General features: G+C 66.5%; 54 protein-coding genes and 1 pseudogene (1 of these 55 only partly in view). 12 read left to right on the top strand and 43 right to left on the bottom strand.

Going from position 1 to position 55,521, the window contains the following annotated elements; translation table 11 throughout:
• Positions 1-26, bottom strand: partial view of a cell division ATP-binding protein FtsE gene (locus tag ABWV23_RS10775; RefSeq protein ID WP_353347531.1) — the 5' portion only. It extends 652 nt beyond the left edge of the window; only the first 26 of its 678 coding nucleotides appear in the window; it begins with the start codon at positions 24-26; its stop codon lies beyond the left edge, outside the window.
• Positions 27-205: 179 nt separating this feature from the next.
• On the opposite strand from ABWV23_RS10775, the gene ABWV23_RS10770 reads away from it, so the two are divergent.
• Positions 206-1,078, top strand: a complete 873-nt coding sequence (locus tag ABWV23_RS10770) for a zinc-ribbon domain-containing protein (RefSeq protein WP_353347529.1) — start codon at positions 206-208, stop codon at positions 1,076-1,078.
• A 24-nt stretch (positions 1,079-1,102) separates the two neighbouring features.
• Here the strand turns inward: ABWV23_RS10770 and ABWV23_RS10765 are convergent, their stop codons facing one another.
• The 5 genes from ABWV23_RS10765 to argH all read right to left on the bottom strand — a co-directional run bounded on the left by ABWV23_RS10765 (position 1,103) and on the right by argH (position 8,286).
• On the bottom strand, positions 1,103-3,706 hold the full coding sequence (locus ABWV23_RS10765) for a TIGR02302 family protein (RefSeq protein ID WP_353347527.1): 2,604 nt from the start codon (positions 3,704-3,706) through the stop codon (positions 1,103-1,105).
• A 36-nt stretch (positions 3,707-3,742) separates the two neighbouring features.
• Entirely contained in the window at positions 3,743-5,008 is a 1,266-nt protein-coding gene (gene lysA / locus ABWV23_RS10760) for a diaminopimelate decarboxylase (protein ID WP_353347525.1), read from the bottom strand.
• A 58-nt stretch (positions 5,009-5,066) separates the two neighbouring features.
• Positions 5,067-6,263, bottom strand: a complete 1,197-nt coding sequence (locus tag ABWV23_RS10755; RefSeq protein ID WP_353347523.1) for a sugar-transfer associated ATP-grasp domain-containing protein — start codon at positions 6,261-6,263, stop codon at positions 5,067-5,069.
• Between the two features lie 124 nt (positions 6,264-6,387).
• Positions 6,388-6,705, bottom strand: coding sequence for a DUF2834 domain-containing protein (locus tag ABWV23_RS10750; RefSeq protein ID WP_353347521.1), 318 nt, complete (start codon positions 6,703-6,705; stop codon positions 6,388-6,390).
• Positions 6,706-6,894: 189 nt separating this feature from the next.
• Complete coding sequence (gene argH / locus ABWV23_RS10745) at positions 6,895-8,286, bottom strand: argininosuccinate lyase (protein WP_353347519.1); 1,392 nt, start codon at positions 8,284-8,286, stop codon at positions 6,895-6,897.
• Between the two features lie 22 nt (positions 8,287-8,308).
• Between argH and ABWV23_RS10740 the strand changes: the two genes are divergently transcribed.
• From ABWV23_RS10740 to ABWV23_RS10730, 3 genes are all read left to right on the top strand, one after another.
• Positions 8,309-8,875, top strand: a complete 567-nt coding sequence (locus tag ABWV23_RS10740) for a TlpA family protein disulfide reductase (protein ID WP_353347517.1) — start codon at positions 8,309-8,311, stop codon at positions 8,873-8,875.
• Between the two features lie 118 nt (positions 8,876-8,993).
• Positions 8,994-9,380 carry a hypothetical protein gene (locus tag ABWV23_RS10735; protein WP_353347515.1) on the top strand — a complete coding sequence of 129 codons (387 nt, stop codon included), beginning with the start codon at positions 8,994-8,996 and terminating at the stop codon, positions 9,378-9,380.
• Positions 9,377-10,327 (top strand): sterol desaturase family protein, encoded by a 951-nt coding sequence (locus ABWV23_RS10730; protein WP_353347513.1) that lies wholly within the window; start codon positions 9,377-9,379, stop codon positions 10,325-10,327. Before ABWV23_RS10735 ends, ABWV23_RS10730 begins: the two co-directional genes overlap by 4 nt.
• 52 nt (positions 10,328-10,379) lie before the next feature.
• On the opposite strand, the gene ABWV23_RS10725 is transcribed toward ABWV23_RS10730, so the two are convergent.
• Positions 10,380-10,973 (bottom strand): DNA-3-methyladenine glycosylase I, encoded by a 594-nt coding sequence (locus tag ABWV23_RS10725; RefSeq protein WP_353347511.1) that lies wholly within the window; start codon positions 10,971-10,973, stop codon positions 10,380-10,382.
• A 97-nt stretch (positions 10,974-11,070) separates the two neighbouring features.
• Between ABWV23_RS10725 and ABWV23_RS10720 the strand changes: the two genes are divergently transcribed.
• From ABWV23_RS10720 to phbB, 3 genes are all read left to right on the top strand, one after another.
• Positions 11,071-11,919, top strand: a complete 849-nt coding sequence (locus ABWV23_RS10720; protein ID WP_353347509.1) for an EAL domain-containing protein — start codon at positions 11,071-11,073, stop codon at positions 11,917-11,919.
• Between the two features lie 217 nt (positions 11,920-12,136).
• Complete coding sequence (locus ABWV23_RS10715; RefSeq protein WP_353347507.1) at positions 12,137-13,312, top strand: acetyl-CoA C-acetyltransferase; 1,176 nt, start codon at positions 12,137-12,139, stop codon at positions 13,310-13,312.
• Between the two features lie 187 nt (positions 13,313-13,499).
• Positions 13,500-14,222 (top strand): acetoacetyl-CoA reductase, encoded by a 723-nt coding sequence (phbB, locus tag ABWV23_RS10710; RefSeq protein ID WP_353347505.1) that lies wholly within the window; start codon positions 13,500-13,502, stop codon positions 14,220-14,222.
• 196 nt (positions 14,223-14,418) lie between these two features.
• On the opposite strand, the gene ABWV23_RS10705 is transcribed toward phbB, so the two are convergent.
• The 3 genes from ABWV23_RS10705 to ABWV23_RS10695 all read right to left on the bottom strand — a co-directional run bounded on the left by ABWV23_RS10705 (position 14,419) and on the right by ABWV23_RS10695 (position 15,682).
• Positions 14,419-14,583, bottom strand: coding sequence for a YdcH family protein (locus tag ABWV23_RS10705; RefSeq protein ID WP_353347503.1), 165 nt, complete (start codon positions 14,581-14,583; stop codon positions 14,419-14,421).
• A 119-nt stretch (positions 14,584-14,702) separates the two neighbouring features.
• On the bottom strand, positions 14,703-15,470 hold the full coding sequence (locus ABWV23_RS10700) for a tRNA1(Val) (adenine(37)-N6)-methyltransferase (RefSeq protein WP_353347501.1): 768 nt from the start codon (positions 15,468-15,470) through the stop codon (positions 14,703-14,705).
• Positions 15,467-15,682, bottom strand: coding sequence for a putative signal transducing protein (locus tag ABWV23_RS10695; RefSeq protein ID WP_353347499.1), 216 nt, complete (start codon positions 15,680-15,682; stop codon positions 15,467-15,469). Before ABWV23_RS10695 ends, ABWV23_RS10700 begins: the two co-directional genes overlap by 4 nt.
• A 68-nt stretch (positions 15,683-15,750) precedes the next feature.
• Here ABWV23_RS10695 and ABWV23_RS10690 point away from each other — a divergent pair, with 68 nt between their 5' ends.
• Complete coding sequence (locus ABWV23_RS10690; RefSeq protein ID WP_502901646.1) at positions 15,751-16,737, top strand: polyprenyl synthetase family protein; 987 nt, start codon at positions 15,751-15,753, stop codon at positions 16,735-16,737.
• 40 nt (positions 16,738-16,777) lie between these two features.
• On the opposite strand, the gene ABWV23_RS10685 is transcribed toward ABWV23_RS10690, so the two are convergent.
• The 4 genes from ABWV23_RS10685 to soxR all read right to left on the bottom strand — a co-directional run bounded on the left by ABWV23_RS10685 (position 16,778) and on the right by soxR (position 21,644).
• Positions 16,778-17,596 carry a 4-(cytidine 5'-diphospho)-2-C-methyl-D-erythritol kinase gene (locus ABWV23_RS10685; protein ID WP_353347495.1) on the bottom strand — a complete coding sequence of 273 codons (819 nt, stop codon included), beginning with the start codon at positions 17,594-17,596 and terminating at the stop codon, positions 16,778-16,780.
• Entirely contained in the window at positions 17,586-19,301 is a 1,716-nt protein-coding gene (locus ABWV23_RS10680) for a tetratricopeptide repeat protein (protein WP_353347493.1), read from the bottom strand. Before ABWV23_RS10680 ends, ABWV23_RS10685 begins: the two co-directional genes overlap by 11 nt.
• 99 nt (positions 19,302-19,400) lie before the next feature.
• Entirely contained in the window at positions 19,401-21,050 is a 1,650-nt protein-coding gene (locus tag ABWV23_RS10675) for an electron transfer flavoprotein-ubiquinone oxidoreductase (RefSeq protein WP_353347491.1), read from the bottom strand.
• 138 nt (positions 21,051-21,188) lie between these two features.
• Entirely contained in the window at positions 21,189-21,644 is a 456-nt protein-coding gene (gene soxR / locus ABWV23_RS10670; protein WP_353347489.1) for a redox-sensitive transcriptional activator SoxR, read from the bottom strand.
• An 86-nt stretch (positions 21,645-21,730) separates the two neighbouring features.
• Between soxR and ABWV23_RS10665 the strand changes: the two are divergent.
• From ABWV23_RS10665 to ABWV23_RS10650, 4 genes and pseudogenes are all read left to right on the top strand, one after another.
• Positions 21,731-22,125 (top strand): annotated as a pseudogene (locus ABWV23_RS10665) (VOC family protein).
• 300 nt (positions 22,126-22,425) lie between these two features.
• The gene (gene greA, locus ABWV23_RS10660; protein ID WP_353347487.1) at positions 22,426-22,896 is read left to right on the top strand and encodes a transcription elongation factor GreA; all 471 of its coding nucleotides are present in this window, start codon (positions 22,426-22,428) and stop codon (positions 22,894-22,896) included.
• Positions 22,897-22,909: 13 nt separating this feature from the next.
• Positions 22,910-23,935 (top strand): hypothetical protein, encoded by a 1,026-nt coding sequence (locus ABWV23_RS10655; RefSeq protein WP_353347485.1) that lies wholly within the window; start codon positions 22,910-22,912, stop codon positions 23,933-23,935.
• Between the two features lie 227 nt (positions 23,936-24,162).
• Complete coding sequence (locus ABWV23_RS10650) at positions 24,163-24,423, top strand: type II toxin-antitoxin system prevent-host-death family antitoxin (RefSeq protein ID WP_353347483.1); 261 nt, start codon at positions 24,163-24,165, stop codon at positions 24,421-24,423.
• 8 nt (positions 24,424-24,431) lie between these two features.
• On the opposite strand, the gene ABWV23_RS10645 is transcribed toward ABWV23_RS10650, so the two are convergent.
• The 29 genes from ABWV23_RS10645 to ABWV23_RS10505 all read right to left on the bottom strand — a co-directional run bounded on the left by ABWV23_RS10645 (position 24,432) and on the right by ABWV23_RS10505 (position 55,312).
• Complete coding sequence (locus ABWV23_RS10645; protein WP_353347481.1) at positions 24,432-25,511, bottom strand: tellurite resistance/C4-dicarboxylate transporter family protein; 1,080 nt, start codon at positions 25,509-25,511, stop codon at positions 24,432-24,434.
• Positions 25,512-25,642: 131 nt separating this feature from the next.
• Entirely contained in the window at positions 25,643-28,078 is a 2,436-nt protein-coding gene (locus ABWV23_RS10640; protein WP_353347479.1) for a GcvT family protein, read from the bottom strand.
• A 141-nt stretch (positions 28,079-28,219) separates the two neighbouring features.
• Entirely contained in the window at positions 28,220-29,191 is a 972-nt protein-coding gene (locus ABWV23_RS10635) for a LysR family transcriptional regulator (protein WP_353347477.1), read from the bottom strand.
• A 189-nt stretch (positions 29,192-29,380) separates the two neighbouring features.
• The gene (locus ABWV23_RS10630) at positions 29,381-30,274 is read right to left on the bottom strand and encodes a hypothetical protein (protein WP_353347475.1); all 894 of its coding nucleotides are present in this window, start codon (positions 30,272-30,274) and stop codon (positions 29,381-29,383) included.
• Positions 30,275-30,415: 141 nt separating this feature from the next.
• Entirely contained in the window at positions 30,416-31,450 is a 1,035-nt protein-coding gene (gene hypE, locus ABWV23_RS10625; RefSeq protein ID WP_502901645.1) for a hydrogenase expression/formation protein HypE, read from the bottom strand.
• Complete coding sequence (gene hypD, locus ABWV23_RS10620; protein ID WP_353347471.1) at positions 31,447-32,589, bottom strand: hydrogenase formation protein HypD; 1,143 nt, start codon at positions 32,587-32,589, stop codon at positions 31,447-31,449. Before hypD ends, hypE begins: the two co-directional genes overlap by 4 nt.
• Positions 32,586-32,876: a HypC/HybG/HupF family hydrogenase formation chaperone gene (gene hypC / locus ABWV23_RS10615; RefSeq protein WP_353347469.1), complete on the bottom strand. Its 291-nt coding sequence runs from the start codon at positions 32,874-32,876 to the stop codon at positions 32,586-32,588. The genes hypD and hypC overlap by 4 nt, the downstream gene beginning before the upstream one ends.
• A 3-nt stretch (positions 32,877-32,879) precedes the next feature.
• On the bottom strand, positions 32,880-34,361 hold the full coding sequence (locus ABWV23_RS10610; protein ID WP_353347467.1) for a sigma-54-dependent transcriptional regulator: 1,482 nt from the start codon (positions 34,359-34,361) through the stop codon (positions 32,880-32,882).
• A 3-nt stretch (positions 34,362-34,364) separates the two neighbouring features.
• Positions 34,365-35,210 carry a hydrogenase nickel incorporation protein HypB gene (hypB, locus tag ABWV23_RS10605; protein WP_353347465.1) on the bottom strand — a complete coding sequence of 282 codons (846 nt, stop codon included), beginning with the start codon at positions 35,208-35,210 and terminating at the stop codon, positions 34,365-34,367.
• Complete coding sequence (gene hypA, locus ABWV23_RS10600) at positions 35,210-35,551, bottom strand: hydrogenase maturation nickel metallochaperone HypA (RefSeq protein ID WP_353347463.1); 342 nt, start codon at positions 35,549-35,551, stop codon at positions 35,210-35,212. The genes hypB and hypA overlap by 1 nt, the downstream gene beginning before the upstream one ends.
• Positions 35,544-36,422 (bottom strand): hydrogenase expression/formation protein HupK, encoded by an 879-nt coding sequence (locus ABWV23_RS10595; protein WP_353347461.1) that lies wholly within the window; start codon positions 36,420-36,422, stop codon positions 35,544-35,546. Before ABWV23_RS10595 ends, hypA begins: the two co-directional genes overlap by 8 nt.
• 3 nt (positions 36,423-36,425) lie before the next feature.
• Positions 36,426-37,253 (bottom strand): [NiFe]-hydrogenase assembly chaperone HybE, encoded by an 828-nt coding sequence (gene hybE / locus ABWV23_RS10590; protein ID WP_353347459.1) that lies wholly within the window; start codon positions 37,251-37,253, stop codon positions 36,426-36,428.
• Positions 37,250-38,089, bottom strand: coding sequence for a hydrogenase expression/formation protein (locus ABWV23_RS10585; RefSeq protein ID WP_353347457.1), 840 nt, complete (start codon positions 38,087-38,089; stop codon positions 37,250-37,252). Before ABWV23_RS10585 ends, hybE begins: the two co-directional genes overlap by 4 nt.
• Positions 38,090-38,101: 12 nt before the next feature.
• A complete protein-coding gene (locus ABWV23_RS10580) occupies positions 38,102-38,488 on the bottom strand; it encodes a thioredoxin domain-containing protein (RefSeq protein ID WP_353347455.1) in 387 nt (128 codons plus the stop codon).
• Complete coding sequence (locus ABWV23_RS10575; RefSeq protein ID WP_353347453.1) at positions 38,485-38,805, bottom strand: HypC/HybG/HupF family hydrogenase formation chaperone; 321 nt, start codon at positions 38,803-38,805, stop codon at positions 38,485-38,487. Before ABWV23_RS10575 ends, ABWV23_RS10580 begins: the two co-directional genes overlap by 4 nt.
• A gap of 3 nt (positions 38,806-38,808) precedes the next feature.
• Positions 38,809-39,417: a HyaD/HybD family hydrogenase maturation endopeptidase gene (locus ABWV23_RS10570; RefSeq protein WP_353347766.1), complete on the bottom strand. Its 609-nt coding sequence runs from the start codon at positions 39,415-39,417 to the stop codon at positions 38,809-38,811.
• A 287-nt stretch (positions 39,418-39,704) separates the two neighbouring features.
• Entirely contained in the window at positions 39,705-40,469 is a 765-nt protein-coding gene (gene cybH / locus ABWV23_RS10565; protein WP_353347451.1) for a Ni/Fe-hydrogenase, b-type cytochrome subunit, read from the bottom strand.
• A gap of 3 nt (positions 40,470-40,472) precedes the next feature.
• Positions 40,473-40,679, bottom strand: coding sequence for a hypothetical protein (locus ABWV23_RS10560; RefSeq protein ID WP_353347449.1), 207 nt, complete (start codon positions 40,677-40,679; stop codon positions 40,473-40,475).
• 20 nt (positions 40,680-40,699) lie between these two features.
• The gene (locus ABWV23_RS10555) at positions 40,700-42,490 is read right to left on the bottom strand and encodes a nickel-dependent hydrogenase large subunit (protein WP_353347447.1); all 1,791 of its coding nucleotides are present in this window, start codon (positions 42,488-42,490) and stop codon (positions 40,700-40,702) included.
• A 3-nt stretch (positions 42,491-42,493) separates the two neighbouring features.
• Complete coding sequence (locus tag ABWV23_RS10550) at positions 42,494-43,594, bottom strand: hydrogenase small subunit (RefSeq protein ID WP_353347445.1); 1,101 nt, start codon at positions 43,592-43,594, stop codon at positions 42,494-42,496.
• Between the two features lie 234 nt (positions 43,595-43,828).
• Positions 43,829-46,045: a carbamoyltransferase HypF gene (gene hypF, locus ABWV23_RS10545; RefSeq protein WP_353347443.1), complete on the bottom strand. Its 2,217-nt coding sequence runs from the start codon at positions 46,043-46,045 to the stop codon at positions 43,829-43,831.
• Positions 46,045-47,478 (bottom strand): nickel-dependent hydrogenase large subunit, encoded by a 1,434-nt coding sequence (locus ABWV23_RS10540; protein WP_353347441.1) that lies wholly within the window; start codon positions 47,476-47,478, stop codon positions 46,045-46,047. Before ABWV23_RS10540 ends, hypF begins: the two co-directional genes overlap by 1 nt.
• Positions 47,475-48,467: an NADH-quinone oxidoreductase subunit B family protein gene (locus ABWV23_RS10535; protein ID WP_353347439.1), complete on the bottom strand. Its 993-nt coding sequence runs from the start codon at positions 48,465-48,467 to the stop codon at positions 47,475-47,477. The genes ABWV23_RS10540 and ABWV23_RS10535 overlap by 4 nt, the downstream gene beginning before the upstream one ends.
• On the bottom strand, positions 48,464-49,714 hold the full coding sequence (locus ABWV23_RS10530) for a PAS domain-containing sensor histidine kinase (protein ID WP_502901649.1): 1,251 nt from the start codon (positions 49,712-49,714) through the stop codon (positions 48,464-48,466). Before ABWV23_RS10530 ends, ABWV23_RS10535 begins: the two co-directional genes overlap by 4 nt.
• Before the next feature lie 153 nt (positions 49,715-49,867).
• Positions 49,868-51,151, bottom strand: a complete 1,284-nt coding sequence (locus ABWV23_RS10525; RefSeq protein WP_353347435.1) for a TRAP transporter large permease — start codon at positions 51,149-51,151, stop codon at positions 49,868-49,870.
• Positions 51,144-51,671, bottom strand: coding sequence for a TRAP transporter small permease (locus tag ABWV23_RS10520; protein WP_353347433.1), 528 nt, complete (start codon positions 51,669-51,671; stop codon positions 51,144-51,146). Before ABWV23_RS10520 ends, ABWV23_RS10525 begins: the two co-directional genes overlap by 8 nt.
• Before the next feature lie 54 nt (positions 51,672-51,725).
• Positions 51,726-52,706, bottom strand: coding sequence for a TRAP transporter substrate-binding protein (locus tag ABWV23_RS10515; RefSeq protein ID WP_353347431.1), 981 nt, complete (start codon positions 52,704-52,706; stop codon positions 51,726-51,728).
• Between the two features lie 133 nt (positions 52,707-52,839).
• On the bottom strand, positions 52,840-53,721 hold the full coding sequence (locus tag ABWV23_RS10510; RefSeq protein WP_353347429.1) for an NAD(P)-dependent oxidoreductase: 882 nt from the start codon (positions 53,719-53,721) through the stop codon (positions 52,840-52,842).
• Between the two features lie 103 nt (positions 53,722-53,824).
• Positions 53,825-55,312: an aldehyde dehydrogenase family protein gene (locus tag ABWV23_RS10505; RefSeq protein WP_353347427.1), complete on the bottom strand. Its 1,488-nt coding sequence runs from the start codon at positions 55,310-55,312 to the stop codon at positions 53,825-53,827.
• Positions 55,313-55,521: the final 209 nt, after the last annotated feature.

The following is a 55,521-nucleotide window of genomic DNA, read 5'->3' as shown; positions in this document are numbered from 1 at the left end:
TAGCCGACATCGTCCAGCTCGATCACGCCCTGCCCCCTGCGGTAGTGTCATGAACTTGTGCCCCAGCGCGAGGCCAGTTTCAATGGGGTCGGGCCTGCGGTCGGCATGTCGTCGCGCTTTGATGGGGTTTCAACCCTTTCCCAGATCGAAACTGCGCCCTATGATTGAAAAAAACCAATGGGTTCGTTGGTCCAGGAGGGACACCATGCGGCTGACATGTCCGAATTGCGGAGCGCAGTATCAGGTTCCGGACGACGTGATCCCGCCCGAGGGTCGCGACGTGCAATGCTCGAACTGCGGGAACACCTGGTTCCAGGCGTCCCCGGACGCCCCCGACATTCTGCCGGAGACCGAGGACGCGTTGGCGCGCGATCCAGCCGATACCGATTTCGCACCGCCCCCCGAGCCAGAACCCGAAGCTGAGCCTGAACCGGAGCCAGAGACGGCCCCGACCGAGGATGACGAGGCGGCCGCCACAGAGCCGGACACCCCGGCCCCGGAGGAACCGGCCGAGACACCGCCAGAGCCCGTTCGGCAGGAGTTGGACAGCGCGATATCGGAGATCCTGCGCCAGGAGGCCGAGCGCGAGGCAGAGCTGCGTGCGGCCGAGTCCACCGGGCTGGAAAGCCAGCCGGAGCTTGGCCTCGACGAGAGCCAGCCGGACGAGAGCGCCGAGCGCGCGCGTCAGGCGCGCGACCGCGTGACGCGTATCCGCGGCGAAGAGCCCGAGGCAGAGGCACAAGAAACCAAGACCGCGATGCGCCGCGAACTGCTGCCTGATATCGAAGAGATCAACTCGACCCTGCGCGCATCCGACATGCCGGCAGCGGCCGAAGTGGGTGACCTTCCCATCGGCCCGGCGGCGCCCGTCCGTCGCGGCGGATTTCTGCGCGGGTTCTCGGTCGCCCTGCTGATCGGCGCCTTCCTCGTGCTGTGCTATGCGAACGCGCCGCGCATTGCCCGGAGCCTGCCGCAGACCGACCCGGCGCTGAGCGCCTATGTGGCGACGGTCGATCAGGCGCGTTACTGGCTGGACGCCCGGCTTGGCGATTTCGTGACGCGGGTCTTTCCCGAGTAGCAGAGACCACCGCCGGCGCGGGGATCAGAACCGATCCAGCAGCCGGCGGAGATACTCCAACTCGATCTCGGGGCGCTCGCCCTCGCCCGAGCGGCGGCGGATCTCGTCCAGAAGTTCGCGGGCACGGCGATAGACATCCTCGCCCTGCAACATCCCCTCGTCGGTGCCGAAGGCGCCATTCGATCCCGCCTGCCGGCCCAGCGGGTCGAGGTTGTTGGCACGCATGTCGCCCTCGGCCATGCCTTGGCCCTGCTGCTGACCGCCCTGCTGTTGCTGGGCCATCGCCTCGCCCAGCGACCGCATCCCCTCGCGCAGCGCCTCGATCGCCTCGGCCTGCCGGTCGATGGCTTCGGCCAGATCGTCGCCGCGCAGCGCCTGTTCGGCCCCCTCCATGGCGCGCCCGGCGCGGTCCAGCGAGTCGCGGGCCGCGTCCCCCTCGGGGGTGCCGGCGCCGGGCAACGAACCTTGCTGGCGGCGCAATTCCTCGCGCAGGGCCTGCTGACGATCGGCCAGCGCCCCCTCGCCGCTGCCGCCGGGTTGCTGGCCGGGTTCACCCGGCTGCGACCCCTCGCCTTGGCCCTGGGCCTGTCCCTGGCCCGCGCCCTGCCCCTCGTGGCTTTCGCCGCGGCCCATGCCGCCGTTGCGCCCCTCGTTCTGCTGGCTCTGGCCCGCGTTCGCGCCGGGATTGAACTGTTCCTGCAGGTCGCGGAACGCCTGATCACTCAACCCCTGCTGGCCGCGCAGCGTGTCGGCCAAGCCCTCCATCGCGCGCTGCCCCTCGGACTGGCCGCCCTGGCCCTGCTGGCCCTGGGTCACGCGCATGTTTTCCATCAGTTGCTGCAGTTCCTGCAACGCCTGCTGCGCCTCGGCCATGCGGCCCTGTTCCATCAACTCCTGGATCCGGTCCATCATGCGTTGCAGATCGTTCTGCGTCATCTGCATGCTGTCGCCGTTCTGCTGCTGGCCGTCCTCGCCCTGTTGCCCCTCCTGCTGGGCCTGGCGCGACAACTGGCGCAGGTAATCGTCGGTGGCCTCGCGCAATTCCTGCATCAACTCGGCGATCTCCTGGTCCGAGGCGCCATTCTTCATCGCCTCGGACAGCCGTTCCTGCGCGCGGCGCAGGCGTTCCAGTGCATCGCCAAGGTCGCCCTCTTCCAGCAGGATCGCCAGATCCCACAGCGCCTCGGCGATCTCGTCGCGCTGCACCCCGGTCAGGCCGTGGGCGGTAAAGTTCTCGAGCCGTCGCAGGATCACCCGCAGGCGCAGATAGGCGGTCTCGGAGCGGAATACCTTATCCGGCCGGTACGAGACCGCACGCAACACCTGCGCCACCCTTGGTGCGTTCTGCCGCGTCCACAGCAGGTCGCGCCGCTGCTCCGCGATAGCGGCCGCCAACGGGTCGAAGAAATGCCGCGCCGGTAACAGGGTGGCCAACGGCGTGGCCTGCCCCACCTGCCCGGCGGCATCCTCGGCGCTCAGCGTGATCGTCACCGGCAGGTTGGCCCAGGGGTGCTTGGAGAAATCCTCGATCAACTTTTCGGTGAACGCGGCCCGGTCGCCCGAGATCGGCAGCGGCAAGGGCACGGTGATCGTCGCTCGCGGCTCGGGCTCCGCGGCCAGTCCGTAACGACGGTCCAGCGTGGAAAGGTCCAGCGCGATCACCGCCTCGCCGCCCGTGATGCCGTAATCGTCGCGCGCCTCGAACGGCAGAGTCATCTCGCCCGCCGCGCCGGTGTCCGGCTCGCCCGCGACGCGCACCTCGGGGGGGGCATCGGCGATCACCGTTACATCCCAGGCATGTCCACCGGGGCCATCGATTCGCAACTCGCCGTCGCGAGCGACGGTGAACTCCTGCTGCGGGTCGGCCGCCGAGGGCAGTTCGCCGATCCGGCCCGACACGGTTTCGGCCAGCGTCAGCGCGCCGACCTCTCCGTAGAACCGCAGGGTGATGCGGCTGCCCTCGGGCACGCGCATCTGATCCCCGGTGATATCCGCGAGATAGAGCGTCGGCAGCCCGGTATAGCGCGGCGGCTCGACCCAGCCCTCCCAGGTCGGGCCACCGGCGAGGGCGGCACCGCCCGGGGTCAGTTCGCTCACCGTGCCGACCCGCCAGACCGAGCCGAAGATCAGACCGACCGCCAGCGCCAGAACCGCGACATAGCGCAGCGCATAGGGGTCGCGGGCCGCCAGTCGCAGATCGGGTCGCACCGGCCGCGCCCCGGCCGCGCGGGCCGCCATGCGCGCCTGGTGCGCGCGCCACACAGCCGCAGAGGCGGCATCGCTTGCACCAATTGCCTGGTCATCCAGCAAGGCCCGGATCGGCCGGCCCGGCAGAGTCTCGTCAAGACGCGCCAGCGCCTCCGCGCGGCTGGGCCAATGCAGCCGCATCGCGCCGCGCAGCCCAAGGCCCAACACGGCCAGCAAGGCGATCACGCCGAGACCCCAGACCACCTCAATCGGGGCCAGGTCCTGCAGCCCCAGCATCAGCACCGCCAGAACCGACATGACGATGGACAGCACCGGCCAGAAGGCCCGCAGCAGCCGCTCGGCCAGCATCCCGGACCGTGTCAGAAACAGCGGCAGGCGCAGGCTGGTCAACATCGGATCGCGCTCAGGCGCAGGAGCCATAGAGGGGTCCCTCCTTCCGGCCCGCGCGGGATCGCGTCAGAGCCATTCGGGGATGGTATCGCGATTTATGATCTCGTCAAAGGTCGGGCGTCGGCGGATAACCGCGAATTGATCCCCGTGCACCATCACCTCGGGGATCAGCGGGCGGGTATTGTATTCGCTGGACATCACCGCGCCGTAAGCCCCGGCACCGCGAAAGGCGACCAGATCGCCGGCGGCCAGCGGCGCCAGCGGGCGCTGGCGGGCAAAGGTGTCGCCGGTCTCGCAGACCGGGCCGACGATGTCATAGGGGTGCTCCTCGATGCCCGGCGCCGGCTCGATCACCGGGTCGATATCGTGGTGCGCCTCGTACATCGCGGGGCGGATCAGGTCGTTCATCGCCGCGTCGACGATCAGAAAATCACGGCCTTCGCCCTCTTTCACGTAGATCACCTTCGACACCAGCAGACCGGCGTTGCCGGCGATCAGGCGGCCCGGCTCGATCTCGATCTCGCAGCCGAGGTGGCCCAGCGTGCGCTTGATCAGCGCGCCGTAATCGGTCGGCAGCGGCGGCGCCGCGTTGGAGCGGGTATAGGGGATGCCCAAGCCCCCACCGAGGTCGAGGCGGCGGATGTCATGGCCGTCCGCGCGCAACGTTTCGGTGAGTTCGGCGACCTTTTTATACGCCAGTTCGAACGGCTCCAGCTCGGTCAGCTGGCTGCCGATGTGCACGTCGATGCCGATCACCTCGAGCCCCGGCAGGGCGGCGGCGCGGGCATAGACATCGCGGGCACGGGAAATCGGGATGCCGAACTTGTTCTCGGATTTGCCGGTGGCGATCTTGGCATGGGTGCGCGCGTCCACGTCCGGGTTCACCCGGATGGTGATCGGCGCGATCGTGCCCAATTCCCGGGCAACCGCGCTGATCGCCTCCATCTCGGGTTCGGATTCGACGTTGAACTGGCGAATCCCGCCCTGCAGAACGGCGCGAATCTCTTCCTCGGTCTTGCCGACACCGGAGAACACGATTTTCTCGCCGGGCACGCCCGCCGCCTTGGCGCGCAGGTACTCGCCGATGGAGACCACGTCCATCCCCGCCCCCGCCTGGGCCAGCGTTTTCAGGATCGCCTGGTTCGAGGCGGCCTTCATCGCGTAGCAGACCAGATGCTCGGTGCCCTCCAGCGCCTCGTCGAACAGGCGATAGTGACGCAGCAGCGTGGCGGTGGAATAGACGTAGAACGGCGTCCCGACGGCGGCCGCGATCTCGGCCACCGGGACATCCTCGGCGTGCAGGGCGCCGTCCCTGTAGAGAAAATGATCCATGCCGCGCGCTTACGGAAAACCGCGCCGCAGATCAATTGCAATCACGCCCAGCGTCGGCCTAGCGCTCACCCTTCCGATTCATGGCCTTCTCACGGGCCCGGCCAGCTGCCTTCTTTTCGTCCAGCATCCTCTCCGAGAAGGCGGCAACGCGATCGAACACCGGCTCGAACTCGGGATTCCGAATCCCCCGACCATTCGCATTTTGATAAAGAGTGTGGAACGGGTTCGCGTTGCATTCGATCAGTGCCGGGCCTTCCGGCGTGATCGCCACATCCCAGCCGATGACCCCGAACTCCAGAAAGAGCGCGTGGGCCTCGCAGGTCACACGGCAAATTTCGTCCCAGAACGGAATCTGTGTTCCCTTGAAGGGAAGACCGGAAACCGGGTGCCTCTCGATATCCTGCGCCTCAAGTCCGGCGCCGATGCGGCAGGTGCCGACAACGCCTTTATCGACCGAAACCGGGGCAATCATGCTTCCCGATTGCCAGAAATTATCCGACATCGCCTCGGGCGACGGTACTTTCCACAGAGCATAAAGTTGTTCGGGCACGTTGTCCTGGCGTACGGTGACGACGCGGATGGTGCCGATGGAAATCCCTGCAATCTCCGACAACATCTGGTGCTGTTCCAGCGCCGACTGCAGCAAGTAGCCTTCGCCATACCCGGCCAGGATTTCATTGCAAAACGCGTCCAGCGCGATTCGGCGACCGTCGCCCAGGACCACATCCTGCCCCTCGATGCGATCCAGCCGCGCGGAGCCGTAGCTACCACTGAAGTCTTCGGGCTTGCCGAAGAGCGGAAAATCCGCCTCGTCCATGAGAAAGCGCCGCAATTCATCTTCGGAGGCCAAGGTCGGAATGTTGCCGAACCGGCGCGCGCTGGACACGATTGCCTGCGTCGTCGTGGTACGGAACCCCAGTTGCCGGATCAACGCGGTGAACATGGCCTTGTTGGCGACAAAGGGTCTCATGTCTGTCAACTGGAACGGGGACAGCCGCCGGTTCAGCTTCCAACTCGAAACTTTGCCGACGAAGGCTCTCTTTTCTTCACGACTTAGGTCTGGATTGTAGAGGCCGGAGTCATAGTATTCATGCTGATCTAACCGTCCCGGCCCGAGATTCAGTGCAATCATTTCCCTTAGCTGCCTTAGAGGGCTCACGTGATAACGCCGCGCCACCTCAACAATTTTCGATGCCGGTGCGGGTTGGGGCTTGAGCGGCGGGGCCAGAAGCGCCTGTGGTTCGATTGCGGTCATGCTCGGCTTTGCCTCCTAGTGAAACGACGTTCCGCCCCCAAGATAGAAGGGAAGATGGCAAAATTAGGGCCTTTGAGACGTCATTGTTTCCGATTCGAGGGAAAAGAGCCGCTCTCGTGCCGCGTCACACCACCGGGCGGCTGCGCAGGAACAGGTAGAGCGGCAGCCCGCAACTCAACCCGAGGCCGAAGGTCGCCGGAATCGCGACAAGCGCGATCCAGTTGCGGCGCACCGAGACCTCGGCCAGCACGAAGACGGTCAGCGCGATGGCGGATATGGTCAGATCCCAGGCCAGCCCGCTGCTGGCGGCATTCACGTTCCAGGCCGCCACCATCCCGCGCAGGTCAAACCCGTTGGCGCCGAACCAGGTGACGTAGTGGGCCATCGGGTGCACCGTGCCCCAGACCGCAAGGGCCAGATAGATCATGCGCAGCGGCGACATCGTCCCCTCCCTTTCCTGTCGAGGTCAAGGCTAGCGCGCGCAGGACCGCCCAGCCAGAGATTCGGGCCAGAGCTCAAAACCCGGCGACAGGCCCCGCATGGGCGGCACGGCTGGGCGGGATCGGTTCACCATCGACGCCACAGGCGGACAACAGGGTCAGCGCGGCCAGGGCAAGGGCGGCGATCCGGATCACGCCAGAGCCTCCTGCCAGCGCGCGATCTGCTCGCGCACCCGTTTCGGCGCGGTGCCACCGTAGGACAGCCGCGAATTGACCGAGTTGTCGACACCCAGCACGGTGAACACGTCCACGGTGATGCCGGAATGGACCGATTGCATGTCGGCAAGGCTGAGGTCCGGCAGGTCGCAGCCACGCCCCTCGGCCATGGCCACCAGCGTGCCGGTCACGTGGTGCGCGTCACGGAACGGCAGGTTCAGCACCCGCACCAGCCAGTCGGCCAGATCGGTGGCGGTGGAGAATCCGGATCCTGCGGCGGCGGCCAGGCTTTCGCGGTTGGCGGTCATGTCCCGGACCATGCCCTCCATCGCCGCCAGCGCCAGCATCCAGTTGTCGGCGGCGTCGAACACCTGTTCCTTGTCTTCCTGCATGTCCTTGGAATAGGCCAGCGGCAGCCCCTTCATCACCATCATCAGCGCCGTGTTGGCGCCATAGATGCGGCCCACCTTGGCGCGGATCAGCTCGGCGGCGTCCGGGTTCTTTTTCTGCGGCATGATCGAAGAGCCGGTGGAAAAGCGGTCCGACAGGGTGACGAATCGGAACTGGGCCGAGGACCAGATCACCAGTTCCTCGGCAAAGCGGGACAGGTGCACCGCGCAGATCGAGGCGGTGGAGAGGAACTCCAGCGCGAAATCACGATCCGACACCGCGTCGAGGCTGTTGGCCGAGGGCCGGTCAAAGCCCAGCGCCTGCGCCGTCATCTCGCGGTCGATTGGAAAGGAGGTGCCGGCCAGCGCGGCGGCGCCCAGCGGGCATTCGTTCATCCGTTTGCGGGCGTCGCGCACGCGGGACAGGTCGCGGCCGAACATCTCGACATAGGCCATCATGTGATGGCCCCAAGTCACCGGCTGCGCGGTTTGCAGGTGGGTAAAGCCCGGCATCACCCAATCCGCCCCCGCCTCGGCCTGCGACAGAAGCGCACGGATCAGGGCCAGCAGCCCGGTTTCGGCGGCGTCGAACTGATCGCGCACCCAGAGTTTGAAATCGGTCGCCACCTGGTCGTTGCGGCTGCGGCCGGTGTGCAGGCGGCCCGCCGGCTCACCGATCAGGTCTTTCAGCCGCGCCTCGACATTCATGTGGATGTCTTCCAGCGCGGTAGAGAACGCGAATGTTCCGGCCTCGATCTCTGACAAGACCGTGAGCAGCCCTTCCCGAATGGCCTTTGCATCGTTATCGGTGATCACGCCCGTGGCGGCCAGCATCGCCGCATGGGCCCTGGATCCGGCGATGTCCTGTGCCGCCATCCGCTTGTCGAACCCGATCGAGGCGTTGATCGCCTCCATGATCGCGTCCGGTCCGGCGGCAAAGCGGCCGCCCCACATCTGGTTCGAGGTTTGATCTGCCATGTTCTGCACCCGTGGAGGTAAAATGCGCCTGTTCCGTTCCCTGACCCTTTATATGGCCCTGCTGTTGGGTGCAAACGCCGCCCTTGCCGCCGACACCGCCGCGCTGGCAGAGATGCGGACCGGCGACATGAAGCGGCTGGTCGTCCATTCCGAGCCCAAGCCGCTGCCCGAGACCCCGTTCACCCTGGCCGATGGTGCCGGGACCGCGACGCTGGCGGATTATCGCGGCAAATACGTGCTGCTGAACTTCTGGGCCACCTGGTGTGCGCCCTGCCGCAAGGAGATGCCGATGCTCTCGGAGCTGCAGGCGGAATTCGGCGGCGAGGATTTCGAGGTGCTGACGCTGGCCACCGGGCGCAACTCGCCCACCCGCATCAAGGCGTTCTTTGACGAGATCGGGGTGACCAACCTGCCCCGCCACCAGGACCCGCGCCAGGCGGTCGCCCGCGAGGTCGGGGTGCTGGCCCTGCCGATCACCGTGTTGATCGACCCAGAGGGGCGCGAGATCGCCCGACTGCTGGGCGATGCGGCCTGGAATTCCGACGACGCCAAGGCGATCATCCGGGCACTGACCGCCGAAGCCGGCTGAGTCACACCTGCGGGCGCCGCTGCCCGGATCGGATCGCGGCGCCTGCCCCTTGACCCTACGTTCCCTTTTGACAGCTCGCCCCGCCGCGCGGTTTAATCCGCGAAGGGGGAGGAAGGGCATGCCGCTTTCGGTGCTTGTCTCACTGGTCGTTGTCGGCATCGCGGGGATCGCGCTGCTGCTGCATCTGGCCGGTCGCTCGAAGCGCTGCGTGCTGACGCGAGAGGATGCCGAAGCCGCCTGGCAGCGGCATTTTCCCGGCGACATCGTCGAACAGGTCACGGTTGCCCGCGATGGCCACGCGGCGCTGGTGCTGACCCATCTTGGCCCCGGGCTGGTCTGGGCGTTCGGCGCCGACACGGTGGCGCGTCGGCTCGAGGATTTCGACCTGATCGACACCGGCGACGGGCTGCGCGTGGAGTTCCACGATTTCACCGCCTCCTCCGTCTCCCTGGTGCTGGACGATTTCGAGCGGCCGCACTGGCGCAACCTGATGCGGGCCCCATGACGGATATGCTGACATACCCCGACGTGGTGCAACTGGCGGTCCCCGGTTTCGTCGCGCTGATCCTGGCCGAGTTCCTGTGGATCGCCTGGAGCGGACGCGGCGGGCGTTACGAGACACGCGACGCGGTCACCTCGCTGCTGATGGGGGCGGGCAACGTCGCCGCCGGCATCGCGCTGGGCTTTGTCGCCTGGGGCTTTTTCATGCTGTTGTGGCGGCTGACCCCGCTAAACCTGGGTCCTGCATGGTGGGTGGTCGTGCTGTGCTTTGTCCTCGACGACCTGCGGTATTACTGGGTGCACCGGTTCGGCCACCGCATCCGCTGGGTCTGGGCCAGCCACGTCAATCACCACTCCAGCCAGCATTACAACCTGACCACCGCCCTGCGGCAGACCTGGACCGGCACCTTCACCCTCATGATGGTCGTGCGCGCGCCGCTGATCCTGCTGGGGTTTCACCCGGCGATGGTGCTGTTCTGCGGCGGGCTGAACCTGATCTACCAGTTCTGGATCCATACCGAGGCGATCGGCAAACTGCCGCGCTGGATCGAGGCGGTGATGAACACCCCCAGCCACCACCGGGCGCATCACGGCCGCAATCCGCCCTATCTCGATTGCAATTTTTCCGGGGTCTTCATCGTCTGGGACCGGATGTTCGGCACCTTCGTGCCCGAGCTGGACAAGGATCGCGTCGATTACGGGCTGGTGCACAACCTGGCCACCTTCAACCCGCTGCGGGTGGCGTTCCACGAATGGGTCGGCCTGTTCCGCGACATCGCGCGCCCCGGTCTGACCCTGCGCCAGCGGCTCGGCTATGCCCTTGGCCCGCCGGGCTATTCCCACGACGGCAGCCGCGACACCTCGGCCCGGATCAAGGCACAGCACCTGGCACGCCACCCCGAGGACGCTGGCACGCCGGGGTTCGAGGGCGTGCGTCCGCCGGCCGAGTAACCCTTGCCACGCGCAGCTTTCGCGACCGGGCCTTCGGGACCGAATGCCCGCGCTATTCCGGCGAGGGGAACTGGCCAGCCTCGCCGATCGCCCGCACCGGCGCGTGACGCGGACAGGTCACCGGGTGGTCGTTCACCATCCCCACCGCCTGCATGAAGGCATAGACGATGGTCGGCCCGCAGAACTTGAACCCGCGTTTCTTCAGGTCCTTCGACAGGGCCTGCGACAACGGGGTGAAGGTCGGCACCTGATCGAAGCTTTGCCACGCATTCTGGATCGGGCTGCCTCCGACGAATCCCCAGAGGTAGCGATCAAAGCCCTGCTCGGCCTCGATCCGCTCCCACGCGCGGGCATTGGCGATGGTCGCCTCGATCTTGCCGCGATGGCGGATGATGCCGGGGTCGGCCAGCAGGCGGGTGACCTCGGCCTCGCCCCAGGTGGCGATCTGCCTCGGGTCGAACCCGGCAAAGGCGGCGCGAAAATTCTCACGCTTTTTCAGGATGGTGATCCAGCTCAGCCCGGCCTGGAACCCGTCGAGAATCAGTTTCTCCCACAGCGCCCGGCTGTCCCACTCGGGCACGCCCCATTCGCTGTCGTGATAATCGATATAGATCTGCTCGGGCCCCGCCCAGCCGCATCGTTCCATTGTCCCACCCCGTGCCTGATCGCCGCGACCGCGTTAATCGCCGCGAAAGGAATTTCCCGGACCCTAGACACAAAGTGCAATGGGAATCAAAACCGACATGACCGGACCGAATATCCCCGAGCGGCCCTGGGCCGACATCCCCGAGGGCGGCGACAGCCCGCTCCGGTCCGCGGTGCACGACCGTGACGCCGCAACTCTGGACATGGTGCGCGCCGCTGTTCAGCACCGCCAATGCCTGCTCGCCTTTCAACCGGTGGTGCAGGCCACTGGATCGCGAAAGCCCGCGTTCCACGAGGGGCTGATCCGCATCCTCGACGACACCGGCCGCGTGATCCCGGCGCGGGAGTTCATGCCGGCGGTCGAGGCCAACGAGCTCGGCCGCCAGATCGACTGTGTCGCTCTCGACATGGGGCTGCAAATGCTGTCACGGGTCCGGACGCTGCGGCTGTCGATCAACATGTCCGCCCGGTCGATCGGCTTTGGTCAGTGGATGCGCACGCTGGAGCGCGCGCTGCGCCGCGATACCCGCCTGGGCGAACGGCTGGTGCTGGAAATCAGCGAACACTCGGCCATGACCGTGCCGGAACTGGTGACCGACTTCATGGATCGCCTGCAGGGCTACGGGATCGCCTTTGCCCTCGATGATTTCGGCTCCGGCGCCATCGATATCCGGCATTTTCGCGATTTCTTCTTTGACGCGGTCAAGATCGACGGACAGTTCGTTCGCAGCGTGGACCGCGACCCCGAAGCCCAGGCCACCGTCCGGGCCCTGATTGCAATGGCACGCGAGTTCGAGATGCTGACCATCGCCGAAGCCGTGGAAACCCGCGACGAGGCCGAAACCCTGGTCAAACTGGGGATCGACTGCATGCAGGGCTACTTCTTCGGGGCACCCACCGTGAACCCCGACTGGGCAGAAAAAACCGACGTGCGCGCCGTCGGCTGATCCCGCCACATCCCCCCGGCCTGTCCCCCTGCCCCGCCCCTTTGACAGGGCGGGATCTCAATTCGATGTGCAAAGCCTCAGCCATCTGTTGCTGCAGGTGCAGCAATCCGGTATCACCGGGGGCATCGGGGCGGCGGCCCCCGGGGTGGCAGAGACGGGCCTGCCCGCATGGCCGTTCGGAGGAGGCCGCCCGTTTGATGGCAGAGGACCGGAACACATGACAAATGTAGTAATTGCATCGGCGGCGCGGACCGGCGTCGGGAGCTTTGGCGGATCGTTCGCGAACACCCCGGCGCACGTGCTGGGCGCGGCCGTTCTGGAGGCGATCGTCGAGCGCGCCGGAATCGCCAAGGAGGAGGTATCGGAAACCATCCTCGGCCAGGTGCTGACCGCGGCTCAGGGCCAGAACCCGGCCCGCCAGGCGCATATCAACGCCGGCCTGCCGATCGAAAGCGCCGCCTGGGGCCTCAACCAGGTCTGCGGCTCCGGCCTGCGGGCGGTTGCGCTGGGCGCACAGCACATCCAGCTTGGCGATGCGGCGATCATCGCCGCCGGTGGCCAGGAAAACATGACCCTCGCGCCCCACGCCGCCGCGCTTCGCGCCGGCCACAAGATGGGCGACATGACCTATATCGACACCATGATCCGCGACGGTCTGTGGGATGCCTTCAACGGCTATCACATGGGCCAGACCGCCGAGAACGTGGCCGAGAAGTTCCAGATTTCCCGCGAGATGCAGGACGAATTCGCAGTCGCCAGCCAGAACAAGGCCGAGGCGGCGCAACTGGCCGGCAAGTTTGCCGACGAGATCGTTCCCTTTGTCATCAAGACCCGCAAGGGCGAGATCGTGATGGACAAGGACGAATATGTCCGCCACGGCGCCACCATCGCCGCCATGGCCAAGCTGCGCCCGGCCTTTACCAAGGACGGGTCGGTCACCGCCGGCAACGCCTCGGGCCTCAACGACGGCGCTGCCGCCGTGCTGCTGATGACCGCCGATGAGGCCGAGAAGCGCGGCATCGAACCGCTGGCGCGCATCGCCTCTTATGCCACCGCCGGCGTCGACCCCTCGATCATGGGCACCGGCCCGATCCCGGCCTCGCGCAAGGCGCTGGAAAAGGCTGGCTGGACACCCGCCGACCTCGACCTGGTCGAGGCGAACGAAGCCTTTGCCGCGCAGGCCTGCGCGGTGAACAAGGACATGGGCTGGGACCCGGAGATCGTGAACGTGAACGGCGGCGCCATCGCCATCGGCCACCCGATCGGCGCCTCGGGCTGCCGCATCCTGAACACCCTGCTGTTCGAGATGAAGCGGCGCGACGCCAAGAAGGGCCTCGCGACGCTCTGCATCGGCGGCGGCATGGGCGTGGCCATGTGCCTCGAGCGCCCATAACCTGCGCGACCGCGCGATATTCGGGGGCGCCTTCGGGCGCCCCCTTTTTTTTTCACTGCGGCAAAGCGCCCTTTGGCAAACAACGAAAAATACCGTTACTCCATTTTCTCCGCGACACTTTATTGCGGGCTTGTTACATTATTAGTAACAGAGTTACCGGACCACTTTTCAACTGAAGGAGCCACCCATGGCACGAACAGCACTCGTCACCGGCGGAACTCGCGGCATCGGCGCGGCCACGTCCAAGGCCCTGAAAGCGGCCGGCTACACCGTCGCCGCCACCTATGCCGGCAATGATGAGGCCGCCGCCAAGTTCACCGAGGAAACCGGCATCAAGACCTACAAGTGGAATGTCGGCGACTACGAGGAGAGCAAGGCAGGGATCGCCAAGGTCGAGCAAGATCTGGGTCCGATCGACGTTGTCGTCGCCAATGCCGGCATCACCCGCGACGCACCGTTCCACCGGATGACCCCGGAACAGTGGCAGCAGGTGATCGACACCAACCTCAGCGGCGTGTTCAACACCGTGCACCCGGTCTGGCCGGGCATGCGTGAACGTGGATTTGGCCGGGTGATCGTGATCAGCTCGATCAACGGGCAAAAGGGCCAGTTCGGCCAGGTCAACTATGCCGCCACCAAGGCCGGCGATCTGGGCATCATCAAGTCACTGGCCCAGGAGGGCGCGGCCAAGGGCATCACCGCCAACGCAGTCTGTCCCGGCTACACCGCCACTGACATGGTGATGGCGGTCCCGGAAAAGGTGCGCGAATCGATCATCGCGCAGATCCCCGTCGGCCGGTTGGGCGAGCCCGAGGAAATCGCCCGCTGCGTGGTGTTCCTGGCCGCCGATGACGCCGGCTTCGTCAACGGCTCCACCATTACCGCGAACGGCGGCCAGTTCTTCGTCTAGGTCTGGCCTTTACCTCGGAAACGTCAGGGCCGGCCCCACGCGGGGCCGGCCCTTTTTGAATCCCGGGTGCGATAACCCGAACACAGATCCCCAGAAATTACAGCCGCGCGAGCAAAGGAACTGAAACGACCGAAGCTGTCCCGGACACGATCACGGTCCCGACGGCCGCGGTCATTCCGTCGCCGGCGCTGTTTGCCTAGCTCGACAAACGTTCGATCTGCTCTTTCAGCTTGAGCTTGCGCTTCTTCAGGGACGCCACATGAAGTGCGTCCACACCGGGCGAGCGCTGGGCCTGGTCGACCTCAGTACTCAGGAGTTCGTGCTTCCGCTTAAGTTCCATCAGGTGCGAACTCACGGTCATGGCAATCCTCCTCTGAACAGTTTGCCCGACGAGTTGAGCATATCACGGAGCGTCTGTCACGCTGCGGACGCAGTGATTTTGTCACAAAAGCGACTTCTTGCCGGATTCATGTGCCGCCGTCACCCCGGCCAAGGCAGGGCCGCAGCCGCACGCAAAACCTGCGCAATTTCCGTTTGATAGCTATCCGCGTCCCGAACGTGACGCGCGCCCTCGTGCAGAATCACCGGCGCATGCAGGCGAAAGGCACCCCGCCCGCCCTTGCGCGCGCGCAAGATCACCAGCTCCGGCGCCCGCCCCGCCCGTGCCGCCAATGGCAGCACCTCGAGCGATCCCAGGCGCCCGGCACAGCCCGCCAGAAGGTCCGGCAGCCGCTCGCTGCGCTGGATCAAATGCAGGTACCCGCGTGGTGCCAACCGCCGCGCCGCCACCGCCTGCCAATCCTCCAGCGGCGTCCGCTCTCCCAGCGCCAGGCGCCGCCCGGGATCCTCGGCCGAGACATGGGTCCCGGCGCGGAAATAGGGCGGATTGGCGATGACATGGTCGAATTGCCTTTGGCGCAGAGCGGCGGGCAGATCGACCAGATCGGCGCAGACCACCTCCATCTCCAGCGCGTTCGCCGCGGCATTGCGACGCGCCAGATCGGCATAACCCGGCTGCACCTCGACCCCGGTCAGCCGCAGGCCCGGCACCCGCGCCCCCAGCGACAGGATCGCCGCCCCCACGCCACAGCCCAGTTCCAGCACCGATTGACCCGCGCGGGCCGGCACCGACGCGGCCAAAAGCACCGGGTCGACCCCCGCGCGGTAGCCCCGGCGCGGCTGGTACAGGAACAGCCGTCCGCCAAGAAAGGCATCCCGGCTCAGATCGTCTTCGGGGAATCCGCTCACCGGCCCAGCGGTACGTCGTTGTCCCGCATCACCCGCAGCGCGGCGTCAAGGTCGTCGTCGCGAACCATCATCCGGCGTGGGAAAATCCCGATTCCGCCCTCGAGCACGCTCATGTTTACGTCCATTTGAAAGCAGTCTATATCCTCGCCCTCAAGAAGGGCAGAGGCAAAGGCCATGACGGTCGGGTCGGTGCTGCGCAGAAGTTCCTTCATGACACCGGATGTAAGGGCAAGCCGCAGGGGATGTCGAGCCTTTGGAAACACGCACGATGAACAAACCCATGGCAACCAAACCGCATGACCGGCTCTCCGCCACGCTGTCCGAGGAAATGGCCGGGGTCGACAGGCTGATTCGCAGCCGCATGCACTCGGAAAACGCCCCGCGCATCCCCGAGGTCACCGCCCACCTGGTCGAGGCCGGCGGCAAGCGGCTGCGCCCGATGCTGACGCTGGCGGCGGCGCGGCTCTGCGGATACCAAGGGGATCATCATCTCCGGCTGGCCGCGACGGTGGAGTTCATCCACACCGCCACACTGCTGCACGACGACGTGGTCGATGAAAGCGCAAAGCGCCGCGGGCGGCCCACCGCCAACCTGCTGTGGGACAACAAGTCCAGCGTGCTGGTGGGGGATTACTTGTTCTCGCGCAGCTTCCAACTGATGGTCGAAACCGGCAGCCTGCGGGTGCTCGACATCCTCGCCAACGCCTCGGCCACCATCGCCGAGGGCGAGGTGCTGCAGATGACCGCCGCCACCGACCTGAAGACCGACGAAGAGGTCTATCTCAAGGTGGTGCGCGGCAAGACCGCGGCGCTGTTCTCGGCCGCGACCGAGGTCGGCGGCGTGATCGCCGAGGCCCCCGAAAACCTGGTAAAGGCGCTGTTCGACTATGGCGACGCGCTCGGCATCGCCTTCCAGATCGCCGACGACCTGCTCGATTACCAGGGAGACAGCGGCACCACCGGCAAGAACGTCGGCGACGATTTCCGCGAACGCAAGCTGACCTTGCCCGTAATCAAGGCAGTGGCCCAGGCAACACCCGAGGAACAGGCCTTCTGGCAGCGCACCATCGAGAAGGGCCGCCAGGACGAGGGCGACCTGGAACAGGCGCTGGCATTGATGGCGAAATACGACACGCTCACCGCCACCCGCGCCGATGCCGAATCCTGGGCCGCCAAGGCGCAGGCCGCGCTTGCCCCCCTGCCCGAGTCCGAGATTCGCGACATGCTGCACGATCTGGCCGGTTACGTGGTGTCCCGCCTGTCGTGACCTCCGCGCCCCGACGGGGCACCCGGATCACACGCCACGATCAGGCGGCTGCGCTGCCGATGCTGCGGGTCGCCTGGACCCACCAGCCGGGATGCGCCGCAGCGATCCGCGCGGCGGCCTCTCGCGCCGCCGTGTCGTTGTCGTAGATCCCGAAACAGGTGGCGCCAGATCCCGACATCCGGGCAAGGCGGCAGTCTGCCGTTCCGCAAAGCGCCTGCAACGCATCGCGGATGTCCGGCGCGGTCGCGATGGCCGGCGCCTCAAGATCGTTGCGCTGCGCGCCCAGCCAGGACAGGAAGGCGGCCCGTGACCGCTCTTGTGGCAGCGCGCCCATCGCCGCGTTGTCTTTTCGCGTCAACGCCCGAAAGACCTCTGGCGTCGGCACATGGACCCCCGGGTTGACCAGCACCAGCGGCAGCGCGGGCACGTCGGGAACCTGGATCAACGCGTCACCGATCCCACGCATCTGCTGCGGCGCGTCGGACAGGCAGACCGGAACGTCGGCCCCCAGCTCGACCGCGCGCCCCTCGCCACCGAAGACCCGCAGCACCGCCGCCGCATCCGATGATCCGCCGCCGATCCCCGCCCCGTGCGGCAACTCCTTGTCCAGTCCAATGCGCAGACGGACCCCGGCCAGTTCCGCCGCGCGCCAGACCAGGTTGCGCGCGTCCTCGGGCACGCCCTTGGCAAAGCGCCCGGTCACCCGCAGCGACATCCGGTCGGCACGGTCAAGCCGCAGCCGGTCGCCCAACTCGGCAAAGACCACCAGCGAATCAAGCAGGTGATAGCCATCGGCGCGCTGGCCGGTGACATGCAAGGTCAGGTTGATCTTGGCTGGTGCGACGACCTCAGTCGCCATTGGCCACCTTGAGCGGATCGGCCCCCTCTTCGGCCAGGACCACGTCCAGCCCCACCTCGAGCTTGCGCCGGATGCGATCCGGGTCGGCCTCGCCGTCGGTGTCCTCGGGGTCGATGAAGGACAGCGCCCGCCTCCACTGGAACTCCGCCTCGCGGTGGCGGCCCACGGCCCAGTAGACATCGCCCAGGTGATCGGTCACCACCGGGTCCACCGGCATCAGCTCGACCGCGGTCTCCATGTGGGCCACGGCCTCGTCATAGCGCCCCATGCGGAACAGCACCCAGCCCAGCGAATCGACGATGAAGCCGCTGTTGGGCTGTGCCGCGACCGCGCGCTCGATCATGCCCAGCGCCTCGTCCAGTTTTTCCTGCTTTTCGACCAGCGAATAGCCAAGGTAGTTCAGCACCTGCGGCTGGTCCGGGTTCAGCTCCAGCGCATGGCGAAAATCGGCCTCGGCCTCGGGCCAGCGTTTCAACCGCTCAAGGCTGATGCCCCGGGCATAGAGCAGGAACCACTGGGTCGGCGCCCCCTCCTCGGTGAATTCCAGCGCCTTGTCATAGGCCTTGACCGCCCCGGCGTAGTCCTCCTGCTGGCGCAGCAAGTCGCCCAGCGCGTTGTGCACCACCGGCAGGGTCGGGTAGCTGCGCGCGAGTTGTTCCAGCACTTCGATCGCGGCGTCCGGCTTGTCGGCCCGGCGCAGCGCTTCGGCGCGGCCCAGTTCGGCGGCGTGGTGGTCGGGGCTGTCGGCGGGAACCTGTTTGTACGTTTCGACCGCCAGTTCGTACTGCTCCAGCCCGTCCAGGAGATCGGCGCTGAGCAACAGCGCGTCGATGTGATCGGGGCGCAGGTAATTGGCGATGCGCACGTAGATCAGGGCGTAGTCATCCGCCGCCTCGCCTTTCAGCGCGGCGCCGATGGTAAAGAACACCTCGGCCATGCCATCGCGGACGCTGCCGATCAGGTCGAACGGCAGTTGTTCGCCCGCCGCCAGCCGGTCGGCCACCGCCGTCAGGCCGGGATCGAAGCTGGCGCCAAAGGCATCGGCCATCATTTCCAGCGCATCGGCGTTCCGGCCCAGTTGCGACAGGATTTGCGCCCGCGCGATCACCGCGCGCCGCGACAGCCCGCTCAGGCCCGACTGCCGGTCGGCATAGATCGCCTCGGCGCCCTCGAAATCGCCCACCGTCGCCAGCGCCAGCGCCTTGTGATAGAGCGCGAAGCTGCGCAGCCCGTTCTCTTCGGCGACGCGGTCGAACTGCGCCAGCGCCTCGGAGACCGAGCCGACGCCCATATGCGCCCAGGCCGCCAGCAGCCCGTCAACCAACGGGCCGATGCCACCGGCATCCGCGTCGGCCTCGATCAGCGGCGCGAACTCGCCCCGCGCGATCCGGTCGGCGGCGATCACCATGTGCGCGGCCTGGTTCTTCAGCCCGGCGGCGCTCATCTTCTGGGCCACCGGCAACGCGCGTTCGATCCGGCCAAGCGCCAGTTGCGAGATGATCACGTTCTCCATCAGCCCGGGATTGTCGGCATCGGCACTGAGCGCGCGCGAGAAATAGCTGGCGGCCTGCGCGAAATCGCTCTCGAACAAGGCATGACGCCCGGCCAGGTACGACCCGGCGCCCGATTGCGCCAAAACCGGCGCGGGAAAGGCAATGGATGCGGCCAATACGGCGGCGGCCGCGCGACGAACTAGGGATTTCACAAAAACCTGCCTCTTCTGCTGGAGCGCCTTCAAGCTAGGCCCTCCCGCAGGCAAGGGCAATGGCGCGACCGGTCGCGACCGCGCCATTGCACCATTTCGTTACATGTTCGGGTAATTCGGCCCGTCACCGCCCTGCGGCGTCGTCCAGTTGATGTTCTGGCTGGGGTCCTTGATGTCGCAGGTCTTGCAGTGCACGCAGTTCTGGAAGTTGATGACGAACCGCGGATCCTTGCCCTCTTCCTCGACCACCTCGTAAACCCCTGCCGGGCAGTAGCGCTGCGCCGGCTCGGCGTATTTCGGCAGGTTCACGCCGATCGGCACGCTGGCGTCCTTCAGTTGCAGATGACAGGGCTGCTCTTCCTCGTGGTTGGTAAAGGAGAAGCTGACGTTGGTCAGCCGGTCAAAGCTGATCTTGCCATCCGGCTTGGGATAGTCGATCGGCTTGAACTTCGCCGCCTCGCCGGTGGCCGCGGCATCGGACTTGCCGTGGCGCAGGGTGCCGAACAGCGAAAAGCCCAGCGTGTTGGTCCACATGTCCAGACCGCCCAGCGCCAGCGAGGGCATCAGGCCCCATTTCGACCACATCGGCTTGACGTTGCGGACCTTTTTCAGGTCCTGGCCGATGGCGCCCTGGCGCACTTCGGTCTCGTATTCGGCAAGTTCGTCACCCGAGCGGTCGGCCTTGATCGCCGCATGCGCCGCCTCGGCCGCCGCCTTGCCCGAGAGCATGGCGTTGTGGTTGCCCTTGATGCGCGGCACGTTGACCATGCCCACCGAGCAGCCCAGCAAGGCAACGCCCGGCGCCACCATTTTCGGCATCGACTGCCAGCCTCCCTCGGAGATCGCGCGGGCGCCATAAGCCACCCGTTTGCCTCCCTCGAGCAGGTCGGCGACGATCGGGTGATGCTTGAAGCGCTGGAACTCCATATAGGGGAAGAGATAGGGGTTCTCGTAGTTCAGGTGGACCACGAATCCCACGTAAACCTGATTGTTTTCAAGGTGATAAATGAAAGACCCGCCACCGGCGTTGCTGCCCAGAGGCCAGCCCATCGTGTGGGTGACGGTACCCTCGCGGTGCTTGGCCGGGTCGATCTCCCAGATCTCCTTCATGCCCAACCCGAATTTCTGCGGGCAGTGGCCCTTGGACAGGTCGTACTTGGCGATCACCTCCTTGGAGAGCGATCCGCGCACCCCCTCGGAGAGGAAGACATACTTGCCGTGCAATTCCATCCCCGGCTCGTACGAGGGGCCGGGGGTGCCATCGGGGTTCTTGCCGAACTCGCCCGCGACCACGCCCTTGACCTCGCCCCCGTCACCATAGACCAGCTCGGAGCAGGCCATGCCGGGGAAGATTTCCACGCCCATCTCCTCGGCCTGTTCGGCCATCCAGCGGCAGACATTGCCCATCGAGACGATGTAATTTCCGTGGTTGTTCATCAGCGGCGGCATCGGCCAGTTGGGCACGCGGATCTTGCCCGCCTCGCCCAGCATGTAGAAGTTGTCTTCCTTGACCGGGACGTTCAGCGGCGCGCCCTTTTCCTTCCAGTCGGGGATCAGCGCATCCAGCCCGCAGGGGTCCAGCACCGCGCCCGACAGGATATGTGCGCCCACCTCCGAGCCCTTTTCCAGCACGACCACGTTCAGGTCGGCGTCAAGCTGCTTCAGACGGATCGCTGCCGACAGGCCCGCGGGGCCGGCCCCAACGATCACCACGTCGTATTCCATCGCTTCGCGTTCTATCTCGGCCATCAGGGGCTCCCTGGCTAAATCTGTCTGTCAACCCGAGCTCGGGGGCAATTTTCTTTCGCGGCTGAATACCCTTTGTCACCGGGCGAGGTCAATCGAAACACCGCGTAAATCCGCTGCGGCGCAGAAAAGGCGCATGGGTCAGATTTCCGGTTTGTCCCCCATGAGATAGCGTGGCCCGCTGCCCTTTTGGCCGGCCCGGTCGCCGGGATTGTAGAGCGCGCATTTGGGCAGCGACAGGCAGCCGCAGCCGATACAGCCGTCCAGGTTGTCCCGCAGTTTCTGCAGGGTTTCGATTCGCTGGTCCAGCCGGGCGCGGAACCGTTCGGCGATCCGCGACCAATCCTGCGGCGTGGGCGCCCGCCCGCCGGGCAGTTCGCCCAGCAGGGCGCGGATTTCCGGCAGGGTAAAGCCGAACTGCTGAGCGATCCGGACAAAACTCAGACGGCGAATGTCGGCCCGGGCGAACCGCCGTTGGCCACCGGCATTGCGCCAGGGCGTGAGCAGCCCTTGCTCCTCGTAGTAGCGGATCGCCGAGACCGCGAGCCCGGTACGTCGCGCCAACGCCCCGATCGGCAAACCGGCAGGTGGTTTCATGTCATCCTCCGAAATAGCTTGACCTAAAGTTAGGTTGAGAAATTACACAAGGTCGGGTCAAGGACAAAAATCGAAAGGACGACCCGATGACCGCAACCCTGGAACACACGAATTTCACCGTCGTCGATCCCGACACCACCGCCGCCTGGATGGGCGACATCTTCGGCTGGAGCGTTCGATGGTCGGGGCCGGCGCTGAACGGCGGCTATACCGTGCATGTGGGCGGCAAAGAGGATTACCTCGCGCTCTACCGTCCCAAGACCCCGCCGGAGGCGGGCCGGAGGCGGGCCGGACCAGCTATGGCGTGATCGGCGGGCTGAACCATGTCGGCGTCGTGGTGGAGGATCTCGACGCGACCGAGGCGCGGGTCAAGGCCGCCGGGTTCGTGCCGCACAACTACGGCGACTACGAACCGGGCCGCCGGTTCTACTTTCGCGATTCGGACGGGATCGAGTTCGAGGTGGTGCATTACGATGATTGATCTGTTGTGGCTTGCCGGCGGCGGGATCTCGCCGCGCCGTTCTCCTGCGGTCATCACCTGGCCGGACGGGCGAATCCGCCACCCAAGGTGACCGTGCGGGACGCGGGCGCCTGCCGGTCACTCTCGCCCCGGCCGCCGGATTTCATGGCGGAATCCGGCCACATGCGGGAAATGCCTGTGGACAGATGACCTGTCCCCCCTTGAAATCGGCGCCGGGATTGAGTCAGGTATTCGCCAGCCCAATCGCTCGCCCCGCTGCATCGTGCGGCGGGGCGAATAACTTTTGCGTGGATGGACAAGATGGAAAAAATCCCGATGACGCCGGCGGGCCACGCTGCGCTCGAGGCGGAACTGAAGAACCTGAAGTCGGTCGAGCGCCCCGCGATCATCAAGGCGATCGCCGAGGCGCGCGAGCATGGCGACCTGTCGGAGAACGCCGAGTATCACTCGGCGCGCGAGAAACAGTCCTTCATCGAGGGGCGCATCAAGGAGATCGAGGGGCTGCTGTCGCTGGCCGAGGTGATCGACCCGGCCAAGCTGTCGGGTCCGATCAAGTTCGGCGCCACCGTGACCCTGGTCGACGAGGACACCGACGCCGAGAAGACCTGGAAGATCGTGGGTGAGCAGGAAGCCGACATCGAGAACGGCCTGCTGAACATCAAGTCGCCCATCGCACGGGCGCTGATCGGCAAGGAAGAAGGCGACAGTGTCGAGGTGCGCACGCCGGGCGGCGAGCGGTCCTACGAGATCCTCAAGATCATCTACGCCTGACGGAGCGCGCAATATGGCCGCCGGCCCCTCCCCCGACCCGGACAAGGCGCTGAACACGCCGCTGGGCATGTACGACCGGCCCAGCCGGCCGCAGGTCACCGGCATCGAGCTGACCGCCCTTGCGCTCAGCGTGCTATGGCTATTGGGCGCGGTGGCGTTCCTGTTCGCGGCGCCCGCGGGGGGCGGGATCGACGGGCTGCGCTTCATCATCACGCTGCTCGCGGTGTTCCTGCCGGTGGCGATGATCTGGGTCGCTGCTACCGCTGCCCGCGCCAGCCGGGTGATGCGCGAGGAAAGCCGCAGGCTGCAAACCGCCATCGACGCGATCCGCCAGGCGCAGATCGCGCAGCAGCAGCGCGGGGCGACGCAGCAGGATGCTTCGGTGAAAAAGAAGCTGGAGGAGATCGCGGAGACGGCGCGCAAGACCGAGGCGGCGCTGGCGGTGTTCCATTCCAGCCGGGCGGCCGAGGCGACGCGGCAGGTGGTGCAGGCCGCCGCCGCTGCCGCGCCGGAGGGCGAGGACCAGGGCGCGCTGGAACTGGGCACCCCGGCCGAGGCGCTGAGCCCGCCGCTGCCGCACGCGGATTTCATCCGCGCCCTGCATTTCCCCGAAACCGCCGAGGACGAGGACGGATTTGCCGCGCTGCGCCGCGCGCTGAAGGATCGCAAGGCGGCCCAACTGATCCAGGCGGCACAAGATGTGCTGACCCTGCTCAGCCAGGACGGCATATATATGGATGACCTGTCGCCCGACCGGGCGCGGCCCGAGGTCTGGCGCCAGTTCGCCCAGGGCGCGCGCGGCCGCGCGGTGGCGGCGCTGGGAGGTGTGCGGGACCGCTCTTCGCTGGCGCTGAGCGCGGCGCGGATGAAGCAGGACCCGATCTTTCGCGATGCGGCGCATCACTTCCTGCGGCGGTTCGACCAGTCGTTCGCGGAGTTCGCCGAACAGGCCAGCGACGAGGAGATCACCGCGCTGGCCGAGACGCGGACGGCGCGCGCCTTCATGCTGCTGGGCCGGGTGGCGGGCACCTTCGACTGATCGCGCATCGGGGGATTTACCCCCCGTTTCGTACAAATCAGACACCCGGAAAAACCATCCGATCCGCCTCTTTGGGGGATTTGCGGGCCGTTTTGTACAAGCTTCCTTGCCAGCCGGTGAACACCGCCCCCAGCGCGCGCCGCCTTAGCCGCCGGTTAACCCGATGCCACCAGCCTGCGCCTGTCCGATTCCGCGCCGCGAGACGCATTCACCCGGGGAGGCCGCCGATGATCCATCTTTGCCCGATCAGCCAGTTGCGCGACAGGCTGGGCGGTTACGTGCAGGCGGTGGCCCGCGATGGCGACCGGGTGGTGATCACCCGCAGCGGTCGCGAGGTCGCCGGGCTGGTGCCGATGGCGGAACTGACCCTGCTGGACACCGCCAGCACCCGCAGCATGGAGTACAAGGCCTGGCAGGTGGCGCAGGAGCTGATGCGCTGGCGGATCGTGAAGGAAGGGTTGGCGGCGTTGGAGCGGGAGCGCGACTGAAAGCCGGCTCAGCGCGCCGATCCGAAACGGGCCAGCGTGGCGCGCAGGAAGGCGAGGAAGGTCACCGTCCAAACCACGATCGCGGCGTAGGAAAACAGCCGCGCCAGCGGATCGAGGAACCCGAAGCCGAGCGCGGCGCTCATCGCGTTGGTGGCGACGGCGTACATGCCGATGGGAAAGACCGCGCCCCAGTAGAGCGGGTCATAGCGGAACGGGAACCTTTTGTAGACATGCCGCCAGATCCCGAGGATCAGCAGCATCGGAATCCACCATGTTCCCGTCGCCCAGTAGAAGATGGTGAAGCCCTTGAGAAACGGCGCGATGGAATTCAGGAACCAGGCGTCGGCGGTATTGCGGATCAGCAGCGACCCCGCCAGCGTCGAGATCGCCATCGCCCCCATGTTGATCCAGTAGGGCGGCGAGAGGTCGCCGGGCGAGAACCGGAAGAAGGTGTAGCGGTAGAAGATCAGCGACATCATCCAGATGTAAAGCATCCCGCCCCAGAGCCACATGGACAGGGCGAGGAAATTGAGGTCGAGGCGCAGCGGCTGTTCCACATGCGCCGCCAACAGGGCGGACAGCACGGCAATCGACTGGGTCGAGACCACCGCGAGCAGCCATGCGCCGGAAATCCCGGTTTCGAGTGAGGGTTTTTCCTCTTTCACCGTCAGGGCGGTGAAGATCGTGTAGGTGAGCAGAAGCCACAGGCCGACGGCAAGGAACCACAGGGCAAAGGCGGGGGTCCGGGCCTGAAACAGCAACAAAGCCTCGCTGCCGAGGATGCCGGTGGCTGCGACCTTGGTGAAAAACCCCGGGCCGCGCAGATGGTCGATCACGTCGAGGAACACCGCGCGGGGATGGTAGATGAGCCGGAACGCCGTGAGGGTCCAGAGGATCGCGTAGGACAGGCAGGCGATGGCGAAAAGCCCCAAGGCAAGCGGGCGCAGCCCGATCTGGCTGGAGGCGAGCGAGACGATGCCGGTCGCCATGACCATGCCGAAACTGGCCGGCAACAGGGTACGCACCTGCGCCGCCAGCAAATCCCTGAGCGGGGCGCGGGCGTCTTGTCTTGCGGGCTGGGTCCCCATCGGCCCCCTCCTCCCTCGTGAGCCTCCGATTATCCTGTCGGGGGTAGCGTAGCGGCAGGAATGGGTACCGTCTTTACCTATTTGCACCCGGCGCTGCCGCCTTTCGCCGCAGAGGGGGCGTGTGGTGGGGGTCAGGCCCGCATACGGTCGAACCCCGGATCGTAGGGCGAGGCGGGGATGACGCGGGCGGGGACGGGTTCACCGAGGATATCGACGGTCATCTCGGTCCCCTCCTGAGCGACCTCCGGCGCGACAAAGGCATAGGCCAGGTTGAGGCCGGTGCGATGGCCCCAATCGCCCGAGGTGACGGTGCCGACGATTTTGCCATCCGCGACCAGCGAGGCGCCACCGTGGGCGGGGGCCTCCGAGGTTTCGACCGCAAGCGTCACCAGTTTGCGGCGCGGGCCGTTTTCCACCCGTTCGAGCAGGGCCGGCTTGCCGATGAAGTCCCCCTTGTCGAGCTTGACGAAGCGGTCAAGCCCGGTCTCGAAGGGGTCGAACTCGGTCAGGAGGTCGGCCTTCCAATGCAGGAAGCCTTTTTCGAGCCGCATCGAATCCACCGCCCGCGCGCCGAAGAGGCGCAGCCCGTGCGCCTCGCCCGCCTTGCGCAAGGCAAGATAGGCGGCGTGCAGGCTCTCGTTCGGGACGTGGATCTCATAGGCCAGTTCGCCCGAGAAGCTGACGCCGAGCACGGTGGCGGGGGCGATGCCGATATGGGCCTCGCGCAGCGAGAGCCAGGGGAAAGCCTCGCGCGACCAGTCGCCGCGCGCCGCCGCCGAGAGCACGTCGCGCGCCCTGGGGCCGGCCAGCACGAGGATGGTCTGGGCGTTGGTCAGCGAGCGGATGGTGACATCCTCGGCCGGGCGCAGATGCGCGGTGAGCCAGTCCATGTCGTGGTATTCCGAGGCCGCGGCAGAGCCGTACCAGACCCGGTCAGGCCCGCGATCCGAGGCAGGGATATTGGCGATGGTCGCCTCGGTCTTGAGCATGCCGTGATGGTTCAGCAGGTAACCCAGCCCGACGCGGCCCGGCTTTTTCGTCACCCGGCCACAGAGCATCCGGTCGAGGAAGCCGTGGACGTCCTTGCCGGTCAGCTCGAAGCGGTTGAAGCCGGAGACCTCGGTCAGGCCGACGGACGTGGCGACGGCGGCGACCTCCTGTGCGACCAGGTCGTGCACCTCGTTGAAGCGAAATCCGAGGGTTTCGGAGAAATCGGGCGTGGGCTTGATGTAATCCACCCGCTCCCACCCGTTGACGGTGCCGAACTCGGCCCCCTCGGCGGCCAGCAGCGGGGTCAGCGGCGTGGTCTTCATCGGGCGGCCGGCGGGGCGGTGTTCGTGCGGGAAGTGAAAGCGGAATTCGTTCTGGTAATCCTCGATCGCCTTGAGCGCAGTGAGTTCCACCGTGGCGTGGCCGGTGAAGCGGCGCGGGTCGATGACCCAGGTGTCATACTGTGCCTCGCCGTGCACGATCTGCTGGGCCAGCAGCCAGCCGTGGCCGCCGCCCTCGCCCAGCCCGGCACGCAACCCGATGATGCAGAAGGCATTGCGCTTGCCCGGGATCGGGCCGACCAGCGGCGCGCCGTCGATGGTATAGGTGATCGGGCCGTTGACGATGGAGCGGATGCCGGTCTCCATCAGCGCGGGCATCCGGGCAAAGGCCCCCTCGAGCACGTCGGTCACCCGGTCGAGGTCGTCGGGGCAGAGATCGTTGGTGAATTTCGGGTCAATCCCGTCCATGCCCCAGGTGCGGCAGCCCTGTTCGTAGAAGCCCAGCAGCAGCCCGCCCTTTTCCTGCCGGCAGTAGTAATCGCTGATCGGGCAGCGCAGCAGCGGCATCCGGTGGCCGGCCTCGGCGATGGCGGGGATGTCCTCGGTCAGGAAATACTGGTGCTCCATCGAGGCGACCGGGTGGCTGACCCCCATCATCGCGCCGATCTCGTTGCAGCGGTAGCCGCCGGCGTTGACGACGATCTCGGCCCTCACGTCGCCCTTTTCGGTGTGCACGGTCCATGTGCTGTCGGGGTGCTGGGTCAGCCCGGTCACCGGGGTGTGGCGGTTGACCTCGGCCCCGGCAAGGCGGGCGCGGCGGGCCAGCGCCTGGCACAGTTGCGCCGGGTCGATATGGCCGTCGGTGGGATCCCAGAGCCCACCCAGCAGGTTGTCGGTGGAGATCAGCGGGTGGCGGCGGGCGCATTCGGCCGCGTCGATCACCTCGAACTCCACGCCCATGCCGCGGGCCATCGAGGCAAAGTGGCGATAGCCGTCCATCTGCGCCTCGGTATTGGCGAGGCGGATGCCGCCGTCACCGTGGTTGTAGCCGACCGGGTACTCGGGATCGTCGCGCAACTCCTTGTAAAGGGCGATCGAATGGCTTTTCAGGCCGACCATGGTCTGGGTCATGCCGAAATTGGTCACCTGCGCGGCAGAGTGCCATGTGGTGCCGGAGGTGAGCTCGTCCCGCTCGATCAGCATGACGTCGGTCCAGCCCTCTTGCGTCAGGTGATAGAGCGCCGAACATCCCGCGATCCCGCCGCCGATCACCACTACCCTTGCCTGGTCCCGCATCGCTGTCTCCTTCGTCGCTTGCCCGCTGCTGTCCCGCCCATCAGAGCGGCGGCACGGCAAAGGTCAAAGGAAATGCAGGAGTTCCGGGATTCCCGGATCTGTTGTTCGGAAAATCGCGGAGTTTGGGTCGCCCGCCACCACTCAGCCCCCCGGCTCCAGCACGGTGAACCCCTCGGCCAGCCAGGGATGGCTGCGGGTGATCGGGTCGATCGCCAGCCGGCGGACGCTGTCGCGGATCAGCCCGGCGATGGCGCCGGCGGTGGGTTGGTCGAAATCGCGCCGCGACAGCAGCGAGATGTGGCGCGCAAAGGTGCTCATCGGCAGCGGCTGCAGCCGGACCTGCGGCGCGTATCTCTGGGCGCGCAGGAAGCCCAGCGGGGTGAGGATCGCCCAGCCGTCGCCATTGGCGATCACCGCCATGATCGACTGCACGCTGTCAAAGGTGAAGCGGTCGGGCAGCGCAATGCGATTGCGGGACAGATGCGCATCGACCTGCCGGCCGATCAGGTGGGCGGTATTGAAGCGCAGGAACGGCAGGTCGGCCCGACCATGCAACAGGTCCGCCGCGTCGGCCTCGATCCCGCGCGGCATGGCGACCAGGAAGGGATCGCGCAGGATCGGGTCTGCCAGGATGTCGCCGGGCAGATCCCCGGTCTCGGCGGCGACGGCGACCTCGAGCTTGCCGCCGCGCAGGCGCTCGGGGGCCTCGTGGCTGAGCACGGTGCTGATCGCCAGTCGCGCGCGCGGCATCCGCCCGGCGAGGGCGACGGCCAGTTCCGGCGCCACGTTGCTTTCGAAATCCTCGACGATGCCGATCCGCAGCGACCGGGCGCCCAGCAGCCCGCCGACGGCGGTCTCGCTGGTGGCGCGGCGCAGATGTTGCAGCCCGGCGGAGAGGTGATGCAGCGCCTCCCGACCCTCACGCGTCAGCTCAAAAGGACGCGAGGACCGGTCGAGCAGGACCACGCCCAATTCCTCCTCGAGCCGGGCAACGTGATGCGAGACCGAGGAGATCGACAACCCCATCTCGCGCGCGGCCAGCTGCATCGAGCCGGTCCGCGCCACCTGCTCGAAGGCCTCGAACACCTGGAGAGAGAGCTTTGGCAACGGCATGGGAGGGCTCCGGCAGTTTCGCGATCAGGGGAACTGTCGGCGCTGGGGCGGGGGGAGTCAAATTGGAGGGGGACTGCCGTCCCAGCCCTTGGCACTTCGTGGTACTGGCGAAAGATACCGAGGCTCGGAGCGCAGTGTCCGCTCCGAGCCCAAAGTGACGGATGCTGCGAAGTTCATGAACGTCTGCTGCTACCACCAACTCCAAACTTCTAGACCGTTTTTGTCAGCCTCCTTTTGCACTTCCTGCACTGTATCCATCCAATGTTGGATCATACTTCCGATATCGTCCCAAGCGGCGTCGAAGGTCGCCAGTAGGATTGGGCTTGGTCCAAGCATGGGGTCCAAGAGTCGATATGGCTCCCATTCACCCTTTTCTCTTTGCAGTAGCACTTTGGCGAGCAGGAAAAAGTACGCTTCCGGCAGTTTTGCGTCGACGTGCTCCTCATAGTGTAAGTAACGTTCGTTACCTTGCTCGATCAGATCAGGAACGGACTCGTTTTCGTTGGCGAACACAAGGTAATGCAAGTCGGTTTCGAACGCTGTGATCCATTCACCGACTATGTTGTCGATAGCCTCATCATGACCTCTAAGTGGGATTCGCATCAAAAACTGCGCCGCTAGCGCGCAATCACCGTACTCGATTTCGGACAGCTCTCTGCCAGTTGCGCTTCTTGCGGCAGCAGCTAATGCAACGGCAACCATTTGCGCCGTGGCGTGACCATAATTGATCAAGGCGCGCTCGGCGCCGCTTTCGTACATCCCCTTCGGAAATGACTTTCTGGCAGTGTCCAAGATTGCGTCACGCTGAACGGATAGGAAGGGGGCGACCTTCTTTACTACGAAGTTCGCGTATGGCGCCAGCTCTTGTTCGACGCCTCTCTGGCGGCCCCTACCAAATAGCATCCAGTCTCCTCCGTCAAACTTGCCTTTCACGCAAACCACTTCGAAGCTAGCAGGCAAAAGCGTCGTACTCCAATCGCGAAGACCATTTGACGTGGCATGCACTGCATTTTCGACAGTGGTCTTGAAGCCGACATTGGCGCAGAAGCAGCGAACGGCGGCTAAGTCCCGCTGAGCGGACATCAAGCATGTAAGGCTCCCGAAGATTTCTGCGGGAGCCTTTGCTCAACATGCCTTCGCAACGACAAGGGATTTCGTCGAAGGCTGCACCACGAAGTGCAATGGGCTGGCTGCCGGTCGCCCCGCCCCGCTTGGGTCAGCGGGTCAGCAGATGCGCGGCAATTGTTCGCCCACCAGCATGTCGACGATGCGGGCACCGCCGAACAGGGTGCGCATGGTCACGCGGCCGGGCTGGTCGGGGGTGGCGCGGCCGATGATCGTGGCGCCGCGTCCGGCCGCGACGGTGCGCATCGCCAGCAGGGCCGCCGGGGCCTCGTCCTCGGGGACGAAGACCACCAGTGTACCCTCGTTGGCGAGGTAGAGCGGGTCGAGGCCGAGGATCTCGCACATGCCCCGGACCTCGGGGCGCAGCGGCAGGGCGGTTTCTTCGATCTCGATGCCGACGCCGGCGGCCTCGGCGATCTCGTTCAGGGCCGAGGCGAGGCCGCCGCGGGTGGCGTCCCGCGCGGCGCGGGCGCCGGGGGCGGCGGAGATGACGGCCTCTATCAGATGGCCCAGCCCCTGGCAATCCGAGGGGATCTCGGCCGAGAGCGCCATGTCGCCGCGCGCGGCGAGGATCGCGGCGCCGTGGTCGCCCAGCACGCCGTTGACGATGGCGACATCGCCCGGGCGCACCTGTGTCGCGGCCAGCTCGCGGCCCGCCGGGATCACCCCGACGCCCGAGGTGGTGACGAAGAGCTTGTCGGCCATGCCGCGCCCGACGACCTTGGTGTCGCCGGTGACGATCCGCACGCCGGCCTTGTCCGCCTCGGATTTCATCGAGGCGACGACGCGTTCCAGCAGGGCGATCTCGGTGCCCTCCTCGATGATGAAGGCCGCCGAGAGCCAGAGCGGCCGCGCGCCGCCGACGGCCAGATCGTTGACGGTGCCGCAGACCGCGATCTTGCCGATGTCGCCGCCGGGAAACTCGACCGGGTCGACCACGAAACTGTCGGTGGTGAAGGCGAGCCGCGCACCGGGTTCCTGAAGCGCGGCATCCATCAGCCGGGCCTGGTCCTCCATCGCGTCAGGCTGAAAGGTGGCGGTGAAGACCGTCTCGATCAGGTCGCGCATCGCCTTGCCGCCGCCACCGTGGGCCAGCGTCACGACACGTTGTTCGGGTCTGTTCATCGCGTTCATTCCGCCGCCTCCGGGGCACGGGCGCCGCCGTATTGGTAGTAGGCGGCACAGGCGCCCTCGGAGCTGACCATCAGCGCGCCCAGCGGCATCTCGGGGGTGCAGCCGCGTCCGAATTGCGGGCATCCCGTCGGCTTGATCCGGCCGGTCATCACCGCGCCGCATTCGCAGCCCTCGACCTCTTCGACGTGGCGGGGGCCGGCGGCGTAACCGATACCGAATTTCACCTCGGCGTCGAAGCGGGCGTAGCTGTCGCGAATGCGCAGCCCGCTGGCGTCGATCTCGCCCAGCCCGCGCCATTCGAAGCTGGGGCGCGGGGTGTAGACATCCTCGATCGCCGCGAGCGAGGCCGGGTTGCCATGTTCGGGCACCACGCGGGCGTACTGGTTCTGCACCTCGGCGCGGCCCTCGCGGATCTGTTGCAGCACCATCAGCACCGATTGCAGCAGGTCCAGCGGTTCGAACCCGGCAACGACGATGGGCTTGCCATAGTCGCGCGCGATGAAGTCATAGGGGTGGATGCCGATCACCATCGAGACATGCCCCGGCCCGACAAAACCGTCGAGCACCATGTGCGGATCGTCGAGCAGCGCCTTGATCGGCGGCGGCACGGTGATGTGGTTGCAGAACACGCTGAAGTTCTCCAGCCCCTCGGCAGCGGCCTGCTGGATCGAGAAGGCGGTCGAGGGGGTCGTCGTCTCGAACCCGAGGCCGAAGAAGATCACCTCTCTGTCGGGGTTGCGCCGAGCCAGTTCCAGCGCGTCGAGCGGGGAATAGACCATGCGGATATCGGCGCCGTCGGCCTTGGCCTGAAGCAGGCTCTTGCGGGTTCCGGGCACGCGCATGGCGTCGCCGAAGGTGGTGAAGATCACGCCGGGCTGTTCGGCCAGTTCGACGCATTCGTCGACCCGGCTCATCGGCAGGACGCAGACCGGGCAGCCGGGGCCGTGGATGAACTCGATCCCCGGCGGGGTCAGCTTGTCGAGACCATAGCGGAAGATGGCGTGGGTGTGACCGCCGCAGATCTCCATGATGTGGATGGGCTTCTCGGCGGTGGCGCCGATCTGGTCGCTGACCCGGGCGATCTCGGCCAGCAGCGCCCTGGCCGCCACCGGGTCGCGGAATTCCTCGGCGTATTTCATGTCCGTCCCTCCAATGCGGCCTGTCCGGCGGCCATCGCCTCGAGCGTTTCCTGCGCCTCGCCCAGCCCGCGCAGGGCCTCGAGCGTTTTCTCGGCCTCGTCCTCGTCGATGACGGCCATGGCGAAACCGACGTGGATCAGCGCCCATTTGCCGACCAGCCCGTCGAGCGGGCCGTCGGCGATCGGGGCGACGTTGACCGCACGCCGCACGCCGGAGACATCGGCCACGGCCATCATCCGCGCGGCATCGGTCACTTCGGTTATCTGACCGGGAATGCCCAGGCACATGGTTCAGTCCTCCTCTGGCTGGCTGGCCTTGCCGGGTTCGGCGATGCCATAGCGTTCGATCTTGGCGCGCAGGCCGACCCGACTGAGGCCAAGCTCGGCCGCGGCGCGGCTCTTGTTCCATTTCAGCCGGGTCAGGGTCTCGCGCAGGATGCGGGTCTCGATCCATTCGACCCGGTCCTTGAGCGTGCCGGAGCCGGTAAGCACCCGGTCGGTCGAGGGATCGACGCCCTCCTCGCGCCCGGGCGCGGCCTGCAGGATGTGGCGCGAGATCAGCTCGGGGCCCAGCACGCTGTCCTGCGAGAAGATCAGCATGCGCATCACCTCGTTCTCCAACTCGCGCAGGTTACCGGGCCAGTCGTGGTTCTCGAGGAACTGCACCGCGTCCTCGGACAGCCCGTGCACCGGCTTGCCATGGGCCGAGGCGGCATCGAACAGCAGGCTTTGCGCCAGGATGGCGATGTCGCTGCGCCGTTCGCTGAGCGGCGGCACCACCAGGGTCGCCCGCGCCAGTGCATAGTAGAGATCGGAGCGATAGCGGTTGGCGGCCACCTCGGCGCGCAGGTCGCGGCTGCTGCCGGTGAGCAGGCGCACGTCGGTTCGAAACTCTTCATGGCTGCCCAGCGGGCGGAACCGCCCCTCGGTCGCCACCCGCAATAGCGCCAGTTGCATACGCGGGGAGAGTTCGGCGATGCCGTTGATGAACAGCGTGCCGCGATCGGCCTTTTGCAGCAATCCCGGTTTATGGCCCTGCTGGCCGTGCAGCGCACCGCGACGGGCGCCGAACAGTTCGATCTCGAGGATCTCGTCGTCGACGCCGGTGCAGTTGATCTCGTGAAACGGGCGGTCGGAACGCAGCGAGCTGTAGTGGATGGCGCGGGCCAGCGCGGTCTTGCCGGTGCCGGGCGCGCCGATGATCATCACCGGCACGTCGAAGCTGGCGAACTGGCGGGCCTGGGCGATCACCGCGTTCATCGGCGAATTGGGCGAGCGCAGCACGTTCTCGAACCCCAGCCCCTCGCGCAGGGCCTTGCGCTGTTCCTCCAGCTTGGTTTCCACGTTGCGCGACAGATAGCGCATTTCCAGCGACATCCGCTCGTGATCGCGGTTCAGGCGGAACAGGTCGGCGGCGTTCTTGGCGCTCATCACCAGGTGATCGGGATGCCAGGGCTTGGTCAGGAACTGATAGATCCCGGCCTCGTTGATCGCGGCGATCATGTCGCTGGTCTCGGTATAGCCGGTGATGATGATGCGCACGGTTTCCGGCCAGCGGTCGCGCACCTCTTTCAGGAACTCCACCCCGGACCGGCCCGGCATCCGCTGGTCGCAGAAGATCACCTGGACGAAGTTCTCTTCCATCAGCCGGGTGGCCTCATCGGCGTTGAGGGCGGTGAGACACTCGAAATCATCCTCCAGCGCCATGCGCATGGCGTTCAGCGAATGCACCTCGTCATCGACCAGCAGGATGGAGGGGAGTGTCTCGGCCATGGTCTATTCCGCCGCCGCGCGCCCGGCTTTGCGCGTGAGCGCCCCGTTCAGCCAGTTCAGCCAGTTGCCCATGCCCTCGCCGGTGCGGGCCGAGACGCGGATCACCTCGATGGCGGGGTTCACCCGGCGCAGGTTGGCCTCGTAGAGGTCGAGATCCACGTCGCAATGGGGCGCGAGATCGACCTTGTTGAGCAGCGCCAGCCGCGAGGCGGTGAACATGTCGGGGTATTTCAGCGGCTTGTCCTCGCCCTCGGTCACCGAGAGGATCGCGACCTTGCAATCCTCGCCCAGATCGAAGCCGGCGGGGCAGACGAGGTTGCCGACGTTCTCGATGAACAGGAAACCGCCCTCGCCCAGCGACAGATGCTCCATCGCGTGGCCGACCATGTGGCCGTCCAGGTGGCAGCCCTTGCCGGTGTTGACCTGCACCGCCTGCGCCCCGGTGGCGCGGATGCGGTCGGCGTCGTTGGCGGTTTGCTGATCGCCCTCGATCACCGCGAGGGGGTGATCGCCCAGCGCCTCGATGGTCTTGCACAAGAGCGTGGTCTTGCCCGAGCCGGGCGAGGAGACGAGGTTGATGGCAAAGGCGCCGAGACCGGCCAGCGTCCGGCGGTTTGCATCTGCATAGCGGTCGTTCTTGGCGAGGATGTCGGTTTCGATCTGGACCAGACGCTCCTGGCTCATGCCGGCGACCTCGACCCCGGCGGGACCGTGGCCGAAATGCAGGTCGCTTGCGTCGGGATGGTGATGATGTCCATGATCGTGATTATGATCGTGGGGATGGGAATGATCGTGGGCGTGATCATGCCCCTCGACCGTGCTGTCGCCGCAGCCGCAAACCGTACACATCAGATGACCTCCAGATCCTTGATTCTCATTTCTTCGCCGGCGACCGGCATCAGCCGTCCGCCACCACAGTCCGGGCAGGGATCGAGGCGGGCCTCGATCTCGACCTCCTTGATACAGTCGTAACACATCGCGCGCCCGGGCAGATCGATCATCACCAGCCGCGCGCCCTCGGCCGGGCCGCCGCGCATCACCACGTCGAAGGCGAACTCCAGTGCCGGTTTCTCGACGCCCGAAAACGCGCCGATCTCCAGTCGCACGCATTTCACGGCCTTGAACCCATCGGTGCGGGCGTGGTCGTCGATCACCTGCCGGATGCCTTCGCACAGGGACATTTCATGCATCGGTCAAACCTTCCAGCCGGATCGGCACGCAGGGGTCGAGAATATCGACCAACAGCGCGGCCTGGTCGTGTTTCGACGCAGGCAATGTTGCCAGAGAGTGCTCCAGAATGCCGCCCGGTGCCAGCATGTGATCGGTGGGGGTGATGCGGTGCAGATCGGTGATGCGCCCGGCCTCGGCCCGTGCCCGCACCATGTATTGCCCCCGCGCGGCCGGGACCACCGCCGTGTGGGGCGCGACCAGACGCGGGGCGGGCAGGTCACCGTGCAGAAGCGCATCCAGATCGACCGCCCGCGCGGTGACGCGCCAGTACGGCCCGCGCCCGAACTGCGCCTCGACATGACACAGGATCGGGTGGTCGAGGTGTCGGGCCGCAACGCTGTTTTCCGCCGCGTTCAGGGTCATGTCCGCCCCGACCGGGGGCAGTTGGGGACAAGTTGCCTCACCCGGGGCGAAACGGTCGCGAATGGCGCGCAGGATCGGCGCGATACCGCTATCGCCGCGCAGGAAGTCATCGAACTCGACGGCGTTGTCGGGCAGGGTCGGGGCGCCGAAGAGCGCGTTTGGCAATTGGGCGGGATCGTTGAAGGGGACCGCCAGCCGGTCCAGCCCGAGGCGCTGCGGCAGCACGATGGCGAGGCGCAGAAGATGATCGTTGCGGATCTCCTGCACCAGCATGTCGTCGCCTGCCCCCTCAAGCCCAAGCGCCAGGTTAAGCGCGGTGGCCTGCGCACCGCGGCACAGGTTGAACAGGCGCGGCAGAAGATCCACCACCTCCGCCACCGGCTTGCCGCGCATCATCGCCGAGACCGGCAGCGGCTCGGGGGCGATCGCCCGGACCCGGCCAGAGGGGATATCGGCGCGGTCCAGCATCGTTCAGGCCTCGTTCGCCAGTCCGGCGGAGATCACCTGGCGGCGGGTCGGGGCCTCGGGGAGGGCCTCCGGCGCGGTTGTCTGGCTGTCCTCTGCCCCGGCTTCTGCCTCGGCGGCCTCGGCAGCGTCGGCAGCCTCGATCTCGGCCTCGCGGGCGGCGCGGATGTCGGCGCTGCGATCGGTCTCGGCGCGGTTCTCGTCGTTGAAGAGCGCGACCATCACCGCCTCGGCCACGTCGACCGCCTGCGCCTGCGACCGGAATTCCCCCATCGGCGAGAACAGCGAGCAGGCCTTGTAGCCGCCGACCGTCTCGCGGGTGTTGTGGATGAACTCGTAATCGCCGGAGGGAAAGGAGATGACCTCCTTGGCGCCGGGGATCAGGTCGGACCAGTCTTCGCCCTCGGCGGCCAATTGCACCAGGTTCATGAACCAGGGGCTGATCAGGATGCCCAGCGGGCGCCCCTCATGCAACTGGAACGCCACCGCCTGCACGTGCAGGACCTTGTTGACCATCGGCACGTCGCGCATCTTTCCATGCCAGATCTCGGTGAAGTCGGCCTCGAGCGCGCGGGTCCGTTCGGCGAGCGCCTCGGCATCCCGCACCGCGTCGGAGCCGGGATCCTCGGAGACCAGGAACTGTTCCTTGGGGGCGTCGCAGTTCGGGCATTTCCAGTCCTCGGGCAGGGCGAGGAAAGGGGTGCCCGGCGGCACCTGCCGGGTATCGTCACCCTCCTTGGGGTCATAGGGAGTCCAGCAGATCTTGCACTCCATGATGGCGCGCAGGCTGATCCGGTCGTTGGCGCCCAGAAACGAGCCCTCGAAACCGCTCATCGGATCGCCTCCAGCACTTCGAGCAGGCGCGCGCCGCTGTCGGAAAGATCCTCGTCGGCGGCGATGGCGACCTCGGGCATGGTGGAAACCTCGAAGGTGTCGAGGATCAGCGTGTCCATCGAGTTGTAGAACCGCACCCGCCAGACATGCGCCAGCGCGGTGGCCTCGATCCGGCAGTTGCCATAGCCGCGCGACAGGATCTCGACCGATCCCCGCCCCATGGCGGCGTCGAGCCATTCGAGATCCTGCTCGGTATGGGGCAGCAGCGTCAGGTTGACCGTATGGACCTCCCCCCCCGGGGTGAAACCCGCCGATTTGTCCGCCAGTTCGACCAGAAGCGGCGGCGCGTTGACGACGCTGGGCGACAACGGGGCCTCGGCGCCCAGCGCCGGGCGGCGCGCCGCGAAGGCACGCGCCTGTGCCATCCGGGGCACCTGGCCGACCTCGATCACGTCCATCTCTGCCGCCTTGAGCACCCAGATCCCGGCAAAGACGCTTTCCTGGACCGCCACGGCGGGCTTGCCGAAGACGCGGATCGCCACCTCGCCCTCGCCCATGGTTTCGGCGATCAGGGCGCGGTTTGCCCGGTCGAGCGTCGACAGGTCGAAGGTGGTGTTGCCACCGCCCTGCCCCGCAAGCTCGGCAGCGGCGGCGATCCTGCGCAACAGGTCCAGCGCCGGGGTCAGCCTGTCATCGACCTCGACCTCGGGGATATGGGCGGTGAAGGTGCGCATGTCCTGCGGCATCGGCATGTATTCCAGTTCGCCGGCCTCGTCGTCGACGGGCTGCGATCCGGGGCCATAACCCATGGGCGGCATGTTGAAATTTCCAACCATCTGGCAATCTCCCTATTCGGCCGCCACGGGCGGGCGTGCGAGGATCTGAGTGATCCGTGTCATGTATTCGCTCCAGTCCCGCACCTTCGGGATGCCGGTCACAAAGGCGCCGTCATGAAAGAAGATCAGGCTTGGTGTCTTGAGGACGCGGGTGTCCTCGCGCAGCACCGCCTCGATGGCGGGATCGGCGACGGCGCAATCGAACTTGCCCTGGAACGCCATTTTCAGCTCCGGCAGGATCACCGCCACATCCGCCGTCTCGAGGTTTCGGGCCGGATCGCCGGGCACGAAGACCACGTGCCATCCCGGGCCCCCGGTAAAGCCCTCCAGATCGGCGGCACTGGCGAGGTTCGGCCACTGCATGTCCTCGGTCAACCGGGTGATCAATGGGTGTGTCATCCGCGCGTCTCTCCTTTGTCCAGCGCCGCCTGCAGGTGTGGCGGCAATCGGGGTGGGGTGGCATCGAGATCGGCAAAGGCGTTGCCCAGGTCGCCGCCGGTCATCAGCGAGCGCAGCCCGTCCAACGCGGCGGCGATCTTGCGCGCCTCGTCGGCGTCGATCACCTCGCGGGCGGTGCCCAGAAAAGTCAGGACCCATGTGCCCGGCTGCAACGGCCCGGTCAGCGACAGGTCGATCACCTCGCGGCGGGGACCGTCGGCGGCCTGCGCGGCGATGCCGTCGACCGAGAGGATCTGCATCGGGATGCCGACGCACATCGCTCAGCCCTCGCCGGGGAAAAAGCGGTCATCCCCGGTCCGGCAGGCCTCATGCGCGGCGGGGCGCCCGTCTTCGTAGGCACCACGCTTGATTGAGGGGTCGGCCAGCAGGCTGTCGTCGCTGCGTCCGGCGCGGGCCTCGATGCCCCATCCGGCCAGCCGGTCAAGCGCGACCGCGATGGCCGGGTCGATCTGGTCGGACACGATGGGGCGCAAGCCGCCGCCGTAATCCTCGATCTCTTCGGGTTGGCAGCCGATCAGCAGCAGGGTTTCGGGGCAATAGCCCATCAGTTGCGCGGTGGCGATCACGTCCTGGAACCCGGTCTGGTGCAGGCTCATCTTCTTGGCGCCCATGAAGCTGGGAACCGCGTCGCCTTCGACGATCTTGAGGGTGCCGGGGGCGAGGCCGTAGTCAACCGCGTCGAAGACGATCAGGATGTCGGCCTCTTCCAGGAACGGCAGCAGGTAGAGCCCCTGGGTGCCGCCGTCGAGAAGGCACACATCGTCGCCGAACTGCCGGGTCTCGGCCAGGCGTTCGACACAGCGGACGCCAAACCCCTCGTCGGCCCAAAGGACGTTGCCGATGCCGAGGACCAACACCTTGCCCGTCATGCCTGCCATTCCGCGCTCCTCCCAAGTTGCGAAAGTGGATGGAAGCTTTTCGCTTTCCATGTTCATCGACTGTATTATGTGCATCCGTCAAAGGCAGCGGATTTTCCGCATACCGTGACATACAAATCAACGCACTGTTTTCCTGTATTTTTTTACCATTTCCGGTCTCATCAGGCGGGGGGCGGCCCGGAAAGAAGGGTTCCAGATTCATGAACTTTCGGAAAGTTCGCGCCCATAGAAAAAGGCGGGTCGCCCCGCCTTTTGCCGTGCCTGTCTGTCGGGTGCGCCTATTCGGGGCGGTCATCCTTGAAGCTGCGGGTGCCCGAGATCATGGTCGAGACCATGGATTGCCGCGACATGATATCCTCGCGGATGGCGGCATAGATGTGGACGATCATGAAGATCACGATGAACCACATGCCGAAGTGATGCAGCGAATGGACCGTCTGCGAATTGCCCACCAGCGTCAGCACCCAGCCGGCGACGCCATCGGCAAAGCTGCCGCGCCCGGCGCCCTCGGAATAGAGCGCCCATCCGGTCACGATCATGAAGGTGGTGCCCAGCGTCATGAAGAAGAACATGGCGATCTGTGCCAGCGGGTTGTGGCCGACGTATTTCTTGGGCTCCTTTTCGAGGAAGAGGTACCATTTCATCTCGATGACCACCTCTTTCCACCAGCGCGCCTTCCACACCGGGACATAGAACAGCTGCCGCGCGTGGTGGTTGCCGACCATGGCCCAGTAGATCCGGCCGAAGAACCCGACGGTCAGGATCATGCCGGCGGCGAAATGGCCAAAGCGGATGTAGCCGAAGACGAACTGGTGGGTGGCCTCGGCGATCTGCATCGAGGGCGGCGGCGAGGCGATGAACCATCCCGAGATCACCAGGATCGTGATCGCCAGCGCGTTGACCCAGTGCCACAGCCGCACTGGCCATTCATAGACGAAGACCGAGGTCTGGCGGCGGACGGTGTCGACATCGTCGAAGGTGGCGTCACCGGTCAGCCGCGCCGGCCGCCCGGGTTTGCGGGTGGGAAGCGAGGTCTCCGACATGGATCATTCCTCCTTGCGGGTTGAACGCCAGGCGTTGCGGGCGACGACGGCTGCCCCGACCACCAGGCACAGGACCAGCCCGATCAGCACATGCGCCGCGTCATGGCCTGCCGGGCCGGCCAGTTCCGGGTGGCCCGGATGGGCCAGCGCGGGCAGGCTGGATGCGGCAAGAAGAGCGGTTGCGACAGCGAGTTTCGCGGTGGTTTTCATGGTGTGTCTCCTTTTGCGTCTCAGCGCACCTTGACCTCGGTGAGTTCGTCGCCGTCGGGCGACATGACATGGGTCGAGCAGGCCAGGCAGGGATCGAAGCTGTGCAGGGTGCGCAGGATCTCGACCGGCTCCTCGGGGCGCTCCATCGGGGTGTTCATCAGGCTGGCCTCGAAGGCGCCGATATTGCCCTCGGTGTCGCGCGGGCTGCCGTTCCAGGTGGTGGGCACGACGCATTGATAGTTCTCGATGCGCCCGTCCTTGATCCGGATCCAGTGGCCCAGCGCCCCGCGCGGTGCCTCGGTCATGCCGACGCCCTTGGCCTCTTTCGGCCAGGAAGAGGGATCCCATTTCTCGATGTTAGCGGTGCTTTCGTCGCCGTTCTTGATATTGGCGACCAGCTTGTCGAAGAAATGTTTCTGCAGCTCGCCGCAATACTGGCTTTCGAGCGCGCGGGCGGCAGTGCGGCCGAGGGTCGAGAACAGCGCCTCGAACGGCAGGTCCATGTCGCGCAGAAGCCCGTCGACCTGCGACTTGATCTGCTCGTGCCCCTTGGCATAGCCGACGACGTAGCGAGCCAGCGGGCCGACCTCCATCGCGTGGCCTTTCCAGCGCGGCGCCTTGATCCAGGAATACTTGGCGGCCTCGTCCAGTTCCTCGATGTTGGTGCGGGTGCCCTTGGCGTTCGGCCCCAGCTCGTAGTTGGGATCGGTGATGCCGTCCCAAGGGTGCAGCCCCTTGCCGGCCTCGCCGTAGGTGTACCAGCTGTGATCGACGAATTCCTTTACCTGCTCGGGGTCGCGCGGGTCGACATCGTGCACCTGAGACAGGTCGCCGTTGATGATCGCGCCGCGCGGCAGGTGCAGCTGATCGGGCGAGAAATCGTTCGCGTTCTCGGGGATGTCGCCATAGGCGAGGCAGGAGCGGGACGACAACCCGCCACCGTAGAGCCAGTTCTTGTAGAACCCGCCGATGGCCTTGATGTCGGGCACATAGACGTTCTTGTTGAACGCGATGCACTTGTCGATGATCGAGCTGACCATGTTCAGCCGTTCCATGTTGATCGCGCCCACCGCCCCGGTGGAATGCACGTTGATCGGACAGGGAACGCCGCCCACCAGCCAGTTGGGGTGCGGGTTCTTGCCGCCGAAGATCGTGTGGATCTTGACGACCTCCTTTTGCAGGTCCAGCGCCTCGAGATAGTGGGTGGTGGCCATGAGATCGGCCTCGGGCGGCAGGAGATAGGCCGGGTTGTCCCAATAGCCGTTCTTGAACAGGCCGAGTTGGCCGCTCTCGACGAATTTCTTCAGGCGGTTCTGCACGTCGCGGAAGTATCCTGGGGAGGACAGGGGATGCGACGGAGAAACCGCCTGCTGCAGCTCGGACGTGGCCTTCGGATCGGCCCTGAGGGCGTTCACCGGGTTCACCCAGTCCAGCGCATGCAGATGGTAAAAATGCACGATGTGGTCGTGGATCTGCAGGTTGAGCTGCATCATGTTGCGGATCGAGTTGGCATTATCCGGGATGGTGATGCCAAGCGCATCCTCGACCGCGCGGACGCTGGTCAGGGCGTGGGTGCCGGTGCAGACCCCGCAGATCCGCTCGGTAAAGGCCCAGGCATCGCGCGGATCGCGACCCTTGAGGATCACCTCGAGCCCGCGCCACATGGTGCCGGTGCTGACGGCGTTGCGGATGACACCGTCGTCGTCGACGTTCACCTCGCAGCGCATGTGCCCTTCGATCCGGGTGACCGGGTCGACGACGATGCGGCGACCGGTGTTGTCGAGGTCGAAACCGTTCGGAGTGGTCGTCATGGTTTACGCCCCTTCTTTCTGAGATTGAGTCTTGCGTTGTGCCGCCTTGAGGGCGGAGACCGCGGCATGGGCCGCGACCCCGGCGCCGACGACGCCGGCGGCGGCCATGCCGATCTTGTCGGCGTTGGCCTCGACCCCGAACTGGGTCAGGTCGGTGACACGGTCATAGAAGCTGCCCTGGTCCCAGAAGCCGTCTTCGGAACAGCCGATGCAGCCATGGCCCGACTGGATCGGGAACGAGGTGCCCTCGTTCCAGCGCACGGTGGAGCAGGCGTTGTAGGTGGTCGGCCCCTTGCAGCCCATCTTGTAGAGGCAATAGCCCTTGCGCGCGTTCTCGTCGTCCCAGGCCTCGACGAACTGGCCGGCGTCGAAATGCGGCCGGCGATAGCACTTGTCGTGGATGCGCTGGCCGTAGAACATCGCCGGGCGGCCCTGGCGGTCAAGCTCGGGCAGGCGGTCGAAGGTCAGCATGTAGGTGATCACCCCGGTCATCACCTCGGCGATGGGCGGGCAGCCCGGCACCTTGATGATCGGCTTGTCGGTGATGACCTTGTGCACCGGGGTGGCGCGGGTCGGGTTCGGCTTGGCCGCCTGAACGCAGCCGTAGGAGGCGCAGGCGCCCCAGCTGATGACCGCCTTGGCGTGCTCGGCGGCGTGGCGTAGCTGATCGACGAAGGGCTTGCCGCCGATGATGCAGTACATGCCATCCTCGTTCAGGGGCGGGTTGCCCTCGACGGCGAGGATGTAGTTGCCCTTGTACTTTTCGATGGTGTCCTGCAACGCCGCCTCGGCCTGGTGCCCGGCGGCGGCCATCAGTGTGTCGTCGTAATCGAGGCTGATCATCGACAGGACCACGTCCTTGGCCAGCGGATGTGCCGAGCGGATGAAGCTTTCAGAACAGCAGGTGCATTCCAGCCCGTGCACCCAGATCACCGGCGTGCGCGGCTTGGTCTCCATCGCGTGGGCGATTTTCGGCACCATGGCCGGGGACAACCCCAGTGCGGCGGCTGTCAGCGAACAGTATTTCATGAAGCTGCGCCGGGTGATCCCCTGGCGGCGCATCACGTCATAGAATGTCTCGATCTGAGCGGATGTGTTGCTCAACGCGCGTCCCTCCCGTTGACGGACCGGTTCGCCCGGCCCCGATGTGCGAATGCAGTGGCATACAATGCCTCATCGCCCATCATCCCCCTGCGGAGAGGCGGAAACAGGAGAAAACGGAAACAGGGGAAAACCTGTTTTCGCGTTATATCTCAGTGCATTGGTGATTTTTCGCCGGATTTCGGCGGTGACCGAGTAACCGCCCATCCGCAGAACCGGTAAGCGCCTTACCGCCCGTCAGAGACGCTGCGCCGCAGCGATCACCGCCTGCCCCAGCGCCAGCCCGCCGTCGTTGGCGGGGGTTCTGGTCTGGATCAGGACGGGGAGCCCGGTGAGCTGATCCAAGGTCTCCGACAGCAGCCGCGCGTTCTGGAAACAGCCCCCCGACAGCGCCACCGCTGCGGCCTCGCCCCCCTCGACCTGCGCGCGTGCCTTGGTGGCGAAAGCGCGGGCGAGCCCGGCATGAAAGGCGTGGGAAATCCGGCCGGCGGATTGGCCCTGTTCCAGCGCCGCCCGGATCGACCGGAATACCGGCGCCGGGTCGATCTCGGCGCCCTCGCCGCCGAAGTCAAACGGCGCGGCACCGTCTTCGGCCAGCGCCTCCAGCCGCATCGCCGCCTCGCCCTCGTAACTCTGGCCCTCGGGGCAGAGGTCCAGCAGGGCCGCCACCGCGTCGAACAGCCGCCCGGCGCTGGAGGAGAGCGGTGCGTTGATCCCCCGCGCCGCCGCCTGCCGCGCCAGCGTCAGCGGCTTGTCGGCAAACAGCGTATCGGCCCAATCGGACAGCCCCGCCGCATCCAGCCGCACCAGTGCATTGCGCCACGGCTCGGACTGGGCGCGGTCACCGCCGATCAGCGGCGCGGGCTTCAGCCATGCCCGCCGGTCGTAGTCGCGGTAATCGCCCAGCAGCAGTTCGCCGCCCCAGACGGTGCCGTCGGGACCCAGCCCCAGCCCGTCGAGCACGATCCCGGCCACCTTGCCGCCGGTCAGCGGCCAGCCGTTCTCGGCCAGGCAGGCGGCCAGATGCGCATGGTGATGCTGAACCTCGACCACCGGCAGCCCCCTGGACCGGGCGTGGCGGGTGGCGCGGAAATCCGGGTGCAGATCGCAGGCCACCAGGTCGGGCCGGTGATCGAAGAGGTCGGCATAATCCGCGTCCGCCTGGAGAAAGGCGTCATAGGTCAGCGCGCCGTCGAGATCGCCGAGATGATGGCCCAGCAGCGCCTGCCCGGTCTTGATCAGGCAGAGCGCCGATTTCATCTGACCGCCATAGGCGACCACCTGCGGCGCCCCTTCGAACCCCGGCGGCAAGGGCAGCGTGCCCGGCACCCGCCCGCGCGCCCGGCGCAGCACCATCGGCCCGGCCGGGGTGATCCGTTCCACGCTGTCATCGAGCCGGCGGGCGATCTCGCGGTCGTGCATGAGAAAGGCATCGGCAAACCCGGCCAGCTTTTCGCGCGCCTCGTCGTTGCCGATCACCTGCGGTTCCCCTGAGAGGTTGCCGGAGGTCATCACCAGCGGCCCACCAAAGGCATCGAGCAGCAGGTGATGCAGCGGTGTGCCGGGCAGCATCCAGCCCAGCGTCCCCTGCCCCGGCGCGATCCCCTCTGGCAGCGGTGTGCCGGCCTTGGCGAGCAGGGTGATCGGGGCGGCGGGGTCCTGCAACAGCGCGGCCTCCTCCGCCGAGAGTGCCGCATGGGCGCGGATCATCGGCAGCGTTCCCATCAGGGCGAAGGGCTTGGCCGGGCGGTGCTTGCGGTCGCGCAGCAGGGCGACGGCCACCGCGTTGCGGGCGTCGCAGGCCAGGTGAAAGCCGCCCAGCCCCTTGATCGCCAGCACCTCGCCCGCCCGCAGCCGGTCGGCGGCCTGCGATATCGGATCGGTTCCGGCGCAGGGTTCGATCCAAAGGCGCGGGCCACAGGCCGGGCAGGCGACAGGCTGGGCGTGAAAGCGCCGGTCCGCCGGGTCGGCGTATTCTGCGGCACATTCGGGGCAGAGCGTGAACGGGGCCATGGTGGTCTGCGCCCGGTCATAGGGCAGCCGGTGCAGGATGGTGAAGCGCGGGCCGCAATGGGTGCAGTTGGCGAAGGCATAGCTATGGCGCCGGTCGGTCGGATCACGCACCTCGGACAGGCAGTCGGAACAGGTGGCGGCATCGGGGGTGATCCGGGTTTCGGCCCCTGCCCCCTGCGAGGCGGCGATGGTGAAATCCCTGGCCTCGGGGAGGTCCTCCGCGACGCTTTCCACCGCGTCGACCCGCGCCAGCGGCGGTGCCTCGGCGTAAAGCGCGGCCTCGAAGGCATCCAGCCCGGCGCCGGCGGCAAGGATCAGCACCCCCTCGGGATCGTTGAGCACGGCGCCGCGCAACCCGAAGCGCCGCGCCAACTGCCAGACGAAGGGGCGGAAGCCCACCCCCTGCACCTGCCCGCGCACGCGGATACGGCGGCCCTGCATCAATGGACCGTGCAGACCATGCAGGGGTCGAAGCTGCGCACGATATGCTGCACCGAAAGCGGGGTATCCTCGCCCGCGCGGACCGGGGCGCCCTGGAGGGCCTGTTCCACCGGGCCGGGCACGCCGGCCTTGTCGCGGGGGCTGAAGTTCCAGGTGGTCGGCGCGATGATCTGGTAAGAGGCGATCTTGCCGTTTTCAATCCGCAGCCAATGGCCGAGCGCGCCACGGGCGGCCTCGACCAGGCCGGCGCCCTCGCCCGCCTCAGGCAGCTCGGTCGGGGTCATGAACGTGGCCTCGGGGTCGATCCGGTCGAGAAGCTGTTCCAGCAGGATCTGGGTGCGCGCGATTTCCAGCAGCCGGCCGATGATGCGGGCCCGCACGCTGCCCTCGCGGGCCAGTTCGGTGGCCAACGGATGCCCGTCGATGATCTGCCGCGCCAGCGCGCCTGTCTCGAAGCTCTGGCCTGCAAGGCGCGGCGCCTTGCACCAGCTATAGGCGGGATCGGCCATCGCCTCGTCCGGCAGGGTCTGGCCCTGTGTCGGATGGGCATCCTCGCCCAGCATCCAGGCATGGCTGAGATCCTCGGCGATCCCGGTCGTGTCCAGATCCCCCCGACCCGCATCGGCGGTCCAGATGCCCCGCGCGAACAGCGGCCCGTCGGGGCCGGGATAGGCGCCGAAGGACAGGTAGCGCCCGGTGCCGAGGCCGGAGGCGGCAAGACCGAGATCGCGGGACAGCTCAAGGAACAGGCCGGCATCGCCGCCGTGCCACTCTTCCAGCCGGTCGATGCTGTCGAGGGCGGCAAAGGCTTCGACCTCGGCGCCGAAAAGATGGGTTTCGAGATAGGAGCGAAAGGCGTGCAGGCTGGCCCTGATGCGGATCAGGTCGCGCCGCGTCGGGGTGCGGGTGACGCCGCCGGGCTGGATCGCCAGCGTATGTGGCCATTTCCCGCCCAGCATCCCCACGATGTGCAGCAACCGCGCCCGCGCATCGGTGGCGACGTGCAGAGCCGAGCCCTGCATCGCGGTGAACCGGGCCACCGCCCGGTCATGCCACGGCGCCCCGGCATAGTCGGGTCGGGCGAAATCGGGCATGAAGAACAGGTTGAAATGGGTGACGTGGTCGGCAAGGTTTTCCACCGCGTGCAGCAGCGCGGCGACGCGTTCGCCCTGCGCTGCGGGGACCACCCCCGCCGCCTGGGCCAGCGCCCGCGCCGCCGCCGCCGACTGGCTGATCGAGCAGATGCCGCAGATGCGCGGCGTGATCGTCAGCGCGTCGATCGGCCCCTTGCCCAGCAGCATCCGTTCGAATCCCCGGAACATCGGCGAATTCACATAGGCCGCGCGGACCGCCCCATCCGCGACATCGAGCCGGATCTCGAGGTCGCCCTCGACCCGGTTGAAGGGGCCGACGATCAGCTGCGAGGTGGTCATGTTTTCGGCTCTTTCAGTTTCGGCGGCACGGCGATGCGATCCGAGGTCGCGTTGACCGCGATGCGGCGTGGCGTGGCCGCCTTGGACAGGCTGGCAAGGGCCATGAACCACGCCTTTGGCATGTCCGAGGGCAGGCCGACCGGGATGCCGGCGAATTTCGGGGTTTCGGTAAAGCCGTGACCGGGGTCCTCGAACTCGGGCGCGGTGCAGTTGATGCAGGGGTATCCCGCGCGGGTGCAGCTTCCGGCGCCATTCCAACCACGGCTGTTGCAATCGCCCGAGGCCTGGGTGCCGACGCATCCCAGGTGCTCCATCAGGCAGCCCATCTCGGAGAGCTGCGTCGCGCTGGCCTTGTATTCGTAGAACTCGTTCTTGGGGCAGGCGTGGTGCACAAGATTGTCGGCATAGAACCGGGGCCGGGCGATGCCGTCGAGATCGTCGCGGTCCAGCTTTCCATCAGCCAGCAGCATCAGCGTTTCGGTGACCCAGTCAGGATGGGTCGGGCAGCCGGCCACGTTGATCACCGGCAGACCCGCGCGGCTGGTGAATTCGGCCGGCAGGGCGCCGCCGGGATGGGCACCGTCATATTGCACGCCGATCGCGTCGGCGGGGTTTTCCCCGGCGGTGGTGATGCCGCCATAGGTGGCGCAGGTGCCCACGGCGACGACATACTCGGCCAGCGGCGCAAGCTGGAGGAGCCAGTCGAGCAGCGAGCGGCCGGTTCCGGCCAGCATGTGAAACCGCCCTGTCCCGTTCGGACCACGCAGGATCGAACCCTCGATGCAGAGGATGTCGAGTTCCTGCCGCCCCTCGACAATATCCTGAAGCAGGGCCCGCACCGGCGTTCCGGTCGCCTCGCTCAGGCTGGGATGCCACAGAAACGTGAGCCCGGCGCCGGAGAGCAGATCAAAGACGTTGGGATCCTCGGCACAGAGCAGCGACATGGTGCAGCCGCCACAGCCGCCCGATTGCAGCCAGAGAATGTTCATGTGCGGTGCCCCCGTGGCAGGGTGATCCGGAAACAGGCGCCCGGATCGCTGCGGTCCATCAGTTCCAGCCGGCCGCCGTGTTCCTCGACGATCTTGTGCGAGATCGACAGGCCGAGGCCGGTGCCCTTGCCGACCTCCTTGGTGGTGAAGAACGGGTCGAAGATCGTCTGTCTCAGGTCCGGCGGAATGCCTGGCCCGCTGTCGCAAATCTCCATCACCGCCTCCTCTGCGTGGTAGGACAGGTTAAAGCAGATTTCGCGGCTGTCCATCTCGGCCATGGCATCCACCGCGTTCTGCACCAGGTTCATCAGCACCTGCTGCATGTGACCGGGACGGCCGACGACCAGGCAGGTCGGTTCGCCGGTGAAGGTGATCGCCACCTCGGACTTGGTGCCGCGTTCGATCCAGTGCGCCGACAGCCGGGCGGTTTCGGCCAGGTCGAAGGTGGTGGTTTCCCCGGTCCCCTCCGCGGAGAGGCGGCGCAGGTCCTCGACGATGTCGCGGACCCGTTCGGCGCCGTCGCGCACGCCCTGGACCGCGTGCCGCAGGTTGTCGAGGTTCCGGTCAAGCCGCAGGTCCGCGCGCAGGTCGATCAGCTCGTCGCGGCTGGCGCCGGCCTGGACCTGTTCGAAGTAGCTTTCGAAACGGTTCATGTATTTCTCAAGCGTGTGGGTGTTGGCATAGACGAAGCTGATCGGGTTGTTCAGCTCGTGCGATACCCCGGCCAGGAGCCGGCCGAGCGAGGCCATCTTCTCGTTGCGGACCAGTTGGCTTTGCGCCTCTTTCAGGTCCTTGTGGCTGGTTTCGAGATCGGCATAGGCGCGCAACAGCTCGCCCATGGGCCGGCCGGTCAGGATCACGCCGGTGCTTTTGCCCCGACGGTCAAGGCGCGGCGCGATCCGGAACTCGACCGGGTTCGGCCCCTGTTTCGCGAGCAGTTCGGCGCTGAGCCGTGTCTCCTGCCGCAGTGACAGGGTGCTCGAGATCGCCTCGCGCACCAGGTCGCAATCGGCGCCGTCGAAGAAGCTGCAGATGTGCTGCCCCTTCAGGGTGTCGATCCCGGCCCCCAGCGCGTGGCGAAAGGATTGGCTGGCATCGGCGATCTTGCCCTCGCGGTCGGTCACGATCAGGAAATCGCTGATCGAGGACATGATCGAGCCGAGGAAATTGCGCAGGTTGGTCAGCTCGGCGTTACGGGCTTCCAACTGCTCCTGGTAGTCGACCAGCTCGGCATAGGTCCGGTCCATGGCCTGGAGCACGTCCGACCACGCCCTGTCGCCGATATCGGTCCCGTTAGTCACCTTGGCTGTCCATTATCGACCCGGTTGATGCCCTGCCCCCGAGCCTAGCGGCGATTGCCGCGATCAGAAAGCGATATCGGACCCGGGCGCGGGGCCGCCTCAGAACCCGCTGACCCGGGGCAGCCATGTGGAGAGTGCCGGTACGAAGGTGATCAGCAGCAGCGCGGCGGCCAGCGCGATGAAGAAGGGCGGCATTTCGCGGATCAGCGTCGAAGGTTTGAGATTGACCGTCGAGGAGACCACGAAGATCAGGCTGCCCACCGGCGGCGTGGTCAGGCCCAGCGTCAGGTTGACGATCACCACGATGGCAAAGTGGTTGGGGTCGATCCCCATGGCCAGGCTGATCGGCGCCAGGATCGGCACCAGGATCATCACGCCCGGCAGCGGGTCCATGAACAGGCCGAAGACCAGCAGCAGCAGGTTGACCGCCAGCAGGAAGACGATGGGCGAGAGATCCCAGGCGATGATGGTCTCGGCCAAGAATTGCGGGATGCCCTCGATGATCAGGATCCAGGCAAAGGCGCGGGCTGCGCCGAGGATCAGCAGCACTGCCGAGGAGGTCAGCGCGGCGCGCAGGATGATGTCGGGCAGGTCGCGCAGCCGCAGCGAGCGATAGACGAACATCCCCACCACCAGCGCGTAGAACACGGCGATGACCGAGGCCTCGGTCGGGGTGAAGATGCCGAAGCGGATGCCGCCGACGATCAGCAGGATCAGCAGCAGCGCCGGCACCGCGTAAAAGGCGATGCGCGCGATCTCGGCGACCGGCGGCCGCGGCGCGCCGGAGGCATAGCCGCGCAGGTGGCTGACACGGGCATTGGCCATGAGCACCGCGAGGGTGATCAGCACGCCGGGCAGCACACCGGCCATGAACAGCGAGCCGACGGAAACCTCCTGGTCCTGCATGGCGTAGATGATCATGGTGATCGAGGGCGGGATGATCGGCCCGACGACGGAGCTGGCGATGGTGAGCGCGCCGGCATAGGGGCGGTCGTAGCCGCCCTTTTCCATCATCCGGATCATCATGGTGCCGGGCCCCGCCGCATCGGCCAGCGCGCTGCCCGAAATGCCGGCGAACATGGCCGAACTGACCACGTTGGCATGGCCCAGCCCGCCCTTGAGGTGGCCGACCAGCGATTGCGCCAGGCGCAGCACCGCCATGGTGATCGCGCCGCCGGTCATGATCTCGGCGGCGAGCACGAAGAAGGGCACCGCCAGCAGCGGAAAGCTGTCGAGACCGGAGAACATCTCCTTGACCACGACGAGGTTCGGGTAGGTCGAGCCGAAGCTGAGCGCGGCAAAGACGGAAATCGCCATGGCAAAGGCCACGGGGACGCCAAGCGCCAGCAGCACGAAAAGTGCCGGGAACAGGATTTCAGCCATTGGCCCCCCCAGGCAGCGCGGCGGCTTCGCCGGCGTCGCCGTCGCGGCGCTTGTAGGTGCCGGCGGTGATGAACGGATGCGCGATCAGAAGCAGGTGCAGAATCAGCAGGCCGAACCCCACAGGCATCGCCGCGTAGACATAAAGGAACGGAAGTCGCAGGGCCGGGGTGACCTGGTACTGCATCCGCTGCGCGTATTGCAGGCCGACATAGACCATGAAACCGAAGAAGATCAGCAGCCCCAGCGCGATTGCCGCGCGCATGATCTTCTGCCCGATGTCGGGCAGCGCGTCCTGCAGGTTGGTGATCGCCACGTGGCCGCCGATGCGCAGCACCAGCCCGGCGCCTCCGAAGGTCATCCAGATCATCAGGTAGCGGGCCGCCTCGTCCGCCCAGGGCAGCGAATGCCCGGTGAGGTAGCGCAGCGAGATATTGGCGCCGACGATCAGCGTCATGGCAGCCAGCATCAGGATCAGCGCCCAGCCGTTCAGCACGACGAAGATGTGTTCCAGCCTTTTCACGACGTGACCTCGGATAGGAAGGCCGGCGCCCGAGGGGGCGCCGGCGGTAAGCGTTTACTTGAAGTTCACGATGGATTCGACGAGATCCTTGCCATAGGTCTCGTAGTATCCCTCATAGGCCGAGGCGATCGCCTCTTGGAACTTGGCCTTTTCCTCGGCCGAGAGCGCGTTGACCTGCATGCCGCGTTCCTTCAGCGTCTCGACGCCGCTCTTCTCGACATTGTCGACATAACCGCGCATCGCCGCTGCGGCCTCGGTCGCTGCCTTTTCAAAGGCGGCTTTCTGGGTATCGTCCAGCCCCTCCCAGAACGGCTTGGACACCAGCAGCATGGCGGGCGAGTAGACGTGGCCGGACAGCGTCAGGTACTTCTGAACCTCGTCGAGCTTGACCGAGACGATCACCGACAGCGGGTTTTCCTGACCGTCGATCACGCCCTGTTGCAGCGAGGAGATCACCTCGGGCCAGGCCATCGGCGTGGGCGCGGCGCCCATCGCGTTGAAGGCGGCCAGGTGCACCGGGTTTTCCATGGTGCGGATCTTCAGGCCCTGGACGTCGGCGGGTGTTTCGATCGCGTTGCGGTTGTTGGTGATGTGGCGAAAGCCCTGCTCGCCCCAGGCCATCCCGTGCATGCCGACATTGTCGAACTTGGCCAGGATCTCCTGCCCGATGGGGCCGTCCAGCACGGCGCGGGCATGGGCGAGATCGCGGAACAGGAACGGGATGTCGAACACCCCGGTGTCGGGCACGAAGTTGGCCAGCGTGCCGGAAGAGACGATGGTCGCCTCGACAGTGCCCAGTTGCAGCCCCTCGATGACCTCGCGCTCACCGCCCAGGCCCGAGGACGGGAAATGGGTGAAGGTGAACTGATCGCCGGTCTCGGCCAGCACGACCTCTTCGAATTTCTGTGCCGCGACACCGTAATGGCTGTCGGGGGCAAGGGCATAGCCGATCTTGATCTCGGTCTGCGCGGCGGCCGCGCCGCCGAATGCAACAATCGCGCCGGCAACGGCCAGCCCACGGAACGTGAAAGTCATGGATTTCCTCCCAGTGAATCTGTGCATGTGCTACACAAGCGAACTATGGGTGGCAAGGCCGCCCCGGGGGCCGGCGATGTGGAAAATGTCCCGTTCCCGCTGGGGTTGTTGCGATTCTTGCCTTACACCCGCATCAGCCTGCATTTTCCTTTCGGAACAGGCGCACAAGCTCGGGCACATAGGCCTGGCCGAAGCCGTCGTCGGTCACCTTGGCGATCGCCTCGGCGACCCCGTCGGCAACGGTGTGCCGGGCGCCGGCGGCCAAGGCCATGTCGCGGTAATAGCCGATGTCCTTCTGCGCGTTGCTGACGAAGAAGGGCAGCCCCTCGCGGTCGCCGTCGACGATGTAGGGCGCCAGCCGGTCGAGCGCCACGCTCGCCCCGCCACCGCCGGCCAGCACGTCGACCAGGACCTTGGGGTCGACCTCGGCATCGGCGGCCTGGGCGGCGGCCTCGGCCAGCAGGGTCATGAAGCCGATGGAAACATAGTTGTGCAGCAGCTTGAGCCGGTGGCCATGCCCGAGCGGCCCGACATGATCGACCGCCTCGGTGAAAGAGGCCAGCACCGGGCGGACGCTGTCCAGCACCGCGGCATCGCCGCCCACCAGCAGGTTCAGCGTGCCCTCATGCGCATGTTTCGCGGTTCGGGTCATCGGCGCGTCGATGTAGTGGCCACCGGCGAGCTTGGTCGCCTCGCCCATGCGCAGGGTGGTTTCGGGAAGCGAGGTCGAGCAATCGACGATCACCGCGCCCGGTTGCAGCCCCTCGATCACACCGCCCTCGCCGGCGACCACGGCCTCGACCTGCGGTGCGCCGGTGACGCAGAGGATCACCACGTCGGAGGCCTCGGCCACCTCGGCGGAGGTCTTGCAGACATGGGCGCCGAGCGCGAGCAGCTCGTCCGCCGGCTGGTTGCCGGGATGGTCGAGAAAACGCAGGGAAAAGCCGCCGCGCGACAGGACGTTGCGGGCGATCCCGTGGCCCATGAGCCCGACGCCGATAAGTCCGACCTTCATCGTGAAATCCTCCAGTTGCCCGCGCGCCGTGGCGGCGGATGGTTCCGTGTTTGTTCATCTCGCGGGGCCGGGGCGCAACGGTGGTGCGCCCCGGTCGCCCGGTTCAATCCGCGTTGATCCAGATCGCCTTGGTGTCGAGGTATTCTTCCATGTGCTCGGTGCCGCCCTCGCGGCCGTAGCCGGACATCTTGACGCCGCCGAAGGGCACCGCCGGGTCGATGGCATGGTACATGTTGACCCAGACCGAGCCCGCCTTGAGCCGGTGCGCCAGCTTGTGCGCGGTGCCCAAGTGGGTCGAGAACACGCCGGCGGCCAGCCCGTAGGGGGTGGCATTGGCGCGCTCGACCACCTCGTCGATGGTGTCGAACGGCAGCGCCGAGATCACCGGGCCGAAGATTTCCTCGCGCGCGATGGTCATCTCGTCGGTCACGCCGCCGAACACGGTGGGCTGAAAGAAATGCCCGCCGTCAAGACCCGCGCCCTCGGCCCGGGCGCCGCCGGTGAGCACCTCGGCCCCCTCTTGCGGCCCGGCGGCGAGGTATCCGGCGATGCGCTCGGCCTGCCGCGCCGAGATAATCGGACCGATATCCGTGCCCTCCTCGACGCCGTGGCCGATGCGCAGGTTGGCGGCATAATCGGCCACCCGGCGCAGGAACTCGTCATGGATCTCGCGCGCCACGAACAGCCGCGAACCGGCGATGCAGATCTGCCCGGAATTGGCAAAGACCGCCATCGCCGCGACCGGCACGGCCTTGTCGATATCGGCATCGCGGCAGACGATCACCGGGGATTTCCCGCCCAGCTCGAGCGAGACCCGCTTGAGATTGCCGGTGGCCGCGCGGGCGATGGCCTGCCCGGTGGCGGTGGAGCCGGTAAAGACGATCTTGTCGACGCCGGGATGCGCGGCCAGCGCCGCGCCGGCGTCGGCGCCATGGCCGGTGACGATGTTGAGCACCCCGTCGGGCAACCCGGCCTCCTGCATGATCCTGGCGATCAGCAGCACGGTGAGCGAGGCCTCTTCCGAGGGTTTCAGGATCACGGTGCAGCCGGTGGCAAGCGCCGGCGCGATCTTCCAGATCGAGCCCGCGATCGGGGCGTTCCACGGGATGATGGCCCCGACCACCCCCACCGGTTCACGCACGGTCTGCGAATAGATCTCGCCCGGGAAGGAATTGGGGATGGTCTCGCCATGGATCGCCACCGCCTGCCCGGCGTAGAATCGCAGCATCCCCAGCACCCGGCGGCTGTTGGCCAGGGTGCGCTGGATCGGCATGCCCATATCGAGCGTGTCGGACAGGCAGAGGGTTTCCCACTCTTCCTCGAACTTGTCGGCAATGCGCAGCAACAGCGCCTGCCGCTCGAAGGGGGTGAATTTGGACCAGGGCCCCTCGAAGGCCGCGCGCGCGGCCACGACGGCGGCGTCGATATCGGCGGCCTCGCCCTTGGGCACCGTGGCCAGTAGCGAACCATCGGCGGGATTGCGCGCCTCGATCACCGCGCCGGAGCGCGCCTCGCACCATTGACCACCGATGAACATGGGGCGAAAGCCGCCATCATAAAGCCGGGCCGCCTTGGCCGTCCAATCCGTCATGATCTCTCCTTCACCTGGCTGCGCGCTGTCGCGTTTGCGCCCGTATTTGCACCAGTGGCGAAGACGGCGCAACGCGGTAAAGGAGGTTCCAGGCAGATTGCCATGGGGCAGAGCACGCGCGAGACCAGCCAGGGTTTCGGGGGCGCACGGGGCTCGAACGCAAAAAGCCGCCCATCAGGGCGGCGTTTTCGGGATCAGGTTGGGCATCA

Source organism: Aquicoccus sp. SU-CL01552 (assembly GCF_040365005.1).
Lineage (GTDB): Bacteria > Pseudomonadota > Alphaproteobacteria > Rhodobacterales > Rhodobacteraceae > Antarcticimicrobium.
The sequence above is the reverse complement of the archived record's forward strand: the minus strand, read 5'-3'. Positions and strand labels throughout refer to the sequence as shown.

Excerpts from the sequence above, each read along its gene's own strand:
- ABWV23_RS10705 (WP_353347503.1), bottom strand. The coding sequence starts at position 14,583 with ATGACCGTGAGTTCGCACCTGATGGAACTTAAGCGGAAGCACGAACTC.
- ABWV23_RS10630 (WP_353347475.1), bottom strand. The coding sequence starts at position 30,274 with ATGTCCGCTCAGCGGGACTTAGCCGCCGTTCGCTGCTTCTGCGCCAAT.
- ABWV23_RS10510 (WP_353347429.1), bottom strand. The coding sequence starts at position 53,721 with ATGAAGGTCGGACTTATCGGCGTCGGGCTCATGGGCCACGGGATCGCC.
- ABWV23_RS10560 (WP_353347449.1), bottom strand. The coding sequence starts at position 40,679 with ATGAAAACCACCGCGAAACTCGCTGTCGCAACCGCTCTTCTTGCCGCA.
- hypF (WP_353347443.1), bottom strand. The coding sequence starts at position 46,045 with ATGCAGGGCCGCCGTATCCGCGTGCGCGGGCAGGTGCAGGGGGTGGGC.
- argH (WP_353347519.1), bottom strand. The coding sequence starts at position 8,286 with ATGGCAGATCAAACCTCGAACCAGATGTGGGGCGGCCGCTTTGCCGCC.
- ABWV23_RS10765 (WP_353347527.1), bottom strand. The coding sequence starts at position 3,706 with ATGGCTCCTGCGCCTGAGCGCGATCCGATGTTGACCAGCCTGCGCCTG.
- ABWV23_RS10635 (WP_353347477.1), bottom strand. The coding sequence starts at position 29,191 with ATGCCGTTGCCAAAGCTCTCTCTCCAGGTGTTCGAGGCCTTCGAGCAG.
- ABWV23_RS10540 (WP_353347441.1), bottom strand. The coding sequence starts at position 47,478 with ATGACCACCTCGCAGCTGATCGTCGGCCCCTTCAACCGGGTCGAGGGC.
- lysA (WP_353347525.1), bottom strand. The coding sequence starts at position 5,008 with ATGGATCATTTTCTCTACAGGGACGGCGCCCTGCACGCCGAGGATGTC.
- hypA (WP_353347463.1), bottom strand. The coding sequence starts at position 35,551 with ATGCATGAAATGTCCCTGTGCGAAGGCATCCGGCAGGTGATCGACGAC.
- ABWV23_RS10755 (WP_353347523.1), bottom strand. The coding sequence starts at position 6,263 with ATGACCGCAATCGAACCACAGGCGCTTCTGGCCCCGCCGCTCAAGCCC.
- ABWV23_RS10505 (WP_353347427.1), bottom strand. The coding sequence starts at position 55,312 with ATGACGGATTGGACGGCCAAGGCGGCCCGGCTTTATGATGGCGGCTTT.
- ABWV23_RS10725 (WP_353347511.1), bottom strand. The coding sequence starts at position 10,973 with ATGGAACGATGCGGCTGGGCGGGGCCCGAGCAGATCTATATCGATTAT.
- ABWV23_RS10690 (WP_502901646.1), top strand. The coding sequence starts at position 15,751 with ATGGCAACCAAACCGCATGACCGGCTCTCCGCCACGCTGTCCGAGGAA.
- ABWV23_RS10645 (WP_353347481.1), bottom strand. The coding sequence starts at position 25,511 with ATGGGGACCCAGCCCGCAAGACAAGACGCCCGCGCCCCGCTCAGGGAT.
- ABWV23_RS10770 (WP_353347529.1), top strand. The coding sequence starts at position 206 with ATGCGGCTGACATGTCCGAATTGCGGAGCGCAGTATCAGGTTCCGGAC.
- ABWV23_RS10530 (WP_502901649.1), bottom strand. The coding sequence starts at position 49,714 with ATGGACCGGACCTATGCCGAGCTGGTCGACTACCAGGAGCAGTTGGAA.
- ABWV23_RS10535 (WP_353347439.1), bottom strand. The coding sequence starts at position 48,467 with ATGAACATTCTCTGGCTGCAATCGGGCGGCTGTGGCGGCTGCACCATG.
- hypD (WP_353347471.1), bottom strand. The coding sequence starts at position 32,589 with ATGAAATACGCCGAGGAATTCCGCGACCCGGTGGCGGCCAGGGCGCTG.
- ABWV23_RS10685 (WP_353347495.1), bottom strand. The coding sequence starts at position 17,596 with ATGGCGACTGAGGTCGTCGCACCAGCCAAGATCAACCTGACCTTGCAT.
- ABWV23_RS10735 (WP_353347515.1), top strand. The coding sequence starts at position 8,994 with ATGCCGCTTTCGGTGCTTGTCTCACTGGTCGTTGTCGGCATCGCGGGG.
- ABWV23_RS10695 (WP_353347499.1), bottom strand. The coding sequence starts at position 15,682 with ATGAAGGAACTTCTGCGCAGCACCGACCCGACCGTCATGGCCTTTGCC.
- ABWV23_RS10610 (WP_353347467.1), bottom strand. The coding sequence starts at position 34,361 with ATGGCCGAGACACTCCCCTCCATCCTGCTGGTCGATGACGAGGTGCAT.
- hypE (WP_502901645.1), bottom strand. The coding sequence starts at position 31,450 with ATGAACGCGATGAACAGACCCGAACAACGTGTCGTGACGCTGGCCCAC.
- ABWV23_RS10555 (WP_353347447.1), bottom strand. The coding sequence starts at position 42,490 with ATGACGACCACTCCGAACGGTTTCGACCTCGACAACACCGGTCGCCGC.
- soxR (WP_353347489.1), bottom strand. The coding sequence starts at position 21,644 with ATGAAACCACCTGCCGGTTTGCCGATCGGGGCGTTGGCGCGACGTACC.
- ABWV23_RS10515 (WP_353347431.1), bottom strand. The coding sequence starts at position 52,706 with ATGACTTTCACGTTCCGTGGGCTGGCCGTTGCCGGCGCGATTGTTGCA.
- ABWV23_RS10675 (WP_353347491.1), bottom strand. The coding sequence starts at position 21,050 with ATGGCCGAGATAGAACGCGAAGCGATGGAATACGACGTGGTGATCGTT.
- ABWV23_RS10595 (WP_353347461.1), bottom strand. The coding sequence starts at position 36,422 with ATGCTGGACCGCGCCGATATCCCCTCTGGCCGGGTCCGGGCGATCGCC.
- ABWV23_RS10640 (WP_353347479.1), bottom strand. The coding sequence starts at position 28,078 with ATGCGGGACCAGGCAAGGGTAGTGGTGATCGGCGGCGGGATCGCGGGA.
- ABWV23_RS10575 (WP_353347453.1), bottom strand. The coding sequence starts at position 38,805 with ATGTGCGTCGGCATCCCGATGCAGATCCTCTCGGTCGACGGCATCGCC.
- hybE (WP_353347459.1), bottom strand. The coding sequence starts at position 37,253 with ATGAGCGGTTTCGAGGGCTCGTTTCTGGGCGCCAACGACCGGATCAGC.
- ABWV23_RS10585 (WP_353347457.1), bottom strand. The coding sequence starts at position 38,089 with ATGGTTGGAAATTTCAACATGCCGCCCATGGGTTATGGCCCCGGATCG.
- ABWV23_RS10720 (WP_353347509.1), top strand. The coding sequence starts at position 11,071 with ATGACCGGACCGAATATCCCCGAGCGGCCCTGGGCCGACATCCCCGAG.
- ABWV23_RS10570 (WP_353347766.1), bottom strand. The coding sequence starts at position 39,417 with ATGACGGGCAAGGTGTTGGTCCTCGGCATCGGCAACGTCCTTTGGGCC.
- ABWV23_RS10580 (WP_353347455.1), bottom strand. The coding sequence starts at position 38,488 with ATGACACACCCATTGATCACCCGGTTGACCGAGGACATGCAGTGGCCG.
- hypC (WP_353347469.1), bottom strand. The coding sequence starts at position 32,876 with ATGTGCCTGGGCATTCCCGGTCAGATAACCGAAGTGACCGATGCCGCG.
- ABWV23_RS10730 (WP_353347513.1), top strand. The coding sequence starts at position 9,377 with ATGACGGATATGCTGACATACCCCGACGTGGTGCAACTGGCGGTCCCC.
- phbB (WP_353347505.1), top strand. The coding sequence starts at position 13,500 with ATGGCACGAACAGCACTCGTCACCGGCGGAACTCGCGGCATCGGCGCG.
- hypB (WP_353347465.1), bottom strand. The coding sequence starts at position 35,210 with ATGTGTACGGTTTGCGGCTGCGGCGACAGCACGGTCGAGGGGCATGAT.
- ABWV23_RS10740 (WP_353347517.1), top strand. The coding sequence starts at position 8,309 with ATGCGCCTGTTCCGTTCCCTGACCCTTTATATGGCCCTGCTGTTGGGT.
- ABWV23_RS10715 (WP_353347507.1), top strand. The coding sequence starts at position 12,137 with ATGACAAATGTAGTAATTGCATCGGCGGCGCGGACCGGCGTCGGGAGC.
- ABWV23_RS10525 (WP_353347435.1), bottom strand. The coding sequence starts at position 51,151 with ATGGCTGAAATCCTGTTCCCGGCACTTTTCGTGCTGCTGGCGCTTGGC.
- cybH (WP_353347451.1), bottom strand. The coding sequence starts at position 40,469 with ATGTCGGAGACCTCGCTTCCCACCCGCAAACCCGGGCGGCCGGCGCGG.
- greA (WP_353347487.1), top strand. The coding sequence starts at position 22,426 with ATGGAAAAAATCCCGATGACGCCGGCGGGCCACGCTGCGCTCGAGGCG.
- ABWV23_RS10750 (WP_353347521.1), bottom strand. The coding sequence starts at position 6,705 with ATGTCGCCGCTGCGCATGATCTATCTGGCCCTTGCGGTCTGGGGCACG.
- ABWV23_RS10655 (WP_353347485.1), top strand. The coding sequence starts at position 22,910 with ATGGCCGCCGGCCCCTCCCCCGACCCGGACAAGGCGCTGAACACGCCG.
- ABWV23_RS10650 (WP_353347483.1), top strand. The coding sequence starts at position 24,163 with ATGATCCATCTTTGCCCGATCAGCCAGTTGCGCGACAGGCTGGGCGGT.